We start from the raw sequence: 57,671 nt of genomic DNA, 5'->3' as shown, positions 1-57,671 counted from the left end.
TTAAAAATCAATTACCTTTGTTCTCATTTTTAATACTTAACCTTTTAAAACTTATTATGAAAAAACTTTTTACAACATTATTTTTCATCTTTTTTTGTATATCCTTCGGGATATCTCAAAGTTTGTTCAAAAGCTTTAATCCATCTGGCGATTCTTATCCTTATTTCTTCTTTGAATTTAAAGATGAACTGTATTTTATAGCAAATGATGGTACAGATGCTGAGATATGGAAAACAGATGGTACAGCCACAGGAACCAAGCTTCTGAAAGATATCAATCCATCAGGCCCCTCTAACCCCGACGATGTCAGATTCATACAGTTCAATTCCGAATTTTACTTCTCTGCATATGATTCCTATGGACAGGAACTCTGGAAATCCGATGGAACAACAGAAGGAACAGTACGGGTTTCAGATATAAATCAATCCGGAAGTTCCTATCCTAACAATTTAACTGCATTTAATTCGGAATTATATTTCTCCGCTTTTGATGGAACCGGTACATACTTATTCAAAACCAATGGAACAGCAATAACTAAAGTGAGTGATGTACAGGTCGGGCACTATGAGATGGCTGTGTACAACTCCATGTTATATTTCGGAGGAATTGACCCACAAAATAATATTGGACTATATAAGACTAATGGGAATATAGGAGAAGAATCATTGGTAAAACAAACCACAACTGGGGAAAGCTCTTCTTCACCATATGACCTGAAAGTTCTCAACAACAAATTATACTTCTCCGCAGAACACATGAATGCTGGTATAGAACTTTGGGTATCGGATGGGACAAATGCAGGAACAAATGCCATTACCTCTGGAAATAAAGCACCCAGTCAACTCACCTTACTCAATGGAACAATTTTCTTTTCTGCTATTAATGGAGAAGAAGGAAGAGAACTCTGGAAAACAGATGGAACTCTTTCGGGCACCGAACTTGTAAAAGATGTCAATCCTACAAGCTCTTCTGGAGTTACCGAACTTACAATATTTAACTCAGAACTTTACTTTATTGCAGACGATGGATCTCATGGCTTTGAACTATGGAAGTCAAATGGAACTGAAGTCGGAACGATCATGGTAAAAGACATTAATCCTTCAGGCGATGGAGATCCGTTTTATCTGACTGTCTATAATGGTCAACTATATTTCGGTGCTAATGATGGAACATTGGGAGCCGAACTCTGGAAGTCTGACGGGTCAGAAGATGGAACTGTTCTGGTAATGGATATTAATCAAGGCGCTAACGAATCAGATCCAGGAGACTTCCACGTATTTAAAAATGCTCTTTATTTCTCTGCAGATAATGGAACTGATGGCTTTGAGCTGTGGAAATTTTCAAATGTTACCGGAATCAAGGATAAAGCTATTTCAGATGCTATCAACATTTATCCAAATCCTGCATATCAATATTGTGATATAGATCTGAAATATGTAAAAAATATAACCAGCATAAGTGTAATGAACAGTTTAAATCAATTGGTTAAACAAGTCAAAGTATCCGCTTCTCAAAACAGAATAGAAACAGAAGATCTTCCTGTTGGATTATATCATATCATTTTAACAGATTCGGATAATAACATATACTCAAAAAAATTGATCAAAAATTAATTTATATATTAACATAGAACTAAAGGAGACAGAGATGTCTCCTTTTTTTATTATAACATAATTATTATTTCAAAAGAACAATAATATTTCCCCTGTGAATACTTTTAGAACCTTAATAATTATTTAACATACTTTTCCTCATTTACTCCTTCTGATACATTTATTTAGGTGGAGTTTTATCAAACATTGAAAAGACCTACAATAGTCTTTCTCAAAATCAATTTTTCCGCTTACCATAAAATGAAAGAAAACAACCTGCTTGCCTCTGTGGCATTGTTCAGTGAATTATATAACAACGAAAAATATAACAACATCAGCGATATCATAGCTGAATTTGTTAAAGGTGCTGTAATCACCGAGGATAAATGGACAGTGAGTTCTACTGAGCTTGTAAACCTCCTGGAAAAAGTCTATGATTTCAGATTACCTGAATCTGTAATAAGAACTACTGTTAATAACCGCTTAAAAGATTTAACAATCAGAAAAGATGGCTATTATCATTTTAATAAAAAAATAGAAAGTAATGTCGGTTATCATAACAATGGATATCGACTCATTTCTGATATTCAAAACCATATTATACAAGAACTTATAGGCTTTATAGAAAAACAGGAAGGCAAAGCTCTTTCGCTGTCCGAGCAGGAAGACATATTTCAATGCTTCAATCAATACTTGCTTGACAATATATTTACTGTAAAATATTCTACCTACATCAGTGCTTTTGTTATAAAAAATCAGGATAATGAAAAATTCAGGAACAACCTCAATCTTATAAGAGAAGGCCTTATTCTCTATCAGGGCATACGGTTTACAGGAGATCTCAATGAGCTAGGAAAATGGAAAGCCAATCTTACTATTTTCCTGAGTACTGAATACTTATTCAGTATTGTGGGATACAATGGTTTATTATTCATGGAAATTCTGGATGACTTACTTAAACTGATTTCAGAAATAAATCATACGAATAAAGTACCAACCATTCAACTTAAATATCTTGAAGAAACACAGGAAGAAATAGATCATTTTTTCCAAACTGCTGAGCTGATAAAGAAAGGACAAATTGCTTTAGACCCTAAGCCTGCAATGATGGAGATACTAAAGAACTGCAATACTGTCAGTGATGTAAGAAATAAGAAAATCAAACTTGAGCAGGATCTTAAACATAAAGGTATTACTCTTGAAATATTTAATGCAGATATTAGCAAATACTCAAAATATTCTGTTGAAGATACATTAACGATATCCGAACTCAAGGAGATTGCTGAACAAAAGACAGGGATTTTTGATGAAGATGCATGTCTTCGCTTTCTGAAAATATTCACTAAAATAAATTACTATCGAAAAGGTGAAAACTTCAAAGGATTTGAAAAGACCAGTCATGTCTTTTTAACAGGGAATAAGCTTACTCTGGCACTGGCACAATATACAAAAGATAAATTTGGTGAAGGAGGTGTTCCGTTCGCAAAAGACATTGATTATGTCATCAACAAATTCTGGTTTAAACTCAAAAAAGGATTTAATGAAAGCCATTCTGTACCTAAATCTTTTGATGTCATTACCAAAGCCCAATTGATATTATCAGCCCAGCTCAACACTTCTATTTCAGAAGCATATCTGAAGCTGCAAGATCAATATAAAGCAGGTTTTCTAAGTAAGGAAGAGGCTCTTGAAAGAAGTTATGAGCTTCGTGAAAAACCCAATAAGCCTGAAGATATCACAGCAGAAAATATCGATAGCTCTTTGGACTTCCTGAATAATGAAGATTATTTTGAATATTTAGTGCGGGAAAATGAAAAGAGGGAAGCCACATTCCGCGCAATGAAAACTGAGAAAGAAAAACTTCTCAAAGAAATACAACGCAGAGACGAGCTTGAGAGGCTCAACAGAGAAAATGAAAATAAGCAAAGGCTCGAATTTGAAAAATCAAATTATATCAATAAACGGTGGGACGATGAACAATATAAACTGAGAAACAATCTTAAATACTTTCTTAAAGTTTCTACTCTTACATTCCTGCCTATTTTTACCGCAATTTTCCTAAAGGTAAACCAGCCTATCAATCTCTGGATTGATAGGCTCGGAAATCATCAATGGTGGATTTGGGGAATTCTGATATTTTCCTTTTTAACAGAGATTCTGGGAAGATCATACCTATTCGAAAAAGATAAAGTAAAGAACGGGTGGGATTGGTTTTGCGCTGTCTTCAGCAAGCGACAGTATAATAAAATAAGGGAAGAAAAAATATTAAAATTCGAACAAGACTTTGCTTCTCAGTTTAAAAAAAGCCCTGAGTTGGAATCTCATATAACAAGATCTTTCAACTAATCGTCCAATGAATTCTTTAACACATAAGAATTTAACCAGTAACCTATTAACAAAAAGCTCTATGTAAAAATTTATCTGAAGGTGTATCATAAACATTAAAACCAGGTAATTCCTATCTTTTTACATCCATCCTACCACAAAAGATCAGAAAGAGCTTTATCATATTTCCGTTTCCTTTTTCTCTTGATAATGTAAACATTAAAGGAAGTGCCAGGTTTTCTTTTGTTATGAGTTTCTTCAAAAAAATCAGATCCTGGATTTCCTCATACTGGCAAATATTACTGGGACTTCTCTGCTTTTTCTTTGCTGTGCTTTTTTTTGCCAAATCCGGAAATGAGATCAAAGAAATTTCTTCTGCATTAGAAAAAGCTAATACATTCTGGATCATTACAGGATTACTAATAAGTATTGTATATGTGCTTTTACAAGGCTTACTATACTTTTTCAGTTTTAGGACAATTCAATCTTATCCCGCTTATTTCAGCATGGTTTTACTTTATCTAAAGAGGTTTTTAATCAGTGTCATATTACCTGCAGGCGGAGTTACTTCTTTAGCATTCTCTACAAAAGAAACAGATGCTCAGAACATTTCGAGTACTGTATTGATATTCGGTTCATCCATATATATGTTCGCAAGTTGCACATCGATCTTTGTTTTTTCAATTCCTGCAATACTGATAACATCTCTGGCAGAAAAAGATAATCCTATAAACCCACTTATAGTAATTCCGGTAGTCATCATACTTGCACTATTGGTAATTACTTTTTTCTCTTATAAAAGACAAGGAAGAGCATATACTTTTGTAAACAAACATTATCCCACCCTATCAAGAAAATTAGATGAGATCAATCTTCAGAAATTCTCTACAAAGTTTTTGATTTATACATTTATAACATCTGTGTTTCTTGACTTCACAGGCATTTCCTTTGCTTTCTCAGCAATGAAGGCCCTATCAGGAAAAGGAAGTCTGACAATGGCCTTTCTTTCATATGTGGTAGTTTTTTTTATCTCTATGGTTTCTCCATTTATGAACGGCCTAGGAGCAATTGAAGCTGCACTTACATATTTATTCAGACAATATGGTCTTTCTCCGGCTCAGGCTTTATTAACGGCACTTATATACAGATTATTCAGTTTCTGGACACCGTTACTTTATTCAATCTTTTCCTATATTTTATACAAGGACAGCCTGTTCCTTAAAGTATTTCCAGCCGTGGTTTGTTTTTTACTGGGAATGCTGAACATTCTGACTTTACTGATCCCCGTCGATTTCATACATTTTAACGCAATCAGAAATTTAATTTCCAATGAATTATTTTACACATCTACCTATGTTCAATTTGTCACTGGTGCTATATTAATTATCAATTCTATCTATCTGTGGAAAGGATACAGAACGGCATGGTATATAGCCCTTTTTGGTTCATTTATATCAACTATCGCACACCTGACCAAAGGTGGTTATTATGAATTCTCTATAGCTTCATTTTTAATAATCGCGATATTATTATATACTGAAAGAAACTACACATTACAAACGAATCTATCCGCTATTAAAAGGGATTTCAAATTTCCATTAGTTTTATTTGTATTCATAATTTTATATGGAACATTAGGCTTCTACCTAATGGATACTATCAATTTCGGAAGCAAATTCACCATCAAAGAAGCTTTCAGTCTTTCCTTAAAAAATATTTTACTTATAGGGGATTCACGTGTAAGAAAATCAGGATCATTCGGCAATTTCTTTATTCTCTCTTTAAGATCAGCAAGCATTGTTTGCTTTCTTTATGTTATTATATTGTCTTTACTTCCATTAATAGGAAGACGACAGCACAAATAAAATATCCTATTAAGAATGACAAAAAGAGCGAGTTAAATATCACTTCATTAGATACCTGATTTACGTTCTTTAATTGATGGGGAGTTCGTCAGCTTATTCCATAAGGTGGCTTGGATAAATAACTTTCTCTTGCAAATTTTAGAGTTAAAAATAGATAGGAAAAATAGTTTCTTTTATAAGCCATACTTTTGTCCATTTTTCGGACAAAAGTATGGCTGAAATATTATTGATTACGACCGTAAGGATTAGGTACAATCGTCTCGGCTCTTGAAACAGCAGATGTGCAAAAGAATCCTACAGCCGCTTTATCTTTAGATGTCGTATTTACGATATTGGTTGGAACATTGGCTGGCGGTGGAGAAAATAAAGCTCCTATTGGCCCACCGTTTCCTTGAGTTGACTGAGTTACTACAGCTTGTAAAAATGTTGCTGCCTCCTCTGTTATAGAAAACAATTCTACACCAAATTGCTGGCCGTCCAGCCATTGATCATCTTCCTCTCCTCCGTTATCGTTAACAGGGAACACTCTTAATGGATAAATGAACATTGATCCATCCGCTTCAGCAGTTGCGAAAATCTTTCCGTCATAGGAAATCCCAATCCTTTCCGGATCCGTTATTCTCACTCCATTCTTATAATTTCTGATCCATACCTGGTCCCCTACCCCTACCTGATCTGTAGCCTGGAATTCAGCAGTGTATTTACCTGGTATGATATCTTCATTAAGATCCTCAAGAGGTTCAAACAAAATAGAATCTATAGGAGGAACTCTTTTCATTAATGAATAAGCTGTATAAGCCTGCCCCTGATAATCTATAAACAATCTGTAAGGATGACCTATAATCAGCATTGAATCTCCCTTTACCGGTGAAACATATTGACCGGGAGCAGACTCTGCAAAAACATATTCCTGTTGTGTTGTCTCGTCCACTACCTTAACTGCTGCACCGCTTATTCTTATAGGACCGGAGTTATCAAAGTAATATTGAGTGCTAGAAAGATATACAGTTTGCTTCTCGGGAAGGTTAGTAATAAAAGCATCCACTACTAAAGCAGGTTTACCAGCTTTAAGCGTATTGCTGATATCTACTTTATCCTCACATGCTACTAGCACTATAAGTAATATGAATAATAAAACTTTATTTTTCATTCTTTTAAAATTTAAAGTTATATGTAATTGCAGGAACAAAAGATCCGAAAATTGAGAATCTTAACGCTTCACTTATTTGTTGATTTTCGGGATTTTGTCTCGGCGTTATTGCAAAGGCATTTCTGCGGGAATACAGGTTATAAACTGTAAATACCAGATCCCAGCTGTATCTCCCGAATATTTTAGATTTGCGGACTTTTTCTTTGCTTTTTAAAGTTGCAGCTACATCCAGACGATGATAAGCAGGCAATCTGTAATTGTTCCTTGGTCCTCCCGGATTATATGGTACGAATATACCCTGGAATTCAAACTTATCCGTAGCAAAAGTAAATGGAGTACCAGAAGCATAAACAAATGTACTGCTCAAACTCACACGTTTGGAAAGTTCATATATCCCAACAACGCTTAGATTGTGCCTTCTGTCATATCTGTTCGGATACCAATCTCCCTGATTGATACCAGGCACCTTTCTTTCAGACTTAGAAAGAGTATAGCTAATCCATCCATTAAATCTTCCTTCTTTCTTCTTCACAAATAATTCCAGACCATATGCTCTGGCAGTTCCTGGAATAACCTCTCCTTCAAGATTCGGATTAAAGAACAGATTTGCTCCATCTATATAATCCAATTGATTTAACATGTCCTTATAAAAGACTTCTGCAGATGTTTCTATATTTTGTTTAGGGCCGATATTTCTGAAATAGCCCAGTGAATATTGATCACACAACTGAGGCTTTATGTTATTGGTGCTTGGCAGGTAAACGTCCAGAGGAATAGATGCAGTAGTATTCGATATCAAGTGGATATACTGAACCATTCTGTTATAGCTGGCTTTAAGAGATGAATTTTCACTTAGTGAATAATTAGCTGCTATTCTTGGCTCAGGCCGAGTATAAGCTTTAATTGTTTTTCTTCTTCCAAATTCTTCAATACCTACCGGATTTCTAACATAGTTGCCTGCTGTTGAATCATAATAATAAGCTGTTCCTGACCCGAGATAGTTAAAGAAGGAGTATCTCAAGCCATATTGAAGTGTAAGCCTGGCCGTCAATTTCTGTTCATTCGAAATGTATAAAGCGTTTTCCATCGCATATTTATCGGGAAGGCCTATGTCTCTTCTCTCCCCTCCGGAATAAAATACTCCAGTACTTGGAACGAATTTGTAATATGTTGCCTGAGCTCCGAAGCTGATAGTATTATTGCTGTTTAAATACCATGTAAATTCTGGTTTTGCACAATAGTTTATAATTTTAGCAGTCCATTTGAAGGAATCTTCGGTCATATCTTCACCAAACTCTAGACGGTAACTATAACTACTATAATCTCCGATCATATTAAGTAACAGTTTGTCACTGAATACGTGGTTCCAACGCAAGGTAGTGGTGGCATTTCCCCATCCAAAGTAAGCACCTGGAAATGCAAACACATCTCTTCCATAATATCCGGAAAGATAAAGTCGATTTCTTTGGTTAATATTATAGTTTGCCTTTAAAGTCAAATCATAAAAATAAAGCTGGGCATCTTTAAATGCTTTGGCAAGGAATGGTCTTGCAAGTACGTCAGCATAGGATCTTCTGCCAGCTACTATAAATGATAATTTATTTTTTTTAATAGGGCCTCCAACTGTGAGGCGGCTGAAGATGGTGCTTATGCCTCCCTGAACTCCTATTTTGTCAGGATTCCCTTCTTTCATTTTCACATCCAGAACAGATGATAAACGACCACCATATTGTGCTGGTATTGCAGCCTTTGAAAGTTTTATATCTTTTACCATGTCAGGATTGAAAACAGAGAAGAATCCAAACATATGTGAGGAATTGTATATCGGAGCGTCATCAAGCAAGATTAGATTTTGATCTACTGCTCCTCCTCTCACATTAAATCCGGATGCACCTTCACCTACAGTGGAGACTCCAGGCAATAGCTGAATGCTTCTTATCACATCTACCTCACCAAGAAGAGGCGGGATAGCATTTATTTGTTTCATGTCCAGCTTCTGAGTTCCCATCTCAAGGTTCTTCACTTGAGCATCCGGTCTTTCCCCAGTAACAATAACCTCTTTCAACATCTGTTCTTTCATGCTGAATGACATTTTAGTATTCCCTTTCACAACAACTGATTGTGAAATGCTACCATATCCGACAAAATTGATTTCCACCGTATATTTTCCCGGAGGGACTTTCATTGAAAAATCTCCATTGATATCAGTAGCAGTACCGGCATTGATTTCTTTGACTGTAACTACAGCACCAATCATTGCCTCACCATTGGCAGAGTCCTTGACAGAGCCACTAAGCGTATAAGTTTCTTGTCCATAGCTTAAATTCAGAGAAGCAAAAAACAAAACTATTACACTAAAAATAAATCTTGTTACCATAAATAATTAAACTTACAACATAGCTAAAAGAAAACACCAAACAGCTTTTTCAAATGAAATAGAAGTATGAATTTACGAATACGCTACAAGACTTTATAAACGATCCTGCAGTTATAATGAACACTTGTTTAAACACCCTCTAAGCGGGCAATACCGAAGCCCATACTGAAAAAGCTATACTTTTATAATGCAATAATAAACACATTTAAAATTAATTGCCTTATAAAGTGGGATTAATTTCTTATTCAAATATTAAGAAATTTTAAAGAACTATTATTTCAGAAGAATTTCGTTCAGTAATAAAATTAAAATATCTTAATATGTATCTTTTGATACATAAAAATTGAATTTGGATCCTACTAAAAAAATGTTGGATATATCCCATAAAGGATATATCAATTGGCTATCCTGTATTGAAGGCCGAGTTCATAAGAACCATTAGTAAGAAGGCGGTTACTCAAGAATAGACTATTAAAAGAGAAATTTAAAATTATCGGATTATTGGATTGATTAAGATAAAGAGATGCTAAAAATGAGGTACCTCTCTGGTACTGGTACATTCCACCAATAGCAATCGTTTCTTTATAACAAAGTAATAACGCCGCATTCCCTAAGTCTCTGTATGGCTGAGGCCTATAGAATAAATGAGCTCTTAAAGTTAGATACTCACTCAGATCCTTTTCCGATTGAAAATAAAACTGATAAAATCGTTTAAATAATAAAGGGCTATTAATTGCAGTAATACTGTTGTTCAAAAGCTGGTAAGAGGCTGCTCCGATTTCTGTCTTCCTATATTTTAGAATTAAACCCGCATTGGCGTCGGGCGCACTACCCTTCCCCATTCCTGAAGGAGCTGTAAAGCTGATTGAAGCTACACCAAAGGCAAGTCCTGCAGACAGAAAGAGGTCTTCTCTGAGAGGTATCTTAACTGCATAGTTTCCATAAAATTTGGGAGATGATATATATGGCCCTTCTTTTTCATTCTGAAACAATACTCTCGCAATCTGTCCCACATTACCTTTCGGATTTAGCAGAACATCTCCATATGCAGTAATAGTAGCTACTTCATTAAAAAGTCCTGATCTTGATTTATACAAACTATTTAATGTCCCCTTTGTTTCATCGGCGCTCCAGGCCGGATTAATAAGTGCTAAATGATCTAGTGCAGTTGAAGAGTAATAATCAGGTAAATAAAAGTTCTGGGTCTGTTGGGAGTAGCAGACAATAGTTATGCTAAAAATAAAAAGAAAAGATGAAAGTAATTTCCTCAACGAGACTAAAGTGAAATTCAGACAAATATAATAGAAAATCCTATCCTGCAATCCTAATTTATAATTCCAAAGTACAATTTGAAATAGTCTTTAACGGTAAAAAAAACGTAAAGATTAATCTTGGAGAGAATAAAAAATTAAAAAAAATTTCTTGAAAATTCCATTACTATTGAGAATCCGGTGTGTCTTCAGTTTAGATTTTGACAAATATGGCGATTGTTGAAAAGGATATTCCTGACTTAATTAAACAAGGGAAGGATAAAGAGGTGATCTCTTTATTTTATAAATTGGTGTATCCCAGGGTAAAAAAGACAATCTTAAACCGAGGAGGTAAGAAGGAAGATGTTGAGGATGTATTTCAGGATGCTGTCATGTACTTATATAAACACATCCTGGAAGGTAAATACAATGATAAATATACAGTTTACGGATTTCTCTTTACACTTTGTATTAACAGATGGATCAATAGCCTGAGAAAGAGTAACAAATCGATTAGTGTAGATTTTCAATCAGAAGAAAACATCTACAACATAGAAGCTGATTTTCAAGAGATATATCCTGCAGCAATGGAAGAGAATCTCCTTTCCCAATTGTTCTCCCAAATCGGTAGTAAGTGCATTGAAATTTTAAACTACACCATTTATCAGAATCTAATGATGGAAGATATACAGATCAGGATGGGATTGGAATCTGAGGGGGCAGCTAAAATGGCTCTAAAAAGATGTAGAGAAAAATTATATAAAGAAATTGAAAATAACCCTCTAATAATTCAAAAATTAAAAGGTCATGTATAGCAGCAATGATGAATATATATATGAGGTAATTGAGCTATACCTTTCAGGATTACTCCCTGAAAATGAAAGAATATTGTTTGAGGAACAACTTATATCCGATAGTGCTCTACAGCATAAAATGGAAGTATGCAAAACTGCAAAGGATCTTATTCTTCAGAATAAGCTTAAAGGTTTGAAATCGATAATGGCTGAAGAGCAAACTAAGGCTGACCAAAGTGGCCCCTTCAATAAAGGTTGGGCCTTCCTGATATTGTTAGCATTGATTGGTTCTGGTTCTTATTTGCTAATAAGAAATAATTCGACGTCGGAAATTGAAAAATCAGAACGTATTAGTAATAATATGGTCTCTACTGAAAGGACCCCAAATATACAGCAACCGGTCAGTGAAATAAAACATACAAATTCAGAACAACTTCCAAAAGTCATTAAAATATCAGATAAAAAAACTGATAATCAACCTACTACAATTAAGGAAGATACAACTGCAATCACTCATGTTATTGATTATGGTCAGTCATTAACGCCTAAGGAAAATCCTCTAAAAGCAGATAACACTACCAATTCAATAACAGAACCTAAAATTGATCTTGCTACGCTACCTGCTAATAAATGCGAAGGGGTTGTTATTTCAGCTCAACTAATCGTTCAGGAGCCTTGTAACGGCAGCAACAATGGAGTTATTGAAATTAAAGGTTTTAAAGGCGGTACATCCCCTTATAAAACAACTCTTAATGGCTCAGGATCAGAGGATGAAAATATTTTCAGGGATTTAAATCAAGGGACATACAGAGTAGACGTTACTGACTATAACGGTTGTAAACATCAATTTAATCCCCTAATTTTAAAAGGAAAAGTTTGCAAACTTGATTATGATTTTAATCCTGGCCGAGGCGAAGAATGGCTTGGCCCAATCGCTACACAGGCTTCAAAGCTGACTATCATTGACAAAACAGGTAATCAGGTATATTCAAAACAGATGACAAATGGGGAACAATGTACTTGGTCAGGATACTCAGAGTCAGGAAAACTTGAATCGGGATATTTTATTTATATCATTGAAAATAGAGACGGGAAGGTTATCAAGGGAAGTATTACAGTAACAGAATGAGTTTCATTAAATACATAGCGGCAATCTATATCTTTACTATATCTGCAGCAATGGCCCAGACACCAATTGCAGACAATGCTTTCAGAAAGTGTATAGCTGATAGTATTCCCACTGCTCTTGACGCTAATCAGAATTTAATATTGACAAAAGCTGCGGCAGTTAAAAAACTGGAATGCCCTAATTACGGTATTGCTACAATCGATGAGTTAAAATATTTCACAGGTCTTACAGAACTTAATATCACTAAGAACCCTATCATAACTCTGCCAGATATAGCTGCTATGACAGGGCTGACTAAATTGAATATTGGAGAAACCAAACTGACTACTATACCGGATTTATCGCCATTCATTAACCTCCAATATCTTTCCATTCATCGTTTAGATGTCACCCAATTCCCTGACCTTACCAATAATAAAAATCTGATTCAGTTATTGGTTCACACTAACAAGTTTGATAATATTCCTGCTTTAAATTTACCAAAGCTTGAATATTTAGGAATTTCTTTGGTTGGAATTACTGCTCTTCCTGACCTAACTAATCTTCCTAAATTAAGGAAACTGGAGTGCTTCAGAAATAAAATAAAACAATTACCGGATCTATCCGGAATGGATAGTCTAAAAGTTCTTGACGCAAGCTCTAACTTTATTGAAGAGTTCCCGACTTTACCATTAGGTATCCAAACTGTCTATCTGGATAGTAACCTTATTTCAGAGCTACCTTCATTAACTTCATATCAATCGCTTACTAAGGTAAGATTGTTTAAAAACTACCTGAACTTTCAGGACTTACTGCCATTAACAGCTTTTCTCAATTATCCTTCATTGTTTGAATTATCTCCTCAGAAAGTCTTCAATGTCGGTACAATGCAGACTATAGTAGAGCTTGAAAAATTTTCGTTAGATTCAAAAATAGATTCGAACACTTCAGGAGTATCAAGAAAGTGGATCTTTAATAATAATGTAACTGGGCAAACATCCAGAATTTTTAGTATAGACAAAGCAAGACCTTCTGACAAGGGCAATTATTATTGCGAGGTAACTCATCCTTCTTTCCCAAATCTTAAACTTAGAACAGATGCTTTTAATGTTGATGTTCTTCCCTGTGTCAATATAAGCGGAGTAATCTATGACATAACGGGAAACACCTGTGTAAAGCAAGGATCAGTGAATATTAGTTTGATCAATCAGCCAGGTATCAATTACAAATTTGATATAGAAGGATTGCAGACACATACTAAGTATTCTTCAGCATCTGGTCAATTCGCAAAGCTCGAAGATCTGGAATATAAACTTACTATATCCGCACCAAACGGCTGTAGTTATACAATTCCCAATACCATTGAAATTCCCAGAGAGGATTGTAAGCAGCTCGTTATTACTCCTAACGGTGATGGTGTAGATGACAACTATTATTTTTCTCAAACTGGGAATGCTAAAGTTGTTGATAAATTTGGCAATACGATCTGCCAATTAACTCTTCCAAAACTATGGGATGGTTATGTAAATGACCATAGAGTACCTGCAGGCTACTATCTTATCAATATCAATAGTGGAGAAGAAGTTTTGAAAATGTCTGTGATATATTAATTCCCTCGATCTTATCATATTTGGAAATTATATAGAAACACATTCTATTATCACTTTTTTATCAGCCCCATCCCAAACACTCTTCAGCAAGTATTTCCCTCTTTCGAAAAGTATTAGCTTTACAAAGATAAAAGCTCAATGTTGGAGAAATAATGAATATACCCAACCATTAAATTAAAGACTAGTATTAATCTATTTTGTAATATAACACTGCTTGACATAAATATTAATGGGTTTCTTAATTACTCTAAAAAAAGAATTGATCTTTTATTTTTTTAAGCATACAGATATGCAGTTAATATCGATGAAATCATAAACTCAACTAAGCGAAAATAAGCTGATATAAAATCTCAACATTTATATTGACAAAATAAAAATCATCATTCTGCATATTTTATAATATAAAAAAGATCTATTAATAGTCTTATCGATAAGTAACATTGCTTTAAATCAACTCCAGTATACTTATTTGATATTTTCTCCCAAGTTCACTCCTTCCTATAATAAACAAGTACAATTCATCTTCATTATAAATTTTAATAAGACATGCAATAAATTTTTAAAGGAATAAGACAACCATTTAAATACTAAAAAGCTCAATCAATAACACACTACATATCAATTATTGAACCTCAGATAACTCATTTTTTTTCAATATTTACATCGAGCATTTTTTAATATTCTTTCAATAAAAAAAATCTTTAACCACAAAATAAAAAAATGAAAAAGCTAACCTATTGTCTAATCATGGCTCTTGGCGTTATTTTTCTTTCATGTAAATCACAAAAGGAAGAGGTAAAACGCAACAATGATGTTTCAGATGAAATCATATCGAAACTCCAAGCTGCGGGTTTTGTAACCAACGAAGGCCTGCGAAAGTTCGAAGACGGATACCTTGTAGAATACGATATCTATTTAACCTAGAGTCATGAAGGAGCTTCTCGCCTGCTTCCATAGTAAAAACATCAATAACAAGCCTGCTCTCTTTCTAAACAGAGCTCAAACCATAGTTTAAGCAATACTGTAACCTTAATACTGCTTTGCCTCACATTACGAGACATGCAGTACATGCGAAACGCTTTTATAAATTGATTCTGATGATTCCATAGCCCTTGAAAAATGGAGAAATATTACCTTCCTACTGTTATACTATATGTAGAGGTATTTCTGATAAGTTTATATTCTTTTCCATTCAAGTTTCCTTCTGTCTTATCTGTATGATATGCTTCAATTACATATACACCAGGCCAAAGGGCATCAAAGCTGAATATTCCGTCATTCGTTTCAACCGCTTTTACCCAACCAGCTGGAGAAGCTATAGACACTGAAGATTTATCAAGATTTTTTCCCTTGTACATAACCTTTAATGAAACATTCTTTTTTTCAACCGGACTTGCAGTTATAAGTTGCACTGGCATATCTGTCGATGAAATCACATTATTAATACCCTCCACTGAAGCTCCGACTTTTATCTGAGAAGCAGCATAATATTGTATCTTGGCTGTTCCGTAAACATCAGCTACTTCATGGGATGCTGAGACCGTATAATAGCCTTCCTGTGAAGGTGTAAACAAAGCTTCGAGGTGATTGCCAGCAGGTTTTGTTACAAGATTTTCCCTTGTACCATCCGGTTTGGTAAGGCTTATTGCAACATCTCTGGTATTGCTAAACCACTTACTTACAGAATCCCTTTCATTTTCACCATAACCACCAAGATAAATTTTTACTGAATGTAACTTTCCAGCTTTGCCGGTATTGTTAGTTTCTATCCATATGTTATGAGCGTTTCCAACACTTAGTAGAAATAAAGAAAATAATAAAGTAAGTATAGACTTCATGTTCATGTACTGTATTTTTATAGTTAAAATAGTTTATGCATTAATTATTAGTTATCCGTATTAGACTCCAATACTGGAAGTGCTATCTTCATATTTGGTTTGGAAGGCTTTCCAGCACCTGCAGGTTTCTTCTTTGCAATTATACCTTCTTCTTTATCGGATTTTTTTCTAAGCTTATTGATCCATATGATTGTCCCTGTCACTGGAAGACTCGTTGCAATAAGACAGGCAATGAAATAAATAATTTTGGTAAAAGAACCGAATACTTCTCCTACATGAAGAGGATATATTAATGCTACAATCTTCTCTCCAATTCGTTTATCAGAGAATGGCTCTTTCTTCAATACATTTCCTGTATATAGATCAAAGAACACTCGATCTGTGCCGGCTGAAGATATAAAGCCTTTATGCACTTTATAAGCCGTTACAGGACTTACAGAATCCTTTGGTAAACTAATGCGAAGATCTCCCTTATAAGGATATATTTCATTTGCCTTTCCAATAAAAAAATCAAGAGATTTCGACTTTGTCTCCCTGTATTCAGACTGAATCGCAGCAGCTTTTCTGTCATCAAATGGCTTTGCACCAAAAACATTTCCTACCCCGTTACGAAACCATTCGAAAGAAAAGCACAAGCCAGTCAAAGCCATCAGAGTAATCAGCAGAAATGTATAAAAGCCAAGTGTATTATGAAGATCATAGTTAATCCTTTTCCAACGAGCATCTGTTTTTATTTTAAATCCAGTTTTCCAGGCACTCCATTTTTTCCAGCTTTTAAGTTTGACTGGAAGCCATAGAACTAACCCCGTTATTTCCATCAGTATAAAAATTAGTGTAGCAATACCTGTGATAGGACGGCCAATATCATGATCAAGGAGAAGCCATCTATGCAATCCCATAATAGTCATAAAAAATTTGGAAGAAGCTGTTCTTGTATCACCTAATACTTCTCCTGTGTATGGATTCACAAAATATGTTTTAATCCTTTCACGATCTCCTCGCCCCTTCCCTCTCCCTTTTTTGGGCTTTGAATCCTCATCAGCTACCCGACCTCTCTGGTTAGATTTTTCCTCTGCCCTGCCTCTTGACTCTCGCTTTTCTCCAATGCGTTCCTTCATCTTTGCTTCTCGCTCTTCCTTGCTTCTGCGTAAAAGGATATCCTTAGGTGTGACTGTAAATAACCAGGCACTTTCTTTTCCTTCAGGTATCTGAATACTTGTAACCTTACTATCTTTTTTCTCCTGCTCCAATGAAGCCACCAACTGTGTCACCTTCATCGGGTGAGTACTTTCAGAAACTGCAACAATGAATTTTTCTTTATCCATCCATTCGGTGATATCTTTTGCGAAGACGTAGATTGTACCCGTCAGACAAATGATGAAAAGAATAATACCACTTCCTATGCCCAGCCACAAGTGAATATCATTCATAAATTTTCTGAATGTGTATTTCTTCATGCTCCTATTTGTTCGACGATATGATTAAATCAAAATCCGGCAACTGACAAGGGCTTCCCCTTTTAGCTGCCAGATCAGGTTTTAAAAACTATTTAATAGAATTAATACTCAAGACTTCCAACAGCTGTGACACTTCCTGACTCCACCTGCATACCTCTTGTTGCTGTACCGTTTACATTGATGTTATAGATATATGGACCATCAGCGCCAGTAGTGATACCCAGAGAAATTGTCTTTTTATCAGGCCAAACGTATGGATGCATCGCAACATGGGTTGGTGCATTTGGAATGCCGGTAACCCAGGTAAAGGTTTCTGCAAAAACATCTGCAATGGCATATTTAACACTTCCGCTGGTTTTTCCTGCTTCAGCAAACATGGTAAGCAAAAACTTTCCATCTCCGAAATATTTTTCGCTATACAAATGGTGACCACCTGATTTCTCCTGAACATTGAAAAAATAGCTCTTATCAAATTCAGTAGCATCTTTTTTAATACGAACAATAGCAGAAGGTTTAGTTGAAGGAACTACTCCAGCCCCCTCTACAACTGCTCTTGAGAATGCATAAACATCTCCGTTTTCAACTTCTTTTAGACAATTTTGTGCAAAATAATATCCGAAATAACTTGTTCTGTTATCTCTGATAACTCTCTCAAGATTCAGATCAGGATAGGAAAATACTGCCACCCAGCTGCTGTCCGTGTAGTTTGTATGAAATGCACTTCCTGTAATACCCTTGATACACATATAAGGTGCATATACTTTGTTACCTACCTGAAATGCTCCGGTAAAATGCGCACGCTCTCCGTTTCCTGCAAGGTCTACAATATTGATTGTCTTGGAAGCTAAAATCTGTGGGTTGTTTGCATCTACCCTGAACATAGTAGCGTTAGCATCTCCCTGACGCGGAACTTTAATTAAAAGAATTTCATCGTTTACTGTTCCGAATACATGAACAGATTCTGTTTGCAACTCATGAGTCTTTTGCAGTTCACCAGCAGTATTGAGCATGTATGCTGTAACTGCCCCTGGATTTCCCTGTCCATACAACAAGCTAAAGACTTTATTTTTATGAAAAACATAATAACGGTAGCCATCCTGTTCTATTCCATTTCCTTTAGTACTGATGCTTCCAGACGTAAGATCACCAGATGTAAGAAGATAGTTGGAAGATTCTCCAAGAGTACCTTCAGGACTTGCAGCGATAACAAATTTTGTCTGACCTGTAAGACCGCCAACTTCACCAGGAGATGGATCTTTTTTCTTCTCACATGATGATGCTACAAATAATCCCAGCCCCAAAGCCATGCAGACCCATTGATTTTTATTTTTCATTGTATTAAATTATATATAGTTTGAATTAAAATTATTTCTCTGTAAGAAAGTACCTGAGCTTGATATAAAACCCTCTGCTCGGTTTCTGCAAGCTGAAATTGTCATAAAGTCTGCTATCAGTGAGGTTGGTACATTCCAGACCGATATTGTATTTTCCATTAGCCATAGAATAAACCATACTCACATCATGAGAAATTTGAGCTGGTATGGTATACTTTTCAGTGGCAGTTCCCTGACTTGGCCATCTTAAATAGTATTCATACACATATAATAAATTATATCCGATATTTAATCTGTTTCCTTTTGCACCAACGTTATTGAAGGTAAAGCCAAGATCGATATGACCAAACAAATAAGGGATGTTCGGTACTCTGTCTCTGTAAACAGTACTTGGCTTAGAGCTTCCTTCCTCGTATTTGGTATTGTTTCTAAGATTCTGATAAGTCAGATTCGCACCAGCATGGAATAACCTTTTAAAGGAATATCTGACATCACCATTAAATCCGATATTATTTACATCTCTCTGATTTGTCATTATCTGATGAGTGCCATTGGTAACCAGGGCCGGACGAATGAAATCATAGGCCTCTCTATACATAATATTTCCTTCCAGCACTAATACATGATTAGATGCGAAAGTCTTATTGAGAGTTGCTCCAAGATTAAGGTTATGGCTGCTTTCCGGCTTTAAAGAATTATTTCCTGAGAGGTTGATCATATCACCAAACAACTCTTCATTTTCGGGAAGTCTGTAACTTTTCTCATAGGAAGCTTTCACTTGAATTATGCTTGAAAGAAAATAAGAAGTAGCTAATCCAAATCCAGTCTTATTGAATAAAGAATGTTGTTTTATATAGATAGTATTTCCCCACCCTCCAGGCCCTTCAGCAGAAAGAGAAGATGTATTTTTCTGAATAAACTGCTTTACAAAAACAGAAGTGCTCCAGCGGGCATTAAAATCATATTTATAACCAAGCCCTATTATATTCTTTAGGGTAATCTTCGGTTGTTTTAATGCTTCTGCATCAGGTCTAAGTTCATCTTCCCCTTTTCTGTTAAAAGAAGTTATTACATTATTCAATGCTATCGAATGCTTATTATTGAACTTATAAGAGATGTTTGCTGTAGCAATAGCATTATTATTCCTGAATTTATATAAGGAACGTTCACGTTCACTTCCTGGACTTGTTGTGTTTGTATATTGCTGAAACCAGTTATATCGACGTGCTACCGTATCCACATTTTGTTCCTGTCCCAGATTATAGTTTCCTGTAACATTAAGAGTTAAACCTTTGATTAAAAGATCACTTTTACTGTATCGAAACGAAGGCATAATGGTATTTCCTTTTCTGTAAAAGTCACCAAACACACTCACCATGCGGGCTCCGGTCTGAATATCGGCTCGGTTCTGTCCAAGCGTGACACCAAGTAATAACAGGTCTGCAAATTTTTTTCTTCTTACTCCCACATTGGCAATCAGTGTTTCATTTCTGTATGTATCATGGAACCTCCTCACACGTTGGTCTTTCAGATATAGACCTGAAGGAATCTGTGCCACATCAGCATATACCCAATAGTTGTTATCTGAATAGTTTTGAAATAGATTTAACTGTGCAGTAAGACCAGACTTAGAAGTATATCCAGCATTGATTGATGTTCTATGCGTATTAAATGATCCATAGGAATAGGATGCATCTAAATAATTTCTTCTGTTTGCATTGGTAACAATGTTTACTGCACCCCCTAAAGCATCTGCTCCCAGCCATACAGGAACGACACCTTTATACACTTCTATTCTTTCAGCCAGGTTAATAGGAATGTTATTAATCTGAAAAGAGGAGCCAAAATTATCCATTGGAATTCCATCCATAAAAAACTTAACCTGTCTACCTGTAAATCCATTCAGCGAAAAATTAAAATTAGAGCCTACCCCTCCGCTTTCTCTCACACGCACGCCAGAAACCTTATCCAGAGCTGAACTCAGATCAAGTGTTGAATTATGAAGCTTTTTAGCATCTATTGTTGCTACGTTATAAGATTGTTGCTGAACCTCCTGGATTTCTGACTTGCCAAATACTTTCACTTCTTCCAGATGATTGTCTGGAGCTTTCAATACAACTGAAGCCAACTCAACACTTTCGGCTGCTTTAACATCAATTACTTTTTCGATATTTTCATAACCAACCAATTGAATAATGATAGTATATTTTCCCGGTTTCAACTGTAATTCAAATCTTCCTTCCTCGTCTGTCAATTCACCTTTACTCTCTCCTTTTACACCTATTGAAGCAAAAATTGCAGGTTCACCATCTTCTAACTGAATACGTCCTTTTACTGTCCCCATTTCATCATTTTGAGCCTGAGCTGAAAAAAATGAAAAAAAGACCAACACATAAACTACTGTATTACAAAGGATTTTATCGAATCGAACCCATTCACTCATTATCTTGTACTTTTTATTTAGACTAATTCCATTTAAATTTGAGCAACAAAGATAATTTTCTCCACCCCAAAATCGGGTACGCCAAAGGGAGTAAAATATACAAATGAGGGATTAATTGCGTCTTAATTCAAACAGTTCGGAGGGCATTAAAGAGTAGTGCATTAATAATATAAAGCTAATACTGAAGGCAATACAAACCTTCAGTATTAGCATACATATAGAGGGAAAATGAAACTTAAGATAATAAACCTGGAGCCTTTTAAAGGTGAATTGGATATACTATATCCAGCCGTAATTGAGAGCCCTAAAGTCCCGCTAACCGAGACCATCCACGATATAGGCTTTAATACTACCTTTGGTAATGCTCATGATATATACATGAAAGACCTTTGGCTTAGCTTTAGTGCAATCACTTTAGATGAAAATTTCAAGTTTCTCTTTCAGTATGATTTCTCTATTATCACACTTCAATTCCTACTTTCAGGAAATTCATTAACTGAAATAATTCAGGATAGCGAACCGTTTACTTACTTTGCAAACCAGCATAACATACTTTATTACTCAAACTATGAAGCACAACACGAACATACTCCTTCGGATAACATTCAGCTTGTAAGAATTCATGTTAACCCTGTATTATTCTTAAAGCTATTGCCAGAGAACGAGTTATTTGACTCATTCAGACAAGCTATTCTAAAAGGCAATCCTGGAAAAATTAGTTCTGCAAATCTCCCATTAACTCCAGGCATGTTAGCAATCCTTCATGATATAAAGAATATTCAAAGCACCGGATATTATAGAAGATGGATGATTGAAGCCAAAGTGATAGAATTGCTCATGCTTCAGTTTGAACAATATGAGCTATATTCATTATCAGAGAATTGTCAATCAAGAAAATCATTAAGAAAAAAGGATGTAGAAATCATGGAACATGCAAGAGAAATCATCATGAATAACATACAGTCTCCTTGCTCTCTGATAGATCTGGCGCACATGGTAGGCACCAATGAGTTTCACTTAAAGAAGACATTTAAAGAAGTTTATGGTACAACGGTATTCGGTTATCTACTTCAGCAACGAATGGAAGAAGCCAGGAAATTACTGCTTTCAGGGGAGATGAATATTAATCAGATTGCACTTCATCTGGGATATAAAAATGCCAATCACTTCAGTTCTGCATTCAAAAAGCACTATGGCTTTTCACCTTCTGAACTGAGGAGGAATGTCTAACTATTATCATCAAATCAATCAATTAGTAAATTTGGATTCACGTTACTGATTATCTTTCAGGAAATGTATTTTCATTTCAACTCTTTGCATAGATCATCAAGCCGGCAGAACATAAGACAATGCCGGCTTGTTCAGTATATGATAGTGATTCTTTGAGAAAAAAGAAGGCAAGGACTGCCGTTACCACAGGTACATATGATAAAAATACAGACATAGGGCCGGATCCAAGTTTGCTTACACTAAAGGTAATCAACAACAATGCAAAAACACTCACTACAACTCCCTGATAAATCATTTGTATTAACACATCCTGAGCAGGAGAACTCAAAATAGCGGAAGGATTCATAAGCCACAGCGGAAAGAACAACACCGCGTTCACCAAAGGCACAAATGCGATCACATCTTTCATACCATATCCCCACCGCCTTGTAGCTGCCATATAAGTTGAAAATACCAACGCAGCAGAAAGTAAACAAAGAATACCAGGCAGGTATGAAGCTGAAAAGCTAGAGGCGAGATTTGCCATCAGCAGGTTTGCAGTCAACAAAACAAAGATTGCCAGATATTTCATTTTGCTTACTCTTTCTTTAAACCATAAGATAGTAAAAAGCAAACCGATAACAGGAAGCATACCATTCACCAGTACTCCGGCATTTGCAGCCTTGGTCGTTTTCAAGCCGATAAATGATAACATAGTATATGGAAACCCGCAACCAAGAGCAACTAGCATAATCTGATGCCATTTAACACTCTTCCAGTCATATCGCAAACTAAAAGGTAAGGTTAATATGGCCGCTGTCCCAAACCTCAATAATGTTATATCATATGGTGTAAGATTTGTATGTACACCCATTCTCGACAAAGTAATCCAACCCGACCAGATAAATACTACAACTATAGCAGCCAGATATGCGCTAAATTTTCCCGACTTGGCTACCAGATTTTCCGACTGTTCCATAAAATATTTCTAGAAATAACGCACAACTTACGACTTCACCTTATCCAATTCCTTTAGCATCTTTTTAGTTTCACTGATCAGAGGTCTGTTTACCTTTCTTTCAAGTGGCTTCATGTGCTCAAACTCTTCCATCAGCACTTGAAGCTTTAACTCAGCAGCCTCCTGTTGGTCCAGTTTTATCAGAAGTTTTGAATATTCTATTCGATGTCTGAAATTCGTATAAGTCTTATCCAAGTCCTTAAAAATATCTATTGCAACTGATTGCTGATTATCAAAAAAGTATGACCAGGCTAATGCAATTCTTTCTTCCGCATTTTTAAAAGTTTTATTGGAAGTAAGTTTTTCACCAATGAAAATTACCTTTTTGTAATTTCCATTCTGATAATAAGCACTTAACAATTTCATCAACAACACAGGGTCTTCTGCCATAAATCCTTCTAGACACATTTCATACAAATTAACTGCCTCCTCATACCTCTGCACTCTCATATAAGCATCAGCAAGGTTTACCTTATTGGTATAACTGTCATTAAATTTGACTTGTCTCTCCAGTTGTTCTATCCTGTGATTGCTGTTTCCAAGAGCCTTTACACCTTCTGACAGATTGCTGATAAAGCGTTTACTGTAAAAATTCTCATACAGGTAAATGAGACATCCAAAGACGGGAAAAAACAATATCAACCAATACCACTTTTGCTGATTATTATTTTTGTAAGCATGATATAAACATAAAGCCTGCAATATCAAAACAGGGGTATAGTATCCCAGCATCATAAAAAAGTATATTTAAATTTAATATCATAAATATACGAAAAAATTTGCAGTGCCTTTCTCATATTTCACCTAGTAGCTCGTTTATCCAAACAACTTAATAATCTCTTTTTACATGAGACGTAAACTTCTGATTCTTTCTTACTTAATCAATTGACACTTTTTTTTCCATTATGAATAAAATTTGAACTGCTTATTCCATTTACCAACTTCTCATTGATAACAACTTTAAAATCAGACACTATAACAACCAAACAATATATTAGAGATGCCATGCAAAGTCATATATTTAAAAATGAAAAGCCGACTACATGGTCGGCTTTTATAGTTATTAGTGATAATTAAATGCTTGTTTACTTTATTAATGTCTTACAGGCTATAATACTATTGTTTCCATAAAAAACCACTCGGTAACAACCTCCAGATAAAGTGCCCGGATCAAGGGTGCCTTTTACAGAATCTACTTTAAACTCCTTAACTGTTCTGCCCAACAAATCAACAAGCTGTACAGAATATACCAGTTCATTAAGATCCCACATTATTATATGATTATCGTTGGCACCTCCAACATAAAAGAATTTATCTTCACTGACATTATTAACTGATGTTATTACAGGATCATTGATCTGATAGGTAGCTTTTGTAGCCGGAACGGGACACTTGCTTCCGCAAGCAGCAGGTAAAGAAAATATATATTCTCTTCCATTATTGACAAGTTTATCTTCGGCATCCCAAACTCTTATTCTATACGGCTGTTCTGCTGGATCCAGAAGATAGGCTTGCCCCATATCGCTATTTGTTTTTAATTTAACCCATTGCTTCCCAACTTTTTGTTCTACATTATGGATTCCATTCTCCAGATGATTTATAAATATACTAGCCCAGTATTGCTGGGAGTTTTGCATAAAATAAATATCAATATCTCCCGTATAACCGGGAGCCTTAATATATTCCCACTCGATCTTTCTATTATTAAAATGGCCAGGATACATATCTGTTATAGGCTGTCCGTCTTTTTCAAATTTATTCAGGGATGGAGTATGCAAATCAAGATGGTATTTGCTGTCCCTGCACCAACCATTTCCATCACCGCATGCATCCGTTACAATCATATTGAGATAAGCATAAGAATATTTATCATGTGTCCACTTAGCATTTGCCCCCCTACAAAATTGCTGCCCCAGAGCTCCGTCATTGGTTCCTCCGATACAGTCTTCCATTATAGAAACTCTGACCCATCGACCACAGTTATGGCCATTATTAAATTCGCCTTTAAAAATAGTATCTGTTCCTGTTAAAGGACGGGGCCATGAGGTACTTACTCCAGGTGAGTGATAAACATTCAATGCAACGAAATATTCCGACTCAACAAGATCTGGAGGAACACCACACCCTCCATAAGGTGTCCCCAGGGCCTCAAAATGTGTGGAGACTCCTGAATATTTCTCCTGAGCATATGTCAATTGTGAGATCAGAAGAAAGAATAAAAATATTTTTTTCATAAAGTTAATTTTATTGAAATGAATTGGTTAATAGATAGAAGTAAATATAGGTAAGAAATTATTTTTTTCGAAAAGTCCATATGGAATGGAGAACTCCCATCCTTAATAGAACACAAGGATTACAGGAGTTCTTTCTTGTATCAGTTTAAAGTGATAATCCAGCAAAAACAATAAAAATTTAACAAATTCCACAAACAATATTCCCCATTTTAAGTTGTAGGGGAATTAATCACACTTTTAATGGATACAAAACCTGTCTACGATATTTTTTTCAACCCCGAACTTAAAGCAGTAGTGATGAATTGGCATGGTTATTCAACCAGCAGGCAATTAAAAGAGGGTTCCGAAAAAATGTTGAAAACATTGATAGAGCATAAGGCCAATAAGGTACTGGCAAATCTCAAAGAGATGATCCTTATTAGTATGGAAGATCAAAACTGGATCGAGCACAGCTTTATTCCTCGCGGTACTGAAAAAGGATTTAAAGCTATCGCTATTATAAAACCCAAAAGTTATTTTAATAGGGTTGCTGTAGAAAATATTGCGTCTAAAATAGAAAACAGAGACCTAATGATAATAAAGCAATTTGACAATGAAGGAGAGGCTATTGCCTGGCTTAATCAAGTGGAAATAGAAAAATCCTAGCGCTCGACCATCTCATAGACGAAGCACATCTTCCTTAAATTAATTTATACATTGATGAATACGGTCTTCTATCACCGGCAAACATTGAACACCTTTTAGTAAGATTAAAAATCACCTGAATCACTCATTTCATCCCCTTCCTGGACTTCTCCATCTTCAAGCTTAAGGTAATAATCACTCCATTCCATATAATCAAAGGGCCCATATTCAAGTAATTTATCAAGGCTTGTATTAAAAATTTTTATCTCTGAACTTTCATCAATAAGTACAAATATTTGTTTTAGCATTTTTCCATCTTTACTCTGAATAGCGAGAAGATAATCTCCATATCGTCCGACAGCGAATACCAGTGCATTCATATTCCATTGACTTTTAAACCACATAGATTTTGACACAATGAAATTTTCTGAAGGGTCATCTGGGTTTTCAGTCACGGTGGGAAAAAGCCATTCTTCTTCTCCAAACATTACCTCAGGACTTTCCAGCTTTCTGATAAAATCAAAAAGTTTTTTTGGAAATCTAAGCTCAAGTTTTAATTCAGCTTCACGAAGCTTATCAGATATATGCTTTAACATTTTAAAAATCTTTATAATCGTAGCTTATTCATTTACCCATAATGGGCTTTTCATTCCGGATTTAATATATGCGATAACGGAATTTCTAACATCGTTTTTAGTATAGCCGTTCTCAATGCCGGAATTACCAAGAGTATCAGGCGTTGTCCGAGCAAATTTATTTATAAACTCAAGATTTTTTTCTTTACCTGTTGAAAGAAAGGTAGGCATCACTGCAGTATAAGTATGATTCGAGACTATCTCCTTTCCATTTAAAAGCCACTTATTATTTATTCTTTCAGCCCCAGCAATCTGCAAAAATCCACCATTCCATTTTTGAGCATCCGAAGTGCCGGCATCTAATATCCTTACCAACTCTTCACCAGTCATCCGTACAAGAGAAAGACTTCCTCCAAAAGGTAAAGCTCTTAATATATCTGCCTGTGTTATCTCACCTTTCAGCTGATCATCAATCCTTATACTGCCGCTATTTAAAATTGCAATATCTGCTACCGGGAAGGAGTATAAAAGAGAATTGGTAACAAGTCTTGTAAAATTAGTTGACGTTGACCTTACAAGTGATTCCCTTGCTTCCAGCGGGACATCTGCACTCATCAGTGTTTCCCCTGCAACAAAGCCCAGAGAGATCACTGCACTATCTCTGAATGCGACCCATTTTTGTACCGTACTATTTACCTCTGAATCCAAAGCGATCGATGAATTGATAGCTTTCAATTCAGAAATAACGCTTACTTTACGAGTTCTGGGTTTATAAGTAAACTTATGAATATAGGCAGATTTTGCATTGGCATCTGCTTTACAGATCTTAACCTTTCCAACTTTTTTTTCCATGTTCATATGTTCATGACCGCCAATGATAAGGTCAAGTCCCTGAACCCTTTCGGCAATATATTTATCCATACCTATTTCAAGATGTGTAAGACCAATAATTACATCACAACTGTCTTTGATTTTTTCATAAGCATCCTGCAAAGTAAAATACCAAATATCATAAACTATTGAATCTGCCTTATTCAAAGGAAGTGTTACCCCTATAATTCCAAGTCGAAGCGATTGACCGTTTTCATAATCAAACTTATGAATTGCATAGGGCCTTATCACTTCTGAAGTTCCACTCTTATATTTCCTGAAAGGTCCTGTGCTTCCATCTGCTTTTTTTTCTTCAACATTGGAAGATATCCATGCAAACTCTGATTCATTGATTCTTTCCTGTAATTGCTTTTTCTCAATATCAAATTCATGATTACCAAAAGTGACATAATCCACTCCTGTTGCATTCATTACATCTACCATCTGCTTACCTGCAAGACGTTGTCCTTTATACTTCAATGTTCCCATAAAAGACGGACTGACAAAATCACCTGCAAGCACCGCTATCGTGTTTTTATTGTCTTTAATTAAATCCTTTCTAACAGTAGCAACACGTGCCATGCCGCCTTCTTCACCTCCTGAAAGTGGTTCAATCTCATAAACATCATTGATCTGGAGAATAGTAAAAGTAAGTGGTTTATCATTTCCTGAAAGCTTTCTCTGACAGGAAATATAATTTAAAGAGACCAGCAAACATACTAATGCTAAAAGGCTATGGGATTTCATGAATATTTAAAATAGAAAGATGATTAGCTTGGAAAATTGAATAAGTTCCAATTGATGATAAAAGTATAAAAAATATTATTCAGGTCTAAATACAAAGATAAGTCCCACCCTCTTTTTTTTGATTCAAACTAAGATAGATTCCAAAATAAGCAACACCATCAACAGCAGACATACTTCCTTTATTATCCCTTCACACCTAGTTTCGTAATTTATTTCCGACCATAGAATAACCTTCACGATCAACCGCTTCAACTTTAGTCATATATTAAAGCTTTAAAATATCCTCTGCAACTGCTTTTGATTGAAAGACTATCGGATGGATTATTTGTATTCACATTTAGCTCAATGAATCCAACTATAGTATCTCTTTCATCAAATGATTTTTTTTTAAGGGTGAGAATAGCATTATTAGCATCAGCAATTGCTAACTTATCATCTTTACCTAAGTTTGCATAACCTGCCTTCTTTAAATTCCCCAGAGAATCCAAATGAATCAACACATTATTTGCTTTATAAAGAATCTTATTGGACATAATTAGAATAGCTACCCCACCTGAATCTGATATCGTAAAAGCTTTTTCCAATGTATCTATTTTTATTGTTTTATGTCCCTTAGATATGATTGTATCAATACAAATTAAACCAGCACCACCATAATACATGTTATCGATAGGCCTGTATGAATATAGCTGTTTAAAAGTAAAATCTATTGTCGAATCAAATTTTACCTGATACTTTTCTTTAGCTGCTTTAGGCCCATGAGTACAACCAATTAAAAAAATAATGAATAAGTAGTAAGTATATCTCATCTCAAAATTACCTCAACCTTATTTTACTTCAATTATATATCTTTCAATTTGACCTTCACTTTCATCACAACTCATAGTTGCTGTCAATAACTTTAATTCTATAGTATCAACGCCAATAGATTTACCCTGCAAAGTAAAAGCTGCTATATAATTACATCCTTCACAATTTTTAGGTCTCTTGTCAATCATTTTTCTTCCTAATAAGTTAATATGCTTCAATTCCTTTTCGTTGGACAGACAGTAGCAGCAACAAGAATTAGTAGAATAATAGAGGTCCAATTTTTTACCGATGGAAATAACATATTTTTCTTTATTGGTATACTTGTTACATCCGCCCAAAGTCAATCCCAATAATATTACTAAAAGTCTCAAATGTATATTTTTCATTACTCACTATAAAAATATCCATTTAAGCAGTAATAATCAAATGAGATGCTGAATGGAATTAAATCCTGAAGCTTCTGACAATTGTAACATAAGTTTGTTGATGAAAATTAAGTAAATGCCTGTTTAAAAATCTATAACTGGTCGAACAGATCACTTCCTTTTATCAAAGTATAATTGCTTATTTTCTTCATTTCAAGCAATGTTTCTCCATGCCTGTCTGTATGAAACATGGATTCAAAAATAGCACCCCAAACGATTTCGTTATGTTTGTATGAGACTCTCGAATGCACGACCTGACTGTATACATCATCAAAAGCCTTAAACAAAACAAGAAATTCAACATTGGATTCTTCGAGATCTTCTTTGGTCCAACCTTGAATAGGACTTTCTGAATCTATAACATGAACCAGTGTCCAGTTTAATGGAAAGAAATTGATTTTATTAATTTCCAATTTAAGGTTATTAAACTTTCGTATCGGCCTATCACATGAAGCATCCACCCACGAAAAAATCAGCTGCACCTCAGCGTCCAGCAATTGATTTTTGCGTGCATTGGCAATTCTGAACTGAAAAGATTTTTTACCTTTATGAGGAGCAATAAGCGCCTGATCGCTGGACAGCAGTTTTACATTGGGCATAGAGAAACGCCCATACATGATTCCAGTTGCCACGGCGAAGCACATTAAGCCAGTAAGGGACTCAAAAAATGCAACCAGGTTAGCTCCTAATCCCAAAGGGCTTACTCTTCCATACCCCACTGTCGTCAATGTTTGAGAAGAAAAAAAGAATACTTCGAAAAACTTTTCAATAGTATTTAAGCCTGGTCTTCTGACTACTCCTTCAATACCTGCGATATAGTAGAGGCCGGTGAAGAACAAATTGAAAATAAGATACAGGATAATGATCGCAATGGAAAATGTAGCCCAATCAGCAGAAGTAAACCAATGATACAGGCTATTATTTCTTCCGTAAAGCATAAGTCCTGATCTGCGCACATTAAACCTACCATCATGGAATATCAGACGTTCATTCTCTGTTTCTGGAGAACTACCAAACCCCAACTCTTCAATTTTATATTGAGTGGTAAACGGATGTTTATTGCATTTTTCTGATTTTTTATCGGGACCTTGCTCCATACTTAAAAAACTTCGATAGCAAGCCAAAGTTTGAGGTATAAGAAAAAACTATTCCCTAAGGGAAAAATTGCGCTATTGCCATGTTTAAGGCTGTTGATATCAATTATTCTATGGTCAAGGATTGCTTTTAAAAATCTTCTTACAGGGTAGCCAAATCAGAGCTATGAATATCAATCCTACAACTAAACTAATATACAAATGCCGTTCTGTATCTTCTCTGCTTTTAAATGGAATATTATGAGAAGACGCTCCGATTGCTGTGTCTAATAAAAATGAGAATGGAATATACAATACAATAATGATTGTTATTATAATTTTAAAAGCTTTCTTCATACAGCATACCAATACTTTGTATTCAACTATGAAATTAAGTAATCTTTGATCCTATCAAAAGCAGATATAAAAGTTCTTACATCGATATACATTTAACAATTCCCCACTGTTTACCATAAGTTTTAGAAAGTAGCAATAACAACCAACCATTTAAATTTCAACCAAATACAAAACACTTAAAAGCCAATAAATTGAAGTATTAACTTTTAAACAATACAAGAGGTTCTTTAAAAAGGGATGATTCTAAAATAAGAATCAAGCCAACATCAAATATATTATAACATAAACTAAGATATGCTTGCAATGAATTATCGGGGCCCAGGAAGGGTCCGTGCAGAAGAAAAACCTATGCCAGAAATCCTTCATCCTGAGGATTGTATTGTGAAAGTATTACGCTCATGCATATGTGGATCTGACCTGCACTTATATAATGGAAATGTACCAGACACTCGTGTAGGTTCTACTTTTGGTCATGAGTTCGTGGGAGAAGTGGTAGAGTTAGGATCAGAAGTTAATAAATTAAAGTTGGGAGATAAAGTACTGGTACCATTTAATATTGCATGCGGAAAATGTTCCTTCTGCAGGCAGGGATTGTATGGCAATTGTCATGAATCTAATCCTGAAGCTACAGCAGTCGGAGGTATCTTCGGATATTCTCACACTGCAGGTGGCTATGACGGAGGACAAGCAGAATATGTGAGGGTACCTTATGCAAATTTTGGTCCCACTATTATACCGGAAGGAATGGATCTTGACGATGCTGTAATGTTAACAGACGTAGTTCCCACAGGTTACCAGGCAGCAGAGATGGGTGGAATTCAGCCAGGAGATACAGTTGTAATATTTGGTGCCGGACCTATTGGAATAATGGCTGCCAAATGTTCATGGTTATTTGGAGCGGGAAGAGTCATTGTCATTGACCAGAATGAATTCAGGCTGGAGTTTGTAAAGAACTATGCTAAATGCGAATCTTATAATTTCAGATCGCTTGGAGATCCTGTTGAATTTATCAAGAAAACTACTGACTGGCTTGGGGCTGATGTCTGTATTGATGCCGTTGGCGCTGAAGCTGCCGGTAGTGCTATGCAGACGATAACAGGAAGAAAAACACTGTTGCAGGCAGGTTCTGCTACAGCATTATTCTGGGCTATCAATTCAGTTAAAAAAGGTGGTATTGTCTCCATAGTAGGGGTATATGGACCTACAGGAAATCTGGTACCTATAGGAAACGTATTGAATAAAGGTATTACCATACGTGCCAATCAGGCTTCGGTAAAAAGATTGTTACCAAAACTAATCGATCATGTTCAAAAGGGAACGATCAAACCGAAAGCATTAATTACGCACAGGATGCCTCTAAGAAACATATCTGATGCATACAGGATCTTTTCGGACAAACTGGATAATTGTATCAAACCTATACTGATTCCACCTACAGCAAAAGAATAAAAGAATACACTATGGAAAAAACATCAAAAGCATTACCAGATATTAAAGACTGGGGAATAGATGCGGATCCGGAAAATGATCCCACCTACCCTATGAAGCCCAACCGTACGGATGAAGAACAAAACGGATATAATTGGGAAAGATCTGTACAGCAGGCTGAAACTGTGGAAATTCTTAAATCAACGGAAAGACCTAACTTAAGCGCAGTATTCGGAACGTCTGTGCCACCTAAAGGTCTTAGTGGCGCAATCAGAAGATATGCATATAAAAACAGCGAAGGACAATTCAGTCATTGGTTGCCTTTGCTTATTGCAGATCGTGTGAATGTTGTGGAAGGAATTTTTGATGATTTGAAGAAAGGAAAGATTCCTAATATTTATGCTGAAATAGGATTTAAAGCTATGTGGAAGTATAACAGGAAAGCTGCGGTCGCCAGAATAGCTGCGCATGTGGGCATTGTTTCTGCTGTTGGGCTAATTCTATTCAGAGGCAGAATATTCAATGATGAAAAATTGATTAAAAAGGCTTTGAAAAATATTTAATGAAATCCCGGAAGGCTTGTCTGTCCGGGATTTTCTAGATGAACAGTTTTTTTCCTCAATAGTCTTCGCTTGCAGCGAGGATTTACGAGAATGGCGATTGAATCGCTATTCTCATAAATCTTATCTCAACTCTAAAAATAAAAGTCCTTCCGTACTCTTTTGGACTTACTAACGATTCAAACGTGCTTATTGAAGGCCCTCTCTTACTTAAGCTCTTAAAAGAATCGGATACTATTTCCAATTCGTTCAAATAGACTTTTATAATCATCAAATGATTTCTCAAGTCCTGTGCAGGTTAATATTACTGTCGTATCATCCACATAAAATACTATTGAATAATATTTCATTCTTTCACCTGAATTTTCATTCTTTGATGTTTCAATTACCCATTTAATTTTTCTATTATCAATTAATGATACTCCTTCCTTTATAATGATTGTTTCAGATTCCGGAGTATTTAATGCCTTTATAAAATTTAAATATTCAACATCTAAATTTGAGTTGGGCTTTCTGATAAAATTTAAATTAATGTTTTCCCTGGGAATGTCCAGAGTATTTTCTTTTGTCCTATATGCAATAAATTTAAGAGCTTCGTTCTCTTGCTTTAAATATTTCCAACTTTTAGGAATTTCAATAGAAAAGTGATTTACTGAATCTGTAATTCTTTGAAAACCCTTGTTAGGATTTAGGTAAACTATCTTACTAGTTTTAAAGATCAGAGTCCATTCGGCTTGTTGATTTTTATTGATTAACTTTTCTTTAAAAGTTACTGTGCCAACATAAAGATTTAGCTTTGTTTGCACTACATAAAAAATAGAGGATTCAGGATTAGGGTCATTAGTAAAGGATTCTGATTCAGTTTTAAATAGTACCCACTGTTTATCTGAATCAGCTGCCTCGTCTATATGTGTTAATTTCGCATTTGGACTTTCAAGTCTGGCAGACCTTAAAAATTCATTTTCTATATTTTTAAATTGTTTAATTATAAGCCCCTTATAAGTCTGAGTGGCAACTGAAATTGTCCATTTATTATAAGATTGATCAAAAGGAATTAATCTATGTATGGTAGAATCGTTTTCAGGAACTAATTTCCAATTATATTCTTTGGGCCAGCTAATTTGTAATGATTCTTCTTGTGCAAAAGTTGTGAGAGAAATAAGTAATAAAATTAGCAGTAGCTTATGTTTTTTAAAAGTCATAATTATATTTTTTTCAAAATCCTCTTTAAATGGATGTATTTAAGAATGCAAAGCTACCAATTAACTTTATTTAAATAACATAAGGTTATCTATTCCCAACATAAAAATAGCCTCTTTGTGCTATTTAGTCCTCTCTTGCAGCCAGGATTTACTAGAATTGGTTTGCCAGAGAACAAATCATCACTGCTTTTAACTCAATTTTACCATTTATCCCTAACTATAGCAAAATCCTCTATTAAAATCCATCCTCACATCCAGAATCCCTAATAATGCCAACCTCTTGACAAAGACAAATTAAGACTGACCGCCAAAGATTTGAACATAAAGAGTTATTGTAAGTAAATAGCTTATTATGGAAAATACTTGTACCATCAGGTTCATGGGTGATGTGATGATTGGAAGAAATGTTAATCTTAAGATTTCCGAATCAGGTTATGAATATCCATGGGGAGATGTTTTACCATTGCTCAGGCAAGAGGGAGTGAATATTATAAACCTTGAAGCAGCTATTACTGCATCAACACAACCTGTAACTAAAGTATTCAACTTCAAAGCAGATCCTGACAAAATCAACACGCTTAAAGCTGCCAATATCCATATCGTCAATCTTGCCAATAACCATGTAGGCGATTATGGAACTGAAGGATTGAAAGAAACGATTCGTATTCTTGATCAACATTCAATAGCTCATTCAGGTGCAGGAATAAATATTACTAAAGCTAAAGAGCCCATAATTATTAAAGAGAACGACATAAAGATAGGACTCATAGGGTGTACGGACAATGAACCGTCATGGAGAGCAAACCTTCATCCAGGTACATTTTTCATTACAGTTGATGATCCGGAAGAATTGGAATCTGAGGTAATAAAATTAAGAAGTAAAGTAGATGTGTTGATTTTATCGATTCATTGGGGACCAAACATGGAGATAGAACCGAAGAAAAGACAGATTGAGTTTGCTCACAGGCTTATTGATCTCGGTGTAGATATTATTCATGGGCATAGCGCACATATCTTCCAGGGTATTGAGATATACAGAGGTAAGGCAATACTATATGATACAGGGGATTTTATTGATGATTACGTTGTAGATGAGCTGTTAAGAAACGATAGGTCATTTTTATTTGAATGCCGTATAAAAAATAAGAAGATAAGTAAATTTAAATTAAGACCTGTTATTATTCAAAACATGCAGGTTTCTTTAGCCTCCGGACATGACAAAGAATATGCCATTGCCCGGATGCAATATCTTTCCTCCCCTTTCGGAACCAAAATAACTGATGAAGGAGAAGTATTATTGGCTACTAATTAAAACCTATACCCTATTTTATAATGTAATGGAAGATACAAACGATAATACTTACCTTGTCTGTGTAAGTGATTAGGTGTTCCATCTAATCTATCATCGGGATTATCCCGGTTAGTTTGAATAACATAATTATGTCTCAAACCTATTCCTGAATTAAACTCCATTATCATTCTGCCAAACATAAATTGCATACCAAATTTTAACCCAGCACCTACCACTTCTTTGTGTACAGTAAAATAGTCAGTATAATAAGGCTCGGAAGGTCCGGGAGAAACAAGCCCATGCACTTCATTTCTTTCTTTCTTATAAAAAGCTTCCAATGAACAAAAAAGGTTATGCCTGCCACTAATGCTTTCGGCTAAAATATATTTTATTTCCCCCATAATTTTAAAGCCATTAAATCTATAATAATCTGGATTGGGTAATATCCCTATATAACCAAATATGCTATGAGGCAAGATAATACCTCCGCTTAATTGAATGATAACATTTTCCCGTACTTTTCTATCATATCCGATCTGAAATGATGGATCAAAAACATTAAGCACACCAGCTGGATAAATACTGACAACATTTAACTTATTTTTATGTAAATTATTCCTTTCAAACATCCGTGGTCTTTTCTGACCAAAGCCATCAGTTATTGTCAGTAATCCAAAGACTACGAAAAGAATCCTTATTACCCCTTTTTTCATATCAAAAAATTTAATTAACATCGAACAATTTGTTTTTTTTTGACTCAACTGTCAAAATAATCTTGTAAAAAAAATATTTATTAGTGTCTGTTGATACTACATACAAATAGCACGACTAAAATAGTCATTTAAAGAGTATCAATCAATAGAGGCAAACATATCCCTCGATGTAGTCCAAAATTGTATCTATCTAGGCCTTTGCGAAATTAAACCCTTTCATTTCCGTTTTAGCAATTATCGTGTTATGATACTAATACGGATCTGCATACTTTACAACCGCACTTGAGCTATTGATATATCTATAATATACTTTTCAGGCTTTCTCTTTCCAACATCTTTTAAAGAAGACCATCTTGCTGAAGCTTTAGATATATCACCAACACTTCATAGGATGTTTTATTCAATGTAATCTGTTCTTATAATTTTAAATTCAGTTCTCCGGTTTTGCTGATGCTCTTCTTCAGTTATTGCCCCTTTAATCAATGGCTTATTGGCATTGTATCCTTTCGCAATGAGTCTGTCTGCTTTAACACCTTTCGAAACTAAATAGTCCGCAATTGCCCTGGCACGTTTACATGTCAGGCAAGTCGAATAGTAGTCTGAAATACGTTCATCACAATGATTGCTTACTTCGATTGCTATGTTTTTATTCTTTAGTAAAAAAGATGCTATACTGTCAAGAAAAGGAAAATTTTCAGATCTAATAGTAGCCTTGTTAAAATCAAATCTAATATCATGTGAGATTAAAACATCACCATTATTAAAAACAGTATCTTGCAGTGTAAATTTCTGTCCGTAAGAAGTAGAAATAAACATCAAAACAATGGAAAATGTACTTATTATTTTCATTAAAATATGAATGCAAATATATATCAGATAAGAGTAGCTATTTATTCTTTGCAATATCGAATGTCACTGATAAATTAAGTATATATTGAATACCAACTTCAGGACTTTCATTGTTAATCACTTTATCATATCCGGAATAAGGTAATCCTTGATAATAGAAGGTTTCATTTTTTCTCGCCAACTTTTTGGTAAAGGACGAAGAATAACTGGTAACTTCCGATCCTTGATAGGCACTATAATTTTCATATTGACCTGCTGGTGATGAAAAGCTGAAATTATCAGTTGCTCTGGGATTACCAATGATCTTTCTGTTACACTTTTGAAGGTAATCATTTTTCTTTCTCTCCAATATAAGGAATGCTTCGTCTAAAAGTTGTTGATGTATTTTTTCAATATCTTTATTTAAATAATCAACTTTTATAATATCATAAATTTCGCTGTTAGCGGCTTCCACCATTACCTTTTCTATAGCATCAAATGATGCAATCTTAATGATGATATTCTTTTTTATTTCAAACCCCATCGCCACCTCTTTAGCATTATCTCTAGTAACCTCAAAGTCATAAATACGATTAAGTGATATAAAATCGACAAAAACATCCTCTTTCTTAATTCCCAGTTTTGCAATTTGAGATTTAAACTCTTCTATTCTAGAATTAATCTTGGAAATACATTCTTTGGGAGATTGTCCTTCTTGATTTAGCCCCAAGACCAATTTATATAAGTCAGCTCTTTGATTCAAGAGGATATCAACATTTATGACCAAAGTAGAGTCAGTAGATGTAATAGAGTTTGTAAGATCAAAGTTGTTTTTATTAATAGACCTTTCATATTTATTCCTGGAATATGCCTGATTTCCGGAGATCTGTGCAAATGTTGATACTGTGCAAATTGCTGATAGTAATAGTAAATAAATTATTTTCATTTCGTAAAAATGTTTTATTGATTAATCCAACCTTTTGAGAATGTTGGTGTATTTTAAAAATACTAATATTAAAATATATTTAAAAAGATTAATTCGGTAGAACCAATAATTAACCAGGAAATGCATTCTTCAATTTGGTTATTTTATTTCTAGCTCTTCTTTATGTAAGTTCTTCAGATATTATTTCAATAGTTATTCCATTTTGATTTGTTGCCCATAACTGCAAGGCATCGTAACCATTTCGTTTTACAGTATCATTCAATTGCACTTTTAGCAGCTTTAATGGGAAAGGCACTATAGCAACAGGGAGTTAAATATTCATCACCTTCTCCAAATTCTAATACATCCTTGTCATTGAATATTTGAGTTAATTCTTTTTCCTTTAAATACTTTTGGTAAAATTCTTCAGTTAAAAAAAATTCCACAGAGTCTTTTCCAATTACGTCCGATGACAATGAATCGGGTAAGGAAGTAGCAATAGATTTTTCAAGTAAGTCCTCAAAGGTATCGATTATCCTATTAGGTATTTTTGGATCATCAATATGGCTTTTTATATAATCTGTCTCTGTTTGAGGATTAGAACCACTGTCTAATGATTTTTTCTTTTTTGCTGATAATATTAAAGAGGAAACTGAATCTTTTCCTTCTACTTTTTTTTCAGATTGGTAACTTTTGCAACTTATAGTTAAAAGCAGTATAAGAGTAGTTAAAACTTGATATTGCATTTTTATGATTAATTTAACTTCATAGAATATTTTTTTTTGAATTACTCCCACCTACTATCATCCATTTAGGTTTAAAGATTTAATGGACGAAAATTCAAAGTTCTTACTTTCAACTTACCAAAATTTTTCTAACAAAATATCCTCCTTTCTAATTTTAATCATCCTCTTTCAGTATAATCTTTTGAAAATTAACAAGAATCAATATTTTTAGAGTTATATTATTGGATCCCTTTAAGCATAATGAAAAAGAACCCTTCTCAGCCCTTATTGAGTGTTTATAGTCAGGAGAATTTATTAGCAGTGCTCGAAAGAATATCTGATGCTTTTGTGGCTCTTGACAAAAGCTGGTGCTATACATATATGAACAAGAAGGCAGGGGAAATTTTCAATAGGGATCCTTTAAGCATGATCGGGAAACATATCTGGACAGAATTTCCGGAAGGAATCGATCAGCCCTTCTATAAAGCCTATTATAAGGCTATGGAAACTCAGCAATATATTCATCTTGAAGAATTTTATTCTCCCTACAACAAATGGTTTGAGAATAATATCTACCCGTCTTCGGAAGGACTTACTATCTATTTTCGAGATATCACGTCCCGCAAGCTTGAAGAACAACAGATGCGGATAGATAAGGCCCGATTATTAAAAGCACAGGAAATAGGCCAGCTCGGCTACTGGGAACTTGAGAAAAACAAAGATGTAATCTGGGGGTCCGAAAAAGCATGTGAAATATTTGGGTTTCCTCCCGAAGCTAGAGAGATTCCGATTAGCAAAATTGAACCCTTGATCAAAGAAATTGATAAGGTTAGGAATGCCGGCAAAAAGCTTATTCAGGAACAAATGAAATACGATATTGAAGTACAGATTTTTCCTGAAAATGAAGACACTCCAAAAACAATTTCTGCTAAGGCTGAAATTGTAAAAGATCTGTTTGGTAACGCTAAGATTATGGGGGTAATAAGGGATATTACAGATCAAAAAAGAATTGAGCAACTTGAAATCCTTGAGAAAGAAGTCCTACAGCATTACGTCCAACCTGATTCTTCTGTAGAGGAATTGATAACATTTCTTCTGAATGGTTTAAAAGAAATTCATCCGGACATGCTATGTTCCGTGCTTAAAGCGAAAAATGGCAGATTATATAACTGGTCGTCTCCGCATCTTCCTGAAGCCTTCAATAAAGAAGTGGAGGGAACCCCGATCGCTGAAGGAAAAGGTTCTTGTGGAAGTGCTGCATTTTTGCGAAAAAAAGTTGAAGTACCGGATATTTTCAATCATCCCTATTGGAACAACATATAGAAATTATAAAAGATTTTGATCTTAGATCATCGTGGTCTTATCCTATCATCAATTCTAAAGATGTCTTGCTAGGAACATTTGCAATATATCACAAGACAGTTCGCAAACTTTCAAAGGAAGAAGAAAATAGCGTAGATCGGATCAGAAGAATCCTTGTTTATGTAATGGAGAGGAAACTCGCAGAAACAGAAGCAAGACTACAAAGAGAAAAGCTGGAGTTAGTATTCAATTCTACAAATGAGGTAATGTTTCTGATCGATATAGAAAAAGAAAAAAGCTTTCGTTTCTCAACCGTCAACAAAAGATTTCTTGAAGTGACAAAACTCTCCAGAGAGCAAGTTGAAGGTAAGCTTGTTGAAGAGGTAATTCCTGAACCTTCTTCTTCTCTGGTTTTATCTAAATACAAAGAAGCTATAGAGAAAAGAATACCTCTTTCCTGGGATGAAACGACTAATTATCCTTCTGGTCAGAAAAAAGGAATAGTGACTGTCTCGCCTGTCTTTAACGAAGAAAATGTATGCATCAATCTTATAGGCAATGTGCATGACATCACTGAGCGAAAGAGAGATGAAGAGAAAATAAAGAGGGCAAATGAAAAGTTAAAAATCAACAATGAATTAATCATTGAAAAGAATAAAAAATTAAAAGAAATAGCTTGGTATCAATCACACAAAGTAAGATCTCCTGTGGCCAGAATAATGGGACTAATTAACTTGATCACAATTAACAAAAAAAACGGTGAGAATACCGATGATCTTCTTGAATTTGTTCTGCAATCAGCTGTTGAACTAGATGAAGTAACCAAAGATCTTGTAGAAAAAATAGCTGATTCGGATGCGTTGTGAATTGTTAGGATTTAAGAATAGGAAATGAATGCCTGTCTCTGACTTCAATAATTTATTTAATGAAGCTTAATGAGTATGTCGAGAAAATATAAAATCTTATTTAATAACTCTTGAATATAAAAATTTAAGATTAGCCTATAATCTCCTGAGCTTCTGATATCAATTACATGAACAACTGTATTCGGATCAATAGTTCAGCTTACAACATGACCTTTTATTTTAGGGAACTTTTATCTCCATTAAAGGATAAAATTTCCAGCTGTTCATCAATGGATTTTTTATGCATTCTTTCTTATACCAGTCAAAAAAGACAACGACTACACTTTTAAATGCACCAATACTTTCAAAGTGTCTAGAGATAATATCATGATCTAAGGTAGAATGAAAGATCCGCAAGGAAATTAATGTAAAGAACAATTGCCACCTGCGCTTTCTCATAGAATTGCCCCAGGTTTAAATTATTTAAACTTTTGCTTGTTTTCAATGTTTTCCATAACTAAAAACATTTTCCGTGAAAGTGTTTATCATATTTATTCTTTTAATGTACACTTCCCTTTTATATGGGAAAAATAAGAACTGGTATAAGGAAAGTTCTGATTCACTTTATCTCAATATTGAGCAGGCAGAGCTTATATTTCTTGAGAAAAACTTTCAGCTTATAGCTCAAAAATATAATATCTCCTTTGCTGAAGCTGCCGTAGAACAAGCGAGATTATGGAACAATCCATCTTTTTTCGGAGAAATTACACTTTATAACCCCAATGACCACAGATTATTTGATTTTACAGACAAAAACGGACAAGTTGAACTGCACCTAGACCAGATTATAAGACTGGCAGGTAAAAGAACAAAACTGGTAAAGATGCAGGAAACAAATAAAAGTATTGCTTTTCATACTTTCCAAGATGTATTAAGATCCTTGAAGCTCCAGTTGTATCAGGATTTTTATACCATATATTTTGACTTGCGCAAACTGAATCTATTGACACTTGAGGAAACTCAGCTTGAGCAGCTGTTAAAAGCTTCTGAAATCCGGCTCAAAGATGGAGATATTGCAGGTTATGATATATTGAGAATCAATTATGAATTGCAAGACATAAGGATTCATAAGGGAGATATTATAAAGGACATTAATGATAACGAATCGGACCTAAGGATTATGCTTAGGCTCACCTCAAACCATTTCGTTGTTCCTGTTAAAAAAGAAAACAGCCAGAGCCCTATCAAATATGAATTACCAGTATTAGAGGACTCCGCATTGTCCAGGCGGCCGGATTTAAAAGTAGCCAAGGATGAATTGAGCTTTTCTGAAATCAATTATTTATACCAAAAAGCAAATGCTATCCCGGATTTGGCAATCGGGAGTACGTATGACAGATTCGGCAATGCCTTTCAAAATTATATCGGAGTAAATGCAGCCATAGATCTTCCGCTTTTTAATAGAAACCAGGGAAATATAAAACTATCTCAATTAAAAAAGGAACTCACAGCAAAAGCCATCGATCATGCCATTTTACAATTGAAAGAGGAAGTGAACAATGCAAATATACGTTTCCAAACTGTTAATGAAATTTATATGAAAATAGATTCAAACTATAAAATCAATTTGGACCAGATACTTCCTAAAGCAATTCAGTTATATGAGAGCAAAACAATAGGTATACTTGACTTTATGGATAAGATTAGAACATATGAAAATGGAAAAATGGACTTGTATGAAGTTGAATACAACCTTACAATTAGCCAGATACAGATAAACTATGTTACCAATTCCATCTTTTACTAAATGACTTTATGGCAAAGAATAAAAAGTCAATCTGGATTGGCATAACGGCCTTGCTTTGCATTGTTTCGTTTTTATTAGGCTACTTACTATTTAAGCCTTCAGCTAAATTGAAGTCCATTCTTAAGCCAAGTGAAAGTTCTTCTGAATATTTCGTTTATAAGACAGATACCGCCAAATTAAAGGAGTTTAACGATGAAATCGTTTTAAACGGAAGAATATCATTTGATGAAAATAATGTAGTTCAGATTTACCCGATGGTTTCAGGGCTTACTCAGGATATAACTGTAAATCTTGGTGATCCAATAAAGAAAGGACAATCATTAGTATCAATAAAAAGTGGAGATATATCCGAACTATTAACAGAATACCATGCAAGCAAAGCCAATTATGAACTGGCCCAGAAAAACTTCAAAGTAGCTGAAGATTTATATAAAGCTGATTTCAATTCAAAACTACAATATCTATCTGCTAAAAAAGAACTTGAAAAAAGTAAAAACGAGCTGCAAAAAAACAAAGAAAACCTAACAATCTTCGGTTCTTCAGAAAGCAGTAAAACACCTCTTTCAATTATCAAATCTCCCATCAATGGTTATCTGGTTGAAAAGAATATTACCAATAACATGAAGGTGAGTAAAGACGGCAAAAACCTCTTTACAATTTCTGATTTAAAAAAAGTATGGATTTGGGGAAATGTATTTGAAGATGATATCTCTGCTGTAAATGTCGGACTAAAAGTAAAGATCTCAACAGAAGCCTTCCCTAATAAAGAATTTATTGGTACTATAGATAAGGTAAGTCATGTGCTGGAAGCAACAGCTAGGGTCTTAAGAATAAGGGTTGTGATAGATAATTCTGAAGAACTTTTAAGACCTGAAATGTATGCTAAGATAAATGTAAATGTACCTTCTCCTCAACGCTTCATTGCCCTGGATCCTCGCTCAGTTATTTTTGATAAAGACAGCTATTTTGTTGTGCAGGTGATTAATAAAAAATTGGTCATTAAAAAAGTAAAGATATATAGAAAATCATCTCACCGGACCTTCATAGAATCTGGTATAGATGAAGGATCTATTGTTGTTTCCGAGGGGAGTTTGCTCATATACAATCATATCATGAACCATATATGATATGAATAAATTTTTATGTCATATTATTTCCTTTTCAGTTACACATAGAGTTTTTATCCTCTTGATGACCGCCTTATTGGTCTTAGGCGGAATATTTAGTTTTTCAAGGCTTCCTATTGAAGCCTTTCCAGATGTTACCAATACGAATATTATAATCATATCCCAATGGCCGGGAAGAAGTGCTCAGGAAATTGAACGCTTTGTGACTATTCCTATTGAGACAGAAATGAACATCGTTCCCAAAAAGAATACACTTAGATCAGTCTCTCTTTTTGGACTTTCTGTGGTCACATTGATATTCGATGATGATGTGACTCCTTTTGAGGCGAAGACTGAAGTATCTTCAAGACTGGCCAATGCAGATATTCCTGATGAAGTTATACCTGAAATACAAGCCCCTTCTGGCCCTACAGGTGAAATTTACAGATACAGTTTACAAAGTAAGACCAAAGACGTAAGAGAATTAAAAACAATTCAAGATTGGATTATTGATAAACAACTGAAGTCTGTAGAAGGTGTTGCTGATGTTGTAAGCTTTGGAGGAAAGGTAAAATCCTTTGAGGTGATTCTTGATCCTCATCTGCTTGCTCAGTATAACTTCACTGCCATTAGTGTTTATAATGCCTTAAAGAACTCAAATATTAATGTCGGAGGAAATGTCATCAGAAGTGGTTCGGAAGCCTTCGTGGTAAGAGGTATAGGACTTGTCAAAAATGTAGAAGATATATCAAACATCATCATTGAAAACATTGACAGGGTCCCTATAAAGGTTGCCAATGTTGCCGTTGTGAGAGAATCTTATTTACCTCAAATAGGTATTGTTGGTTTAGATAGCCTGGATGATATCGTAGAAGGAATTGTTCTCATGAGAAAGGGCGAAAATCCCGGTAAAGTTCTTCCTGAACTCAAAGACAAAGTAAAGGAATTGAACGATGTGATTCTACCAAACGATGTGAATATGAAAGTATTCTACGATCGTTCCACTCTTAATAAATATACACTGCATACAGTCGGTGAGAATGTGATTACGGGCATAACTCTTGTAACCCTTATCCTCTTTATTTTTCTCGCAAACTGGCGCATCACTATCATTGTCGCTATGGTGATTCCCCTTTCTTTATTATTTGCAATAATCTTGATGTACCTAAAAGGAATGCGCGCTAATTTGTTATCCATTGGTGCAATAGATTTTGGAATTATAATAGACGGCGCAGTGGTTATGACGGAAGGTATCTTTGTTGTACTCGCGCATAAAGCTTATCAACTGGGATACGAAAAATTTAAGAAGAGGGGAAAGTTAAGTTGGGTAATTCATACTGCCACCGAAATGGGCAAGTCTATTTTTACTTCCAAGCTTATCATCATTGCAGCTTTGCTCCCCATCTTTTCATTTGAAAAAGTAGAAGGAAAGCTATTTTCTCCTCTTGCTTACACCATCGGATTCGCACTTCTTGGAGCTATGATTATAAGCCTTACTTTAATCCCAATGCTTTCGTATTATCTGATTCCAAAGGACGCAGTAGAAAAGGAAAACTTTATTATTAAAAATCTGCTGAAGGTGTACACTCCCTTGATTACAAAAACAATCAAGCACCCTAAAACAACATTACTCATTTCCGGAGGCATTTTAGCACTTGCCTTATTTACCTTTCGCTTTGTAGGATCAGAGTTTTTACCTCACCTTAATGAGGGATCTATTTACGTCCGGGCAACAATGCCTATGTCTGTTTCTTTGGAAGAAAGTTATTATTATACTAAAACTTTTCGCTCTATATTTAAAGAATTCCCGGAAGTAAGAGGAGTTATGTCGCAGACAGGTAGGCCTAATGATGGCACCGATCCTACAGGCTTCTTCAACATTGAATTTTTCGTAGATCTTTATCCTGAAAATGAATGGAAGCGTGTTATTTCCAAAGATGAAATAATTGATGCGATCTCTAAAAGATTATCAAGATATCCAGGGATCATTTTTAATTTCTCCCAACCTATTCAAGACAATGTAGAAGAGGCTGTTTCCGGGGTAAAAGGAGCTATAGCAATTAAAGTTTTAGGACAGGACTTGAATTTGCTTGAAAAATCTGCTGACAAAATTTTTGGTGTAATCAAAAATATAGAAGGTATAAAGGATCTGGGTGTATTTAGAAATATCGGACAACCAGAGTTAACAATCACTCTTGATCTTTCCAAACTTGCTTTATACAATATTTCAACTCAAGATTGCCAGGCAGCAATAGAGATGGCAGTTGGAGGAAAATCAATAAGTAAGGTTTTCGAAGAAGAAAAGAAATTTGACATGGTCGTTCGTTACGATGAAGCATACAGATATTCTGAAAATAAAATAGGAAATATAATGGTTCCCACTTTAGATAATGCTTCCAGGATTCCTTTAAAGCAAATCGCTGATATTACGAGCCAGACCGGTCCTGCATTCATTTATCGAGAGAGTAATCAGAGGTTTATTGCAATAAAATTTTCAGTAAGAGAAAGAGATCTGGGAAGTACTATCAAGGAGGCTCAGGAAAAGGTAAATAAGGTCCTTAACCTTCCCAAAGGATACAAGGTAGTTTGGAAAGGAGAATTTGAAAATCAGCAAAGGGCAATAAAGAGATTAGAAATTGTTGTACCGATAAGTATATTTATAATTTTCCTCATCCTGTACATGTCATTCGGAGATGTAAAAGATTCTTTTCTGATATTGATGAATGTTCCTTTTTCAATAATTGGTGGCGTATTCGCTTTGTATATCACAGGCACCCACTTCAGTATATCTGCAGGAGTCGGGTTTATAGCGCTTTTTGGTGTTTCTGTTCAAGGCGGAGTAATCCTTGTTAATACTTTTAAGAGGAATTTAAAAGAAGGAATGGAACTTGAAGAGGCCGTTAAAGAAGGCGCAACAAGGCGGTTAAGACCTGTAGTAATGACTGCTCTTATGGCTTCTCTGGGATTACTTCCGGCTGCCATCTCCACAGGCATAGGATCGGAAACACAGAAACCTCTGGCTGTGGTTGTTATAGGAGGACTTATCTCTTCTACAATTCTGGATATGCTCAATGTACCTAGTTTTTTCAACTTGATTTACAGAAGGAAAAAATCGAGCTGATTAGAAGGGATTTAAATAAACCAAACTTGAAGAATTCGTTTTTATTTAATATGACCAGAAAGAACTTATGCTAGTTTTTGATCCTGAAATTAGTTACAATATCAGGCTTAATATTTTTACAAAACTCTTTATATTGAGATTGCAAATAAAAATTCACGCTTAGCTGTAGTAACCTCTCTTTCCAATTGATCACCTACAAACCATTGATGGTATAAGGTAACTTCAGAAGTTAAATCTTTACTAATATAAGTAGCTTAAATTACCATCTAAGAAAGGTGTACAATTCAGATATGGAGAAGATCTCAGTGGTTCTTTTTTTATATTAATGGTACTAAGGGCGCAGTCATTTCGTCATTACCTAATGACTTTTATCTGCAAATTATTTAATGATATCTTTAGAAAGGATGAGTTTTACGAAGACAGGAGGAATACTAATTTATTTGAATTTAAGCCGGAATTAAAAAATGCTTCCGGCTTAGTATTATTGCTTTTAATCTTAAAGGGAAAAACATATGGCAGACAGATTCCCTGATTTAACTCTACCCCAGATAAGCTCTTAATGCTTTACTCTTGGAAGTATGTCTTAATCTTCTTGTAGCTTTCTCTTTAATCTGCCTTACCCTTTCTCTTGTAAGATTAAATTTCTCGCCAATTTCTTCCAGGGTCATAGAGCCTTTATTATTCAACCCAAAATACAAACCTATAACCTCTGATTCTCTCGTTGATAACGTAGCCAAAACCCGCTGCACTTCCTTGGAAAGAGAATCAGTTATTAACTGAGATTCTGGACTTGACTCATTTGCATCAGAAAGAACGTCCAGCAAGCCATTATCTTCACCTTGAGCGAAAGGTGCATCCATCGAAACGTGACGACCAGATACTTTGAGATCTGCAATAACCTCTTCGTTGGTTACTCCCATTAATTCTGCTACTTCCTCAGTAGAGGGCTCACGTTGAAACTTTTGTTCAAGGTCTGAAAAGGCTTTTGATATCTTGGTTAGAGAACTAACCCGATTCAGTGGCAATCGTACTATTCTTGATTGCTCTGCCAATGCCTGCATGATGGATTGACGAATCCACCAAACTGCGTATGAAATAAATTTAAATCCACGTGTCTCATCAAATTTTTGTGCTGCTTTTATTAAACCCAAATTACCTTCATTGATCAGGTCTCCGAGTGTCAGACCATTATTCTGATATTGTTTAGCAACTGAAACTACAAAGCGTAGATTGGCTTTCGTCAGTTTTTCTAATGCCACCTGATCTCCTTCCTTGATTCGTTTCGCAAGCTCCACTTCAACTTCAGCAGTAATCAAATCCACCTTCCCTATTTCTTGTAAATATTTATCCAGGGATTGGCTTTCACGGTTGGTAATTTGTTTACTAATCTTAAGTTGTCTCATGTTATAATATATGGTTTTAAAATAATTATCGGATAGAAATTCTACCAATCCTTTAGCATAGATATCAAAATCGCTAAATAAATTTGATTTAGAATATGGTGGTAAAAGAAGAATTGTATCAATATACACAAATTAAACCATATATCTAAGAAAGGATATCTATTTAATCATTTAATTAATCTCTGAACTTTCAGCAGCATTTGTCAACTTAGTCCATGACTCACGTGTTAATAGGATTATCAGGTCTACAATGAAGGAACTATTATGAGCCTGGAGCTCTGATACTTGTAGAATAAATATAAAGCTGAAGGATAAAAAAAAAGAATACCACTTACTAGAGTGGTATTCTTTTGAATCAAATTTTAAATAAAATATCTATTAAGGCTTATTAATTCAAGACTTCTACGTTTACCGCATTCATACCTTTTTTACCTCTCTCCATATCAAATTTAACTTGATCGTTCTCACGAATTTCGTCAATAAGACCTGAAGAGTGTACGAAGATATCTTCTTTAGATTCTGATGATGTAATAAATCCAAATCCTTTTGCTGTGTTGAAAAATTTTACTGTTCCTTGCATTGTTTATATATTTATTATTAAAAAACACTTAATATTCTTATGAAATTGCCTCCATAAGTTGCACTAATTATTCTGCTAATGTTATCTTAGAAAAGAATGATTATAATTAAGAAAGGTGAGAAAAACTGAAGTATTATTTATACAGAGCAGCTAAAAGACACAATAACTTAAATGCTAAGGCAAGCTAAGTATTTATTTCGAACATACCTAATAAAAGAACAAATATTAAATTCTTCCTGTGTCAAGACTTTCGAGTATAGAGCTCCCCCATGCTGGTAAAATAATATCCCTTCATGGTCTAAGCTATATTGATACGTTTGAGAGCTATTCCTCGGCCGGTGTCTGCACCATAGCCGTCAACTTAGCTTTGTTTAGTAAACCACAATGTGCTGTTTGTCATCCTGAGCCCTGCGAAGGATCTGATAATCACAAAATAATTTGTTATTTAAACCACCATTCTGACAGATAGCTTAATTCTATTCATTCCGAAAGCTCAGATTCTTCGCAGGCTCAGAATGACAAAGGAAAGATTCTATTAAGTTGACGGCCCCCTCCCCAACCAGTGTCTGCACCATAGCCGTCAACTTAGTGATGAGCCAAGTAAAAAAATAGTTTTCCCTGCTATATAAAAGAGAAGTAATAATGGAAAAAGATGAGCAACAGCAACAAAATATTCCAGAAATAGTCTTGCTGTTGCTCAAACTGTTGCTATTTTACTTTAATAAAGAATTATGTAATTCTAAACTTGCTTAAGTTGACGGCTATGGTGCAGACACCGGCCGGGGAGTAGCCTCCGCTTTATATACCTCTGTTATTTAAACCAATTCATTAAATTTGCTATCAATCTTTTTAAAGATGCTTTCACTCGTTTCAAGACTCATAGATTTTAATCAGGATAGAATTCCTCAGCTGCTCGAAATTAAATACAGGAACATGCGTGAGAATTGTTTCCGGTTTTACAGGGGCACATCACATCTCTTTTATGAAGATTTAAATAATCACTCTCCTGATTTGAACGCTTCTCCGCACACATGGATTTGCGGAGATTTACATATTGAGAATTTTGGAAGCTACAAGGCCGACAACAGGTGGGTTTACTTTGATATCAATGATTTTGATGATAGTGCCCTGGCGCCATGTCTTTGGGAAATTTCGAGATTGATTGTCAGCATTTATACAGCTTCAGATTCTCTTCAGATAGACCAATCATCTTGTCAAAAAATTATCAAATTCTTTTTAGACATCTATACACAAACACTTTCAATAGGTCATGCACAATTGGTTCAGGAAGATACTTCTGAAGGTATTGTGAAAGATTTATTGGAAGACTTGAAAAAGCGGAAGAGAAAAGACCTGGTTGCAAAAAGAACCACGGAAAAAAACGGGAAGAGGAAACTATTGATTGACAATGAGCATGCAGCCGCGATCAGTGAAGATAAGAAAGCGCAGATAGCTGACACGATCAAAAAGTGGGCTTCAGAAAAAGAAGATCCGGAATTTTACAAAGTGCTTGATGCTGCATACCGCATTGCAGGAACTGGTAGTCTTGGGCTAGAGAAATACATCGTGCTCATTGAAGGCAAAGGTTCTCCGGATCAGAACTTTCTTCTTGAGTTGAAAATTGCAAAAGAGTCACCGGTTGCTAAATATGTAAAAGTAAAGCAGCCTGAATGGAATAATCAGGCTGAGAGAGTAATCGAAGTGCAGAAGCGGATGCAGGCATTTCCGCTGGCTTTTCTTGATTCTGTGGAAATGAATAATCATTGGTTTGTGATGAAAGAATTACTTCCAAGCCAGGATAAGGTTGATTTAAACTTGTATGCCGGGAAGTTAAATAAACTCGATTCTTTTATCAAAACCATCGCAGAAATTACCGCATGGGCTCAATTGCGTAGCGGAGGGCGTCAAGGGTCTGCCATTGCCGACGATCTGATAGAATTTGGTGTTGACAGAAGTTGGGAGAAAACATTGTTGGGATATGTCATCGAGTATTCGAAACAGGTGAAGTCGGATTATAAAGAATTTTGCCGGGCATATGATTCTAAGTCAGGCGCATTTATTTAAGTTAAGTATAAGATAAGCAATACATCAAGATGAAATTTATTGGGTTTATTCCGGAAAAGCTTGAACTAGCAAAGTTGCTTGTTTCGATTGTTATAGGTGGGTTAATTGGAATTGAACGGGAATACAGAGGCAAAGCAGCAGGGTTCAGAACCATTATATTGATATGCATAGGTTCGACATTGTTTACAATCTTTTCCATACAACTTGGAGCCCCAAACAGTCCCGACAGAATGGCTGCGAATATCATTACGGGGATTGGCTTTCTAGGTGCAGGAGCTATATTCAGAGATATGAATAATCTGACCAAGGGGTTAAATACAGCAGCCATCATCTGGATCACGGCTGCAATGGGCGTTGGTATCGGGACGGGTCATTTTATATTGATTACACTTAGTACCTGCATTCTTATGATCATTCTCATTGGTTTTCCTTTTGTAGAGAGAGTAATCAGCAAAAGACACTATGTGCGTGTTTATAAGATTGCTTTTATAAATAATCAGGCTATAATGGAGACAGAGCGTGTTTTTAAGGAACATGAACTAAAGGCTGTAAAAACGAATTTCATCAAGAAACACGATAAAACCATTTGTATTTGGACTGTAGCAGGGAATGAAAGCAAACACGAATTATTTACTGAAAGGCTGCTTTTTTTAACAGGAGTTTTAGAATATGAGTATTAGGAGTAAAAAAGAGCAACAGTGTGAGCAAGAGCAACAGATTTTGTTCTTATCTAAGTATCTTTCGTTCTCTTGCCGTTGCTCATTACTCTTGCTGAAAATGGAGCAACAGTGTGAGCAAGAGCAACAGATTGAGTTTATATCTAAGTCTCCTTTCCTTTCTTGCTGTTGCTCTCTACTCTTGCTGAATTTGCTCTTGCTGAATTTGCTCTTCTTTTGGTAATTTTATTTCCTTTATTTTATAATCTTGTGTTGAACAGCCCCTATTCCATCATTTAATTCCAATAGGTAAATACCTGCAGGAAGTGAAGAGAAATCCATTTCAAATGCTGCGGCCCCACTTTTTTCAGTAGATAAAACTTCTATTCCTTGCATATTTAAAATCTTTACTGATAAAGTTTCACTTTTACCTGTATTGGGAATAATATGAAGAAGACTTTGAACAGGATTTGGGTAAACTGCAAATTCATTTTCATCTGCATTTTTCACTGATGAAACTACGCCTGTTACTGTTCCCTGTACATCTAACGTTTTAAATTCAGCAGTAGAAGCGCTAATGACCACTTTGTCATTATAGCTTGATGAATTAGCAGTGGCAGCCAATCGAATGTAAATTCTTTTTGATGCAATATTTCCACTTACAGGTGCCAGGCTTAAACTATTTGAATAGCCTGTGGTTGCAGAAAAAGACAGCTCAAATCCTTCAGGGACAGTGATAGTCATGCTTTCTGTCAAGTTAAATCCTTTTACATTAAAGGACTGACTAGGTGAAACAGATCCATATTCAGCTTGGAATGGGATCAAAGAAGGCTTGGATATTTTTCTGATATTATTATACTCAGAAATATAAATATTCCCAGTAGAGCCTACTACCAAGGCATTAGTCGCGCTAAAAGTTGCTGCAGATCCAAGACCATCTGCAGTACCTGAAGTTCCCGTTCCCGCAATAGTCGTTACGATGCCAGCAGGTGTCATCTGTCTGATTTTGTAGTCCAGACCATCTGCTATGTAAAAGTTGCCATCTTTACCCCTTGTAATACCTGATGGGTAATAAAAACCTGCAGAAGATCCAACTCCATCTACCCCAGAACTGCCACCTCCCGCCAACACACTGTATTCAATATTGGGTGTTATTTTTACTATTTGATGATTATTGTTATCAACCACATAAATATTCCCGGCATCATCAAGAGTAATTCCTTTCGGATTTTTGAAATAAAATGGAAGAGATGTAACTACGCCTTCCGGAGTGATTTTTCGGATCTTGTTATTCCCTACATCGCATAGATAAATGATACCCGACGCATCAATAGCCATCATTGAAGGGTTATAAAATAAAGCCTGGCTTCCAGTTCCGTCCGCATTTCCGGAGAATGATCCCCCAACGAATGTTGATACAATACCATCCGGTGTTATTTTTCGAATTACATTGTTGCCATACTCGGAGACATATAGGTTTCCAGCAGCATCAAACACTAATCCTTGAGGGTTGTTAAATGTTGCTGTAACTATTGGTCCATTCGCAGCCCCTTTGGTTCCGGTACCTGCATAGGTAGTTACTTCACCATCTGGAGTAATTTTTCTAATTCTGTGATTAGTATAATCTGCTACAAAAAGATTGTCATTTTTGTCAATTGCAAGACCATAGGGGGTATTAAACCTTGCATCCACTCCTTTACCATCCTGAAAACCAGAAGTTGCTGTACCTGCAAGTGTGGAAACAATAGGATCAAAGTTAATAACAGATTTCATTGGCGATACATATGCCTCAACAGGAATTCTCAGAATTTCCGCTCCTAAAGAGGAAACAATTATTGTATCAAGAATGGCCCCTGCTGGAGCTGTAGACTTTGTTCTTATTGATAAAGTAAAATTTGCAGTCCCGTTTGTAGGAGTAATATTCAAACTGTTTGAAAAAGATACATAGGAAGAAACTTCCAGATTAGCAGTACCCGTTACAACCAGGTTATTGGTAAGCGCAGCAGCAACCACCGGAAAATCAACTTTAGCCGAAGGAGAGCCTTGTATCCCATATAGTCCAGGCATTTGATAGGCACTTAACTTTCTGATTTTACCACTTCCTCCGTCAGCTACATAAACATTTCCTTTTAGGTCAGTAGTTAGTCCTTGAGGAGAATAAAAAACAGAAATAGTACCAACACCATCTGTTGATCCGGTAATCGAAGTACTTCCTCCCAATGTTACTACAAGACCAGTTGGCAATATCTTTCTTATCATATGATTATTCATATCAGAAACATAGATATTGCCTTCAGCATCCACGGTAAGCGCAGATGGATAATTAAACTTTGAGCTTAATGCATTTCCATCCAGATATCCTGCTGAAGTTCCCGCAATAGTAGAAATGGTACCATCAGCAGCTATCTTCTTAATCTTTTGACTTGATTGATCAGCAACATAAATATTTCCATTTAAATCAGCAGCTACTCCGGATGGATAGTTGAAAGAACCAGCTCCTACTGTGGAGACGATCAGGTCAGTGCTAACCTTTCTTATTTTACTGTTGTTTAAATCTGCTACAAAAATATTTCCATAGATATCAATTGCTATGCCGCATGGATTATAAAATTGGGCTGTAGCTGCTGCCCCTTCAAGAGATCCTGAAGTGCCGGCTCCTGCTATAGTAGTTACCTCTCCATCCTGCGTTACCTTTCTTATTCGGTGGTTATTAGAATCGGTGATATACAGATCCCCATTTTTTGCTATTGCAATACCATTAGGATAATTGAATTTAGCTGCAGTTCCATTTCCGTCAGCAAAACCGCTTGTGCCAGCACCCGCCAGAACAGTTATGGTTCCGTCTGTCGAGATTTTTTTAATTACATGATTCGTACCATCTGCAATAAATAAGTTTCCGTCAGCATCTGCTACTACGCCAGTAGCCTTTAATCCTGAAGCATATGTACTCACATATATTCCCTTCATGATAGTCGGAGAAGCAGTATTGGGAGTTGTTTCTCCTGTAAGGTTCAATACGACATCCTGGGCTCCTGATGAAGTAAAGGAAACGGTTCCATTGTTTGTTCCAGGTTTAGCCGTGTTAGAGATTCTTATAAAAATTTCTACTGATGATATTGAACCGTTGGTTGGCGTTAAATTTAATGAACTGGCAAAGCCTGATGTTGACGAAAGAGATACTTCGTAACCATCGGAAGCTAGTATGTTTAAATTTCCAGTTAAAGAAGATGCGCTGATAGCAATGGATTGAGCGGTTGATGGCCAATTTTGAACGGATGAAAAGGCTTTAAAAGAAACCGGAGCTATTTTTCTGATACGGTTATCCAAATCATCTGATGCATAAAGCGCACCATCAGGACCAAATGCTACATCACAGACAGATCTGAAAGATGATTTACCACTAAGCCCGTCTGCATACCCGGAAATACCATTGCCTGCAAAAGTTGACACAATACCGTCTACAGATATTTTCCTTACTCTATAATTGAAATAATCTGCAACATATATATTGCCAGATTCGTCAAGGGCAAGACCTCTTGGTCTATCAAATTGAGCAGTAGCTGCATTTCCATTTGCAAAACCTTTTTCTCCTGTTCCTGCTACAGTTGTAACTACACCTTGAGGTGTTACTTTTCTAATACTGTTGTTTGAGTAATCGGCTACATATAAGTTATCCTGAGTATCAATAACTATTCCCATTGGCATATTAAAACGTGCTGCAGTTCCTGTACCATCAGCAAATCCTGCCTCTCCATTGCCTGCAAATACAGTTACCACTCCCTGTGGTGTTATCTTTCTGATCTGGTGATTGAATTCGTCCGTAACAAACAAATTTCCATTTTTATCAAAAACAGCACTGTATGGTTGGTTAAACTTTGCTGACCCTCCGACACCATCAACATTGCCATAGTCAAGGCTTCCTGCAAAAGTTGTGACATTGCCCGTGGTAGAAATTTTTCTTATCTGGTGGTTTCCATTGTCTGCAACATAAGCAGAGCCGTCAGTGGAAAAAATAAGATCTGTAGGCAGGCTGAATTTGGCAACAGAAAGACTCCCGTTTGCAAAACCCTGAACTCCATTTCCTGCATAAGTACTTACCACGCCGTCCGGAGTTACTTTTCTGATAATGGATCTGTTTATGTTGTCTGCAACATAAAGGTTTCCTTTTTGGTCAAAAGCCAAGCCCATGGGACCAAAAAATTGTGCAACACTTTTGGGACCATCGGCATACCCTGACACCCCCGTTCCCGAAAATGTTGTCACCTGATTGTCTAATGTAATCACCTGACCATTAACCTTTACCTGTAACAGTAAAAGCAAGGCAATAATTACTTTTAACTTCTGAACTGAATTAATCTTAATCATGATTTTTCATTTAGTCACTACAAAAATATTTTTAAAAAATATATACGTTAAAATCTGTATTTTTTTTTACAAATGTAAAAATAAGTTTCAACTGCGCAATTTGGTGTAGATTCCTAGATTTCGGCCTGTGAGACACAGGCCGAGGAGTTGGCACACACCGAAGTAGCCACACCTAAATATACAATAAAAATGTGTGGCGGTGAAAGAAGCAGACACTTTCCATAACCACATCACCCGTGCCTGTTTTTTTTAGCAAATGTCGTAAGTAGATTATTTTATATATATCGAATCCCTAGATTCGTATTTAAGAATTACCTTTTCTATTTTTGAAATTATTTCTTCTTCAAATCTATTTTTAATTCGCTCTATTTCGTGTTCCTTAATTTTATCTTCGGGATCACCTCTAAATACTCCAGATGATTCTGAAGTTATAGGATTATAGGTGAATCTTATATTTACGCATCCAGGTCCAGTCCATTGTATATAATAAATTTCGATGGGATGGTTTGAGAAATAAAATTTAGATAGAGATAAATGGTCATAATCTAAGGATTGGTAAAGATTATCTTGTTTTATAGAATCTGGAACAATGTATTCAGGATAATATACATAAAAGGAATCTATATACTTTTCTAGGTATTTATCTTTAATTTGATTGTCATCTATGCAAGTTATGGTTCCAATGTTTCCTCCAAAACCTTTTGCGAATTCATGGATGTAATAAAAGAATCCTCCAATTATAGCTATTGCGGTTAAAATAATAATGATTATGCTTGCTTTGAGAACTTTCATTTAAATTACTTACAACGTGTAGTGTAAAAAATGTGCCGGGTTTTAAGAGCTTCACTATTCACTCGTAGACCGCAAGCATGGCCTTAATTTACAAATTAAAAACATGCGGTTTTAAAGTTCTTCCCTTACTATCAGCTCATCAGCAAGGCATATTTTTTACACGATGTTAGGCGCTGAATATATTTTTTATTTTTAATCCAATTATAATTTTATGTACCAGTTTTTCAGTAGCTATGGATTCCCAAAAAGTTGAGATAATTAAATATAAAAACATAAAGATTGCTGTCTCTGAAAAATCATCCATTTCGATCATTCGGGAATGAGTTACCGCTCCAACAATTGGAAACAGCATAAAAAGGGTCAGAAAAAAAAAGGCAATAAAGCTATTTATACTTAACCTTGTTCTAAATGTTATTTTTGAACCATTAGAAGTTTTCTCAAATTTTACTTTAGTCACTACCCTTGGAAGCAAAACAAAGAAAATATGTCTATATCTAGAAATTATATATTCATTGTCCTTAATTTTTTTTCTAATAAAAAAATGGTTACTGGGTAAAATCCACCCAATTGTCTGATGTAAATCAAACATGTAGTTAACTTCATCTGATTTTTGTAAAAATGAATTTTCCGCCTCATTAATAATTAATTCTGGAAAATGAATTTCTGTTTTTCTAAAATACATCTCTTACATATATTATTGAAACTGTCACCTAGATCAAATTCTTCGATCAAAATTCGCAGTTCTATTTTGCGCCTAACGTTAAGTGTAAAAAATGTGTCGGGTTTTAAGAGTTTCACTATCCACCCGCAGCCCTTAAGCATTGCCTTAATTTACAAATTAAAAGTGTAACCTTCCCATTATTAGGACAGCTC

General features: G+C 35.3%; 45 protein-coding genes. 19 read left to right on the top strand and 26 right to left on the bottom strand.

Annotation, left to right across the window (positions count from 1 at the left end; all coding sequences use genetic code 11):
• Positions 1 to 56: 56 nt before the first annotated feature.
• The 3 genes from J7604_RS21685 to J7604_RS21675 all read left to right on the top strand — a co-directional run bounded on the left by J7604_RS21685 (position 57) and on the right by J7604_RS21675 (position 5,782).
• The gene (locus tag J7604_RS21685; RefSeq protein ID WP_293900760.1) at positions 57 to 1,613 is read left to right on the top strand and encodes an ELWxxDGT repeat protein; all 1,557 of its coding nucleotides are present in this window, start codon (positions 57 to 59) and stop codon (positions 1,611 to 1,613) included.
• Between the two features lie 240 nt (positions 1,614 to 1,853).
• Positions 1,854 to 3,938, top strand: a complete 2,085-nt coding sequence (locus J7604_RS21680; RefSeq protein ID WP_293900757.1) for a hypothetical protein — start codon at positions 1,854 to 1,856, stop codon at positions 3,936 to 3,938.
• A gap of 227 nt (positions 3,939 to 4,165) precedes the next feature.
• Complete coding sequence (locus J7604_RS21675; RefSeq protein ID WP_293900754.1) at positions 4,166 to 5,782, top strand: lysylphosphatidylglycerol synthase domain-containing protein; 1,617 nt, start codon at positions 4,166 to 4,168, stop codon at positions 5,780 to 5,782.
• A 223-nt stretch (positions 5,783 to 6,005) separates the two neighbouring features.
• Here the strand turns inward: J7604_RS21675 and J7604_RS21670 are convergent, their stop codons facing one another.
• The 3 genes from J7604_RS21670 to J7604_RS21660 all read right to left on the bottom strand — a co-directional run bounded on the left by J7604_RS21670 (position 6,006) and on the right by J7604_RS21660 (position 10,580).
• Entirely contained in the window at positions 6,006 to 6,932 is a 927-nt protein-coding gene (locus J7604_RS21670; RefSeq protein WP_293900751.1) for a DUF4249 family protein, read from the bottom strand.
• 4 nt (positions 6,933 to 6,936) lie between these two features.
• Positions 6,937 to 9,309 (bottom strand): TonB-dependent receptor, encoded by a 2,373-nt coding sequence (locus J7604_RS21665; RefSeq protein WP_293900748.1) that lies wholly within the window; start codon positions 9,307 to 9,309, stop codon positions 6,937 to 6,939.
• Between the two features lie 395 nt (positions 9,310 to 9,704).
• Positions 9,705 to 10,580 (bottom strand): type IX secretion system membrane protein PorP/SprF, encoded by an 876-nt coding sequence (locus J7604_RS21660; protein WP_293900745.1) that lies wholly within the window; start codon positions 10,578 to 10,580, stop codon positions 9,705 to 9,707.
• Positions 10,581 to 10,789: 209 nt separating this feature from the next.
• On the opposite strand from J7604_RS21660, the gene J7604_RS21655 reads away from it, so the two are divergent.
• The 4 genes from J7604_RS21655 to J7604_RS21640 all read left to right on the top strand — a co-directional run bounded on the left by J7604_RS21655 (position 10,790) and on the right by J7604_RS21640 (position 14,995).
• Positions 10,790 to 11,374 (top strand): sigma-70 family RNA polymerase sigma factor, encoded by a 585-nt coding sequence (locus J7604_RS21655; RefSeq protein WP_293900742.1) that lies wholly within the window; start codon positions 10,790 to 10,792, stop codon positions 11,372 to 11,374.
• A complete protein-coding gene (locus J7604_RS21650) occupies positions 11,367 to 12,482 on the top strand; it encodes a hypothetical protein (protein ID WP_293900739.1) in 1,116 nt (371 codons plus the stop codon). The genes J7604_RS21655 and J7604_RS21650 overlap by 8 nt, the downstream gene beginning before the upstream one ends.
• The gene (locus J7604_RS21645; RefSeq protein WP_293900736.1) at positions 12,479 to 14,071 is read left to right on the top strand and encodes a leucine-rich repeat domain-containing protein; all 1,593 of its coding nucleotides are present in this window, start codon (positions 12,479 to 12,481) and stop codon (positions 14,069 to 14,071) included. Before J7604_RS21650 ends, J7604_RS21645 begins: the two co-directional genes overlap by 4 nt.
• Before the next feature lie 720 nt (positions 14,072 to 14,791).
• Positions 14,792 to 14,995, top strand: a complete 204-nt coding sequence (locus J7604_RS21640) for a hypothetical protein (protein WP_293900733.1) — start codon at positions 14,792 to 14,794, stop codon at positions 14,993 to 14,995.
• 206 nt (positions 14,996 to 15,201) lie between these two features.
• On the opposite strand, the gene J7604_RS21635 is transcribed toward J7604_RS21640, so the two are convergent.
• From J7604_RS21635 to J7604_RS21620, 4 genes are all read right to left on the bottom strand, one after another.
• Positions 15,202 to 15,909 carry a DUF4198 domain-containing protein gene (locus J7604_RS21635; RefSeq protein WP_293900730.1) on the bottom strand — a complete coding sequence of 236 codons (708 nt, stop codon included), beginning with the start codon at positions 15,907 to 15,909 and terminating at the stop codon, positions 15,202 to 15,204.
• A gap of 47 nt (positions 15,910 to 15,956) precedes the next feature.
• Complete coding sequence (locus J7604_RS21630; RefSeq protein ID WP_293900727.1) at positions 15,957 to 17,366, bottom strand: PepSY domain-containing protein; 1,410 nt, start codon at positions 17,364 to 17,366, stop codon at positions 15,957 to 15,959.
• Between the two features lie 101 nt (positions 17,367 to 17,467).
• On the bottom strand, positions 17,468 to 18,700 hold the full coding sequence (locus J7604_RS21625; RefSeq protein WP_293900725.1) for a DUF4374 domain-containing protein: 1,233 nt from the start codon (positions 18,698 to 18,700) through the stop codon (positions 17,468 to 17,470).
• Positions 18,701 to 18,731: 31 nt separating this feature from the next.
• Positions 18,732 to 21,143, bottom strand: coding sequence for a TonB-dependent receptor (locus J7604_RS21620; protein WP_293900721.1), 2,412 nt, complete (start codon positions 21,141 to 21,143; stop codon positions 18,732 to 18,734).
• 228 nt (positions 21,144 to 21,371) lie between these two features.
• Here J7604_RS21620 and J7604_RS21615 point away from each other — a divergent pair, with 228 nt between their 5' ends.
• Complete coding sequence (locus J7604_RS21615) at positions 21,372 to 22,373, top strand: AraC family transcriptional regulator (protein ID WP_293900718.1); 1,002 nt, start codon at positions 21,372 to 21,374, stop codon at positions 22,371 to 22,373.
• 76 nt (positions 22,374 to 22,449) lie between these two features.
• On the opposite strand, the gene J7604_RS21610 is transcribed toward J7604_RS21615, so the two are convergent.
• The 3 genes from J7604_RS21610 to J7604_RS21600 form a co-directional block, all read right to left on the bottom strand.
• The gene (locus J7604_RS21610) at positions 22,450 to 23,331 is read right to left on the bottom strand and encodes a DMT family transporter (RefSeq protein ID WP_293900715.1); all 882 of its coding nucleotides are present in this window, start codon (positions 23,329 to 23,331) and stop codon (positions 22,450 to 22,452) included.
• A 27-nt stretch (positions 23,332 to 23,358) separates the two neighbouring features.
• Positions 23,359 to 24,105, bottom strand: a complete 747-nt coding sequence (locus tag J7604_RS21605; protein WP_293900713.1) for a hypothetical protein — start codon at positions 24,103 to 24,105, stop codon at positions 23,359 to 23,361.
• Between the two features lie 350 nt (positions 24,106 to 24,455).
• On the bottom strand, positions 24,456 to 25,604 hold the full coding sequence (locus J7604_RS21600; RefSeq protein ID WP_293900710.1) for a hypothetical protein: 1,149 nt from the start codon (positions 25,602 to 25,604) through the stop codon (positions 24,456 to 24,458).
• 240 nt (positions 25,605 to 25,844) lie between these two features.
• Here J7604_RS21600 and J7604_RS21595 point away from each other — a divergent pair, with 240 nt between their 5' ends.
• Positions 25,845 to 26,249 (top strand): STAS/SEC14 domain-containing protein, encoded by a 405-nt coding sequence (locus tag J7604_RS21595; RefSeq protein ID WP_293900707.1) that lies wholly within the window; start codon positions 25,845 to 25,847, stop codon positions 26,247 to 26,249.
• A gap of 104 nt (positions 26,250 to 26,353) precedes the next feature.
• On the opposite strand, the gene J7604_RS21590 is transcribed toward J7604_RS21595, so the two are convergent.
• From J7604_RS21590 to J7604_RS21570, 5 genes are all read right to left on the bottom strand, one after another.
• Positions 26,354 to 26,824 carry a hypothetical protein gene (locus J7604_RS21590; protein ID WP_293900704.1) on the bottom strand — a complete coding sequence of 157 codons (471 nt, stop codon included), beginning with the start codon at positions 26,822 to 26,824 and terminating at the stop codon, positions 26,354 to 26,356.
• 24 nt (positions 26,825 to 26,848) lie between these two features.
• The gene (locus J7604_RS21585; protein ID WP_293900701.1) at positions 26,849 to 28,420 is read right to left on the bottom strand and encodes a bifunctional metallophosphatase/5'-nucleotidase; all 1,572 of its coding nucleotides are present in this window, start codon (positions 28,418 to 28,420) and stop codon (positions 26,849 to 26,851) included.
• A gap of 254 nt (positions 28,421 to 28,674) precedes the next feature.
• Positions 28,675 to 29,229, bottom strand: a complete 555-nt coding sequence (locus tag J7604_RS21580) for a hypothetical protein (protein ID WP_293900698.1) — start codon at positions 29,227 to 29,229, stop codon at positions 28,675 to 28,677.
• An 18-nt stretch (positions 29,230 to 29,247) separates the two neighbouring features.
• Positions 29,248 to 29,616 carry a hypothetical protein gene (locus tag J7604_RS21575; protein ID WP_293900695.1) on the bottom strand — a complete coding sequence of 123 codons (369 nt, stop codon included), beginning with the start codon at positions 29,614 to 29,616 and terminating at the stop codon, positions 29,248 to 29,250.
• Between the two features lie 131 nt (positions 29,617 to 29,747).
• Positions 29,748 to 30,752, bottom strand: a complete 1,005-nt coding sequence (locus J7604_RS21570; RefSeq protein WP_293900693.1) for an ion channel — start codon at positions 30,750 to 30,752, stop codon at positions 29,748 to 29,750.
• A gap of 627 nt (positions 30,753 to 31,379) precedes the next feature.
• Between J7604_RS21570 and J7604_RS21565 the strand changes: the two genes are divergently transcribed.
• Both J7604_RS21565 and J7604_RS21560 read left to right on the top strand, forming a co-directional pair.
• The gene (locus J7604_RS21565) at positions 31,380 to 32,534 is read left to right on the top strand and encodes a zinc-dependent alcohol dehydrogenase (protein ID WP_293900690.1); all 1,155 of its coding nucleotides are present in this window, start codon (positions 31,380 to 31,382) and stop codon (positions 32,532 to 32,534) included.
• A gap of 11 nt (positions 32,535 to 32,545) precedes the next feature.
• The gene (locus tag J7604_RS21560; protein ID WP_293900687.1) at positions 32,546 to 33,076 is read left to right on the top strand and encodes a hypothetical protein; all 531 of its coding nucleotides are present in this window, start codon (positions 32,546 to 32,548) and stop codon (positions 33,074 to 33,076) included.
• Positions 33,077 to 33,291: 215 nt separating this feature from the next.
• On the opposite strand, the gene J7604_RS21555 is transcribed toward J7604_RS21560, so the two are convergent.
• Entirely contained in the window at positions 33,292 to 34,275 is a 984-nt protein-coding gene (locus J7604_RS21555) for a hypothetical protein (protein WP_293900684.1), read from the bottom strand.
• 352 nt (positions 34,276 to 34,627) lie between these two features.
• On the opposite strand from J7604_RS21555, the gene J7604_RS21550 reads away from it, so the two are divergent.
• A complete protein-coding gene (locus tag J7604_RS21550; RefSeq protein WP_293900682.1) occupies positions 34,628 to 35,587 on the top strand; it encodes a CapA family protein in 960 nt (319 codons plus the stop codon).
• On the opposite strand, the gene J7604_RS21545 is transcribed toward J7604_RS21550, so the two are convergent.
• The 4 genes from J7604_RS21545 to J7604_RS21530 all read right to left on the bottom strand — a co-directional run bounded on the left by J7604_RS21545 (position 35,584) and on the right by J7604_RS21530 (position 38,829).
• Positions 35,584 to 36,279, bottom strand: coding sequence for a hypothetical protein (locus J7604_RS21545; RefSeq protein ID WP_293900679.1), 696 nt, complete (start codon positions 36,277 to 36,279; stop codon positions 35,584 to 35,586). The genes J7604_RS21550 and J7604_RS21545 overlap by 4 nt on opposite strands.
• Positions 36,280 to 36,675: 396 nt before the next feature.
• Entirely contained in the window at positions 36,676 to 37,128 is a 453-nt protein-coding gene (locus J7604_RS21540) for an OmpA family protein (RefSeq protein ID WP_293900676.1), read from the bottom strand.
• A gap of 37 nt (positions 37,129 to 37,165) precedes the next feature.
• Complete coding sequence (locus J7604_RS21535) at positions 37,166 to 38,053, bottom strand: SIMPL domain-containing protein (RefSeq protein ID WP_293900673.1); 888 nt, start codon at positions 38,051 to 38,053, stop codon at positions 37,166 to 37,168.
• Between the two features lie 254 nt (positions 38,054 to 38,307).
• Entirely contained in the window at positions 38,308 to 38,829 is a 522-nt protein-coding gene (locus J7604_RS21530; protein WP_293900670.1) for a hypothetical protein, read from the bottom strand.
• A 189-nt stretch (positions 38,830 to 39,018) separates the two neighbouring features.
• Between J7604_RS21530 and J7604_RS21525 the strand changes: the two genes are divergently transcribed.
• Both J7604_RS21525 and J7604_RS21520 read left to right on the top strand, forming a co-directional pair.
• Positions 39,019 to 40,080, top strand: a complete 1,062-nt coding sequence (locus J7604_RS21525) for a bifunctional diguanylate cyclase/phosphodiesterase (RefSeq protein WP_293900667.1) — start codon at positions 39,019 to 39,021, stop codon at positions 40,078 to 40,080.
• Positions 40,065 to 40,925 carry a PAS domain S-box protein gene (locus tag J7604_RS21520; protein WP_293900663.1) on the top strand — a complete coding sequence of 287 codons (861 nt, stop codon included), beginning with the start codon at positions 40,065 to 40,067 and terminating at the stop codon, positions 40,923 to 40,925. The genes J7604_RS21525 and J7604_RS21520 overlap by 16 nt, the downstream gene beginning before the upstream one ends.
• A gap of 219 nt (positions 40,926 to 41,144) precedes the next feature.
• On the opposite strand, the gene J7604_RS21515 is transcribed toward J7604_RS21520, so the two are convergent.
• The gene (locus J7604_RS21515) at positions 41,145 to 41,363 is read right to left on the bottom strand and encodes a hypothetical protein (protein ID WP_293900660.1); all 219 of its coding nucleotides are present in this window, start codon (positions 41,361 to 41,363) and stop codon (positions 41,145 to 41,147) included.
• 103 nt (positions 41,364 to 41,466) lie between these two features.
• Between J7604_RS21515 and J7604_RS21510 the strand changes: the two genes are divergently transcribed.
• Genes J7604_RS21510 through J7604_RS21500 form a run of 3 tightly spaced genes read left to right on the top strand, consistent with a single transcriptional unit; the run spans position 41,467 to position 46,938 of the window.
• Entirely contained in the window at positions 41,467 to 42,711 is a 1,245-nt protein-coding gene (locus J7604_RS21510; protein ID WP_293900657.1) for a TolC family protein, read from the top strand.
• An 8-nt stretch (positions 42,712 to 42,719) separates the two neighbouring features.
• On the top strand, positions 42,720 to 43,838 hold the full coding sequence (locus tag J7604_RS21505; RefSeq protein ID WP_293900654.1) for an efflux RND transporter periplasmic adaptor subunit: 1,119 nt from the start codon (positions 42,720 to 42,722) through the stop codon (positions 43,836 to 43,838).
• A 1-nt stretch (position 43,839) separates the two neighbouring features.
• Positions 43,840 to 46,938 (top strand): CusA/CzcA family heavy metal efflux RND transporter, encoded by a 3,099-nt coding sequence (locus tag J7604_RS21500; RefSeq protein WP_293900651.1) that lies wholly within the window; start codon positions 43,840 to 43,842, stop codon positions 46,936 to 46,938.
• A 539-nt stretch (positions 46,939 to 47,477) separates the two neighbouring features.
• On the opposite strand, the gene J7604_RS21495 is transcribed toward J7604_RS21500, so the two are convergent.
• Together J7604_RS21495 and J7604_RS21490 are read right to left on the bottom strand one after the other, a co-directional pair.
• Positions 47,478 to 48,341, bottom strand: coding sequence for a sigma-70 family RNA polymerase sigma factor (locus J7604_RS21495; protein WP_293900649.1), 864 nt, complete (start codon positions 48,339 to 48,341; stop codon positions 47,478 to 47,480).
• A gap of 388 nt (positions 48,342 to 48,729) precedes the next feature.
• Positions 48,730 to 48,921 carry a cold-shock protein gene (locus tag J7604_RS21490; protein WP_293900647.1) on the bottom strand — a complete coding sequence of 64 codons (192 nt, stop codon included), beginning with the start codon at positions 48,919 to 48,921 and terminating at the stop codon, positions 48,730 to 48,732.
• An 855-nt stretch (positions 48,922 to 49,776) separates the two neighbouring features.
• Between J7604_RS21490 and J7604_RS21485 the strand changes: the two genes are divergently transcribed.
• Both J7604_RS21485 and J7604_RS21480 read left to right on the top strand, forming a co-directional pair.
• Positions 49,777 to 50,985, top strand: a complete 1,209-nt coding sequence (locus J7604_RS21485; RefSeq protein WP_293900645.1) for a DUF2252 family protein — start codon at positions 49,777 to 49,779, stop codon at positions 50,983 to 50,985.
• Positions 50,986 to 51,014: 29 nt separating this feature from the next.
• On the top strand, positions 51,015 to 51,665 hold the full coding sequence (locus tag J7604_RS21480) for an MgtC/SapB family protein (RefSeq protein WP_293900642.1): 651 nt from the start codon (positions 51,015 to 51,017) through the stop codon (positions 51,663 to 51,665).
• A gap of 231 nt (positions 51,666 to 51,896) precedes the next feature.
• Here the strand turns inward: J7604_RS21480 and J7604_RS21475 are convergent, their stop codons facing one another.
• The 3 genes from J7604_RS21475 to J7604_RS21465 form a co-directional block, all read right to left on the bottom strand.
• Positions 51,897 to 56,006, bottom strand: coding sequence for an SMP-30/gluconolactonase/LRE family protein (locus tag J7604_RS21475; protein WP_293900639.1), 4,110 nt, complete (start codon positions 56,004 to 56,006; stop codon positions 51,897 to 51,899).
• A 270-nt stretch (positions 56,007 to 56,276) separates the two neighbouring features.
• Entirely contained in the window at positions 56,277 to 56,798 is a 522-nt protein-coding gene (locus J7604_RS21470) for a hypothetical protein (protein ID WP_293900636.1), read from the bottom strand.
• A 166-nt stretch (positions 56,799 to 56,964) separates the two neighbouring features.
• Positions 56,965 to 57,480, bottom strand: coding sequence for a hypothetical protein (locus J7604_RS21465; RefSeq protein WP_293900634.1), 516 nt, complete (start codon positions 57,478 to 57,480; stop codon positions 56,965 to 56,967).
• Positions 57,481 to 57,671 lie beyond the last annotated feature (191 nt).

The organism is Sporocytophaga sp. (assembly GCF_017745095.1).
Classification (GTDB): domain Bacteria; phylum Bacteroidota; class Bacteroidia; order Cytophagales; family Cytophagaceae; genus Sporocytophaga.
Note: the sequence above shows the minus strand (reverse complement) of the source record. Positions and strands in the feature narration are given on the sequence as shown.

Coding starts and splice junctions, on each gene's coding strand:
- J7604_RS21665 (WP_293900748.1), bottom strand. CDS start 9,309: ATGGTAACAAGATTTATTTTTAGTGTAATAGTTTTGTTTTTTGCTTCT.
- J7604_RS21545 (WP_293900679.1), bottom strand. CDS start 36,279: ATGAAAAAAGGGGTAATAAGGATTCTTTTCGTAGTCTTTGGATTACTG.
- J7604_RS21510 (WP_293900657.1), top strand. CDS start 41,467: ATGTACACTTCCCTTTTATATGGGAAAAATAAGAACTGGTATAAGGAA.
- J7604_RS21680 (WP_293900757.1), top strand. CDS start 1,854: ATGAAAGAAAACAACCTGCTTGCCTCTGTGGCATTGTTCAGTGAATTA.
- J7604_RS21600 (WP_293900710.1), bottom strand. CDS start 25,604: ATGAAAAAAATATTTTTATTCTTTCTTCTGATCTCACAATTGACATAT.
- J7604_RS21675 (WP_293900754.1), top strand. CDS start 4,166: ATGAGTTTCTTCAAAAAAATCAGATCCTGGATTTCCTCATACTGGCAA.
- J7604_RS21535 (WP_293900673.1), bottom strand. CDS start 38,053: ATGAAAATAATTTATTTACTATTACTATCAGCAATTTGCACAGTATCA.
- J7604_RS21580 (WP_293900698.1), bottom strand. CDS start 29,229: ATGAGATATACTTACTACTTATTCATTATTTTTTTAATTGGTTGTACT.
- J7604_RS21645 (WP_293900736.1), top strand. CDS start 12,479: ATGAGTTTCATTAAATACATAGCGGCAATCTATATCTTTACTATATCT.
- J7604_RS21640 (WP_293900733.1), top strand. CDS start 14,792: ATGAAAAAGCTAACCTATTGTCTAATCATGGCTCTTGGCGTTATTTTT.
- J7604_RS21560 (WP_293900687.1), top strand. CDS start 32,546: ATGGAAAAAACATCAAAAGCATTACCAGATATTAAAGACTGGGGAATA.
- J7604_RS21465 (WP_293900634.1), bottom strand. CDS start 57,480: ATGTATTTTAGAAAAACAGAAATTCATTTTCCAGAATTAATTATTAAT.
- J7604_RS21540 (WP_293900676.1), bottom strand. CDS start 37,128: ATGAAAATAATAAGTACATTTTCCATTGTTTTGATGTTTATTTCTACT.
- J7604_RS21655 (WP_293900742.1), top strand. CDS start 10,790: ATGGCGATTGTTGAAAAGGATATTCCTGACTTAATTAAACAAGGGAAG.
- J7604_RS21625 (WP_293900725.1), bottom strand. CDS start 18,700: ATGAAAAATAAAAATCAATGGGTCTGCATGGCTTTGGGGCTGGGATTA.
- J7604_RS21515 (WP_293900660.1), bottom strand. CDS start 41,363: ATGAGAAAGCGCAGGTGGCAATTGTTCTTTACATTAATTTCCTTGCGG.
- J7604_RS21620 (WP_293900721.1), bottom strand. CDS start 21,143: ATGAGTGAATGGGTTCGATTCGATAAAATCCTTTGTAATACAGTAGTT.
- J7604_RS21630 (WP_293900727.1), bottom strand. CDS start 17,366: ATGAAGAAATACACATTCAGAAAATTTATGAATGATATTCACTTGTGG.
- J7604_RS21490 (WP_293900647.1), bottom strand. CDS start 48,921: ATGCAAGGAACAGTAAAATTTTTCAACACAGCAAAAGGATTTGGATTT.
- J7604_RS21685 (WP_293900760.1), top strand. CDS start 57: ATGAAAAAACTTTTTACAACATTATTTTTCATCTTTTTTTGTATATCC.
- J7604_RS21480 (WP_293900642.1), top strand. CDS start 51,015: ATGAAATTTATTGGGTTTATTCCGGAAAAGCTTGAACTAGCAAAGTTG.
- J7604_RS21525 (WP_293900667.1), top strand. CDS start 39,019: ATGAAAAAGAACCCTTCTCAGCCCTTATTGAGTGTTTATAGTCAGGAG.
- J7604_RS21670 (WP_293900751.1), bottom strand. CDS start 6,932: ATGAAAAATAAAGTTTTATTATTCATATTACTTATAGTGCTAGTAGCA.
- J7604_RS21585 (WP_293900701.1), bottom strand. CDS start 28,420: ATGAAATCCCATAGCCTTTTAGCATTAGTATGTTTGCTGGTCTCTTTA.
- J7604_RS21505 (WP_293900654.1), top strand. CDS start 42,720: ATGGCAAAGAATAAAAAGTCAATCTGGATTGGCATAACGGCCTTGCTT.
- J7604_RS21470 (WP_293900636.1), bottom strand. CDS start 56,798: ATGAAAGTTCTCAAAGCAAGCATAATCATTATTATTTTAACCGCAATA.
- J7604_RS21565 (WP_293900690.1), top strand. CDS start 31,380: ATGCTTGCAATGAATTATCGGGGCCCAGGAAGGGTCCGTGCAGAAGAA.
- J7604_RS21595 (WP_293900707.1), top strand. CDS start 25,845: ATGGATACAAAACCTGTCTACGATATTTTTTTCAACCCCGAACTTAAA.
- J7604_RS21475 (WP_293900639.1), bottom strand. CDS start 56,006: ATGATTAAGATTAATTCAGTTCAGAAGTTAAAAGTAATTATTGCCTTG.
- J7604_RS21495 (WP_293900649.1), bottom strand. CDS start 48,341: ATGAGACAACTTAAGATTAGTAAACAAATTACCAACCGTGAAAGCCAA.
- J7604_RS21500 (WP_293900651.1), top strand. CDS start 43,840: ATGAATAAATTTTTATGTCATATTATTTCCTTTTCAGTTACACATAGA.
- J7604_RS21610 (WP_293900715.1), bottom strand. CDS start 23,331: ATGGAACAGTCGGAAAATCTGGTAGCCAAGTCGGGAAAATTTAGCGCA.
- J7604_RS21605 (WP_293900713.1), bottom strand. CDS start 24,105: ATGATGCTGGGATACTATACCCCTGTTTTGATATTGCAGGCTTTATGT.
- J7604_RS21570 (WP_293900693.1), bottom strand. CDS start 30,752: ATGGAGCAAGGTCCCGATAAAAAATCAGAAAAATGCAATAAACATCCG.
- J7604_RS21555 (WP_293900684.1), bottom strand. CDS start 34,275: ATGACTTTTAAAAAACATAAGCTACTGCTAATTTTATTACTTATTTCT.
- J7604_RS21575 (WP_293900695.1), bottom strand. CDS start 29,616: ATGAAAAATATACATTTGAGACTTTTAGTAATATTATTGGGATTGACT.
- J7604_RS21485 (WP_293900645.1), top strand. CDS start 49,777: ATGCTTTCACTCGTTTCAAGACTCATAGATTTTAATCAGGATAGAATT.
- J7604_RS21550 (WP_293900682.1), top strand. CDS start 34,628: ATGGAAAATACTTGTACCATCAGGTTCATGGGTGATGTGATGATTGGA.
- J7604_RS21635 (WP_293900730.1), bottom strand. CDS start 15,909: ATGAAGTCTATACTTACTTTATTATTTTCTTTATTTCTACTAAGTGTT.
- J7604_RS21590 (WP_293900704.1), bottom strand. CDS start 26,824: ATGTTAAAGCATATATCTGATAAGCTTCGTGAAGCTGAATTAAAACTT.
- J7604_RS21650 (WP_293900739.1), top strand. CDS start 11,367: ATGTATAGCAGCAATGATGAATATATATATGAGGTAATTGAGCTATAC.
- J7604_RS21615 (WP_293900718.1), top strand. CDS start 21,372: ATGAAACTTAAGATAATAAACCTGGAGCCTTTTAAAGGTGAATTGGAT.